The sequence below is a fragment of the Vibrio sp. 10N.247.311.51 genome (genome assembly GCF_041467855.1).
GTDB lineage: Bacteria > Pseudomonadota > Gammaproteobacteria > Enterobacterales > Vibrionaceae > Vibrio > Vibrio coralliirubri.
On record NZ_JBFSVK010000021.1, the window covers coordinates 57,672 to 107,956 of the forward strand.

At 44.8% G+C, this 50,285-nt stretch carries 42 protein-coding genes and 2 tRNA genes (1 of these 44 only partly in view); 35 read left to right on the plus strand and 9 right to left on the minus strand.

The genetic code is table 11. The annotated features are described in order from the left end of the window. A protein-coding gene (locus AB6E85_RS17685) for a peptidoglycan DD-metalloendopeptidase family protein (protein WP_050645391.1) crosses the window boundary here: on the minus strand, positions 1 to 1,243 show its 5' portion. It extends 47 nt beyond the left edge of the window; 1,243 of the gene's 1,290 nt are visible here — the first part of the coding sequence; the start codon lies at positions 1,241 to 1,243; the stop codon falls past the left edge of the window. Positions 1,244 to 1,372: 129 nt separating this feature from the next. On the opposite strand from AB6E85_RS17685, the gene tyrS reads away from it, so the two are divergent. Both tyrS and AB6E85_RS17695 read left to right on the plus strand, forming a co-directional pair. Next, positions 1,373 to 2,560, plus strand: coding sequence for a tyrosine--tRNA ligase (gene tyrS / locus AB6E85_RS17690; protein ID WP_017059402.1), 1,188 nt, complete (start codon positions 1,373 to 1,375; stop codon positions 2,558 to 2,560). A 383-nt stretch (positions 2,561 to 2,943) separates the two neighbouring features. Then, positions 2,944 to 3,789 (plus strand): magnesium transporter, encoded by an 846-nt coding sequence (locus AB6E85_RS17695; RefSeq protein ID WP_017068902.1) that lies wholly within the window; start codon positions 2,944 to 2,946, stop codon positions 3,787 to 3,789. Positions 3,790 to 3,899: 110 nt separating this feature from the next. Here AB6E85_RS17695 and dacB read toward each other — a convergent pair whose 3' ends face one another. Beyond that, positions 3,900 to 5,327 (minus strand): serine-type D-Ala-D-Ala carboxypeptidase, encoded by a 1,428-nt coding sequence (dacB, locus tag AB6E85_RS17700; RefSeq protein ID WP_372143402.1) that lies wholly within the window; start codon positions 5,325 to 5,327, stop codon positions 3,900 to 3,902. A 111-nt stretch (positions 5,328 to 5,438) separates the two neighbouring features. After that, entirely contained in the window at positions 5,439 to 6,485 is a 1,047-nt protein-coding gene (locus AB6E85_RS17705) for a porin (RefSeq protein ID WP_372143404.1), read from the minus strand. A 520-nt stretch (positions 6,486 to 7,005) separates the two neighbouring features. Here AB6E85_RS17705 and greA point away from each other — a divergent pair. After that, a complete protein-coding gene (greA, locus tag AB6E85_RS17710; RefSeq protein ID WP_372143406.1) occupies positions 7,006 to 7,479 on the plus strand; it encodes a transcription elongation factor GreA in 474 nt (157 codons plus the stop codon). 125 nt (positions 7,480 to 7,604) lie between these two features. Here greA and yhbY read toward each other — a convergent pair whose 3' ends face one another. Further along, positions 7,605 to 7,901 carry a ribosome assembly RNA-binding protein YhbY gene (gene yhbY, locus AB6E85_RS17715; RefSeq protein WP_004738252.1) on the minus strand — a complete coding sequence of 99 codons (297 nt, stop codon included), beginning with the start codon at positions 7,899 to 7,901 and terminating at the stop codon, positions 7,605 to 7,607. A gap of 114 nt (positions 7,902 to 8,015) precedes the next feature. Here yhbY and rlmE point away from each other — a divergent pair, with 114 nt between their 5' ends. The 17 genes from rlmE (at position 8,016) to AB6E85_RS17800 (ending at position 26,308) form a co-directional block, all read left to right on the plus strand. Further along, the gene (gene rlmE, locus AB6E85_RS17720; RefSeq protein ID WP_017059396.1) at positions 8,016 to 8,645 is read left to right on the plus strand and encodes a 23S rRNA (uridine(2552)-2'-O)-methyltransferase RlmE; all 630 of its coding nucleotides are present in this window, start codon (positions 8,016 to 8,018) and stop codon (positions 8,643 to 8,645) included. Between the two features lie 107 nt (positions 8,646 to 8,752). Next, positions 8,753 to 10,735, plus strand: a complete 1,983-nt coding sequence (ftsH, locus tag AB6E85_RS17725) for an ATP-dependent zinc metalloprotease FtsH (protein ID WP_372143408.1) — start codon at positions 8,753 to 8,755, stop codon at positions 10,733 to 10,735. A gap of 88 nt (positions 10,736 to 10,823) precedes the next feature. Further along, positions 10,824 to 11,654, plus strand: coding sequence for a dihydropteroate synthase (folP, locus tag AB6E85_RS17730; RefSeq protein ID WP_050052697.1), 831 nt, complete (start codon positions 10,824 to 10,826; stop codon positions 11,652 to 11,654). 21 nt (positions 11,655 to 11,675) lie between these two features. After that, a complete protein-coding gene (glmM, locus tag AB6E85_RS17735; RefSeq protein WP_048612306.1) occupies positions 11,676 to 13,016 on the plus strand; it encodes a phosphoglucosamine mutase in 1,341 nt (446 codons plus the stop codon). 278 nt (positions 13,017 to 13,294) lie between these two features. Next, a complete protein-coding gene (gene secG / locus AB6E85_RS17740; RefSeq protein ID WP_017059392.1) occupies positions 13,295 to 13,627 on the plus strand; it encodes a preprotein translocase subunit SecG in 333 nt (110 codons plus the stop codon). A gap of 16 nt (positions 13,628 to 13,643) precedes the next feature. Continuing rightward, positions 13,644 to 13,728 (plus strand) — tRNA-Leu (locus AB6E85_RS17745). Positions 13,729 to 13,781: 53 nt separating this feature from the next. Further along, positions 13,782 to 13,858, plus strand: a tRNA-Met gene (locus AB6E85_RS17750). A gap of 234 nt (positions 13,859 to 14,092) precedes the next feature. Further along, on the plus strand, positions 14,093 to 14,548 hold the full coding sequence (rimP, locus tag AB6E85_RS17755; protein WP_004738265.1) for a ribosome maturation factor RimP: 456 nt from the start codon (positions 14,093 to 14,095) through the stop codon (positions 14,546 to 14,548). A 35-nt stretch (positions 14,549 to 14,583) separates the two neighbouring features. Then, positions 14,584 to 16,071 carry a transcription termination factor NusA gene (nusA, locus tag AB6E85_RS17760; RefSeq protein WP_017059230.1) on the plus strand — a complete coding sequence of 496 codons (1,488 nt, stop codon included), beginning with the start codon at positions 14,584 to 14,586 and terminating at the stop codon, positions 16,069 to 16,071. Positions 16,072 to 16,093: 22 nt separating this feature from the next. Continuing rightward, positions 16,094 to 18,784 (plus strand): translation initiation factor IF-2, encoded by a 2,691-nt coding sequence (gene infB / locus AB6E85_RS17765; RefSeq protein WP_017059231.1) that lies wholly within the window; start codon positions 16,094 to 16,096, stop codon positions 18,782 to 18,784. 134 nt (positions 18,785 to 18,918) lie between these two features. Beyond that, the gene (gene rbfA / locus AB6E85_RS17770) at positions 18,919 to 19,332 is read left to right on the plus strand and encodes a 30S ribosome-binding factor RbfA (protein WP_017065964.1); all 414 of its coding nucleotides are present in this window, start codon (positions 18,919 to 18,921) and stop codon (positions 19,330 to 19,332) included. Next, positions 19,332 to 20,285, plus strand: a complete 954-nt coding sequence (truB, locus tag AB6E85_RS17775; protein ID WP_017059233.1) for a tRNA pseudouridine(55) synthase TruB — start codon at positions 19,332 to 19,334, stop codon at positions 20,283 to 20,285. Before rbfA ends, truB begins: the two co-directional genes overlap by 1 nt. A 218-nt stretch (positions 20,286 to 20,503) precedes the next feature. After that, positions 20,504 to 20,773 (plus strand): 30S ribosomal protein S15, encoded by a 270-nt coding sequence (rpsO, locus tag AB6E85_RS17780; RefSeq protein ID WP_010436144.1) that lies wholly within the window; start codon positions 20,504 to 20,506, stop codon positions 20,771 to 20,773. Between the two features lie 378 nt (positions 20,774 to 21,151). Further along, positions 21,152 to 23,272 (plus strand): polyribonucleotide nucleotidyltransferase, encoded by a 2,121-nt coding sequence (gene pnp, locus AB6E85_RS17785; RefSeq protein ID WP_019819855.1) that lies wholly within the window; start codon positions 21,152 to 21,154, stop codon positions 23,270 to 23,272. A gap of 124 nt (positions 23,273 to 23,396) precedes the next feature. Next, positions 23,397 to 24,320, plus strand: a complete 924-nt coding sequence (gene nlpI, locus AB6E85_RS17790; protein ID WP_372143410.1) for a lipoprotein NlpI — start codon at positions 23,397 to 23,399, stop codon at positions 24,318 to 24,320. A 153-nt stretch (positions 24,321 to 24,473) separates the two neighbouring features. Then, the gene (locus tag AB6E85_RS17795) at positions 24,474 to 24,881 is read left to right on the plus strand and encodes a MarR family winged helix-turn-helix transcriptional regulator (RefSeq protein WP_017056675.1); all 408 of its coding nucleotides are present in this window, start codon (positions 24,474 to 24,476) and stop codon (positions 24,879 to 24,881) included. Between the two features lie 89 nt (positions 24,882 to 24,970). After that, entirely contained in the window at positions 24,971 to 26,308 is a 1,338-nt protein-coding gene (locus AB6E85_RS17800) for an MATE family efflux transporter (protein WP_372143412.1), read from the plus strand. Positions 26,309 to 26,393: 85 nt separating this feature from the next. On the opposite strand, the gene AB6E85_RS17805 is transcribed toward AB6E85_RS17800, so the two are convergent. From AB6E85_RS17805 to AB6E85_RS17815, 3 genes are all read right to left on the minus strand, one after another. After that, the gene (locus AB6E85_RS17805) at positions 26,394 to 27,272 is read right to left on the minus strand and encodes a U32 family peptidase (RefSeq protein ID WP_017059237.1); all 879 of its coding nucleotides are present in this window, start codon (positions 27,270 to 27,272) and stop codon (positions 26,394 to 26,396) included. Positions 27,273 to 27,290: 18 nt separating this feature from the next. Beyond that, a complete protein-coding gene (locus AB6E85_RS17810; protein WP_017068227.1) occupies positions 27,291 to 28,304 on the minus strand; it encodes a peptidase U32 family protein in 1,014 nt (337 codons plus the stop codon). Positions 28,305 to 28,484: 180 nt separating this feature from the next. Continuing rightward, positions 28,485 to 30,524, minus strand: a complete 2,040-nt coding sequence (locus tag AB6E85_RS17815) for an EAL domain-containing protein (protein ID WP_372143414.1) — start codon at positions 30,522 to 30,524, stop codon at positions 28,485 to 28,487. A gap of 258 nt (positions 30,525 to 30,782) precedes the next feature. Between AB6E85_RS17815 and AB6E85_RS17820 the strand changes: the two genes are divergently transcribed. From AB6E85_RS17820 to deoD, 12 genes are all read left to right on the plus strand, one after another. Next, positions 30,783 to 31,310, plus strand: a complete 528-nt coding sequence (locus AB6E85_RS17820; protein ID WP_029235120.1) for an SCP2 domain-containing protein — start codon at positions 30,783 to 30,785, stop codon at positions 31,308 to 31,310. After that, a complete protein-coding gene (locus tag AB6E85_RS17825) occupies positions 31,294 to 31,797 on the plus strand; it encodes a GNAT family N-acetyltransferase (protein WP_017063279.1) in 504 nt (167 codons plus the stop codon). Before AB6E85_RS17820 ends, AB6E85_RS17825 begins: the two co-directional genes overlap by 17 nt. A 158-nt stretch (positions 31,798 to 31,955) precedes the next feature. Next, a complete protein-coding gene (locus AB6E85_RS17830; RefSeq protein ID WP_102398361.1) occupies positions 31,956 to 32,354 on the plus strand; it encodes a DNA polymerase III subunit psi in 399 nt (132 codons plus the stop codon). Next, positions 32,347 to 32,802 carry a ribosomal protein S18-alanine N-acetyltransferase gene (gene rimI, locus AB6E85_RS17835; protein WP_017059243.1) on the plus strand — a complete coding sequence of 152 codons (456 nt, stop codon included), beginning with the start codon at positions 32,347 to 32,349 and terminating at the stop codon, positions 32,800 to 32,802. Before AB6E85_RS17830 ends, rimI begins: the two co-directional genes overlap by 8 nt. Positions 32,803 to 32,974: 172 nt before the next feature. Continuing rightward, positions 32,975 to 34,555 carry a peptide chain release factor 3 gene (prfC, locus tag AB6E85_RS17840; RefSeq protein WP_017059244.1) on the plus strand — a complete coding sequence of 527 codons (1,581 nt, stop codon included), beginning with the start codon at positions 32,975 to 32,977 and terminating at the stop codon, positions 34,553 to 34,555. A 105-nt stretch (positions 34,556 to 34,660) separates the two neighbouring features. Further along, positions 34,661 to 34,816, plus strand: coding sequence for a DUF5363 family protein (locus AB6E85_RS17845; protein WP_017066983.1), 156 nt, complete (start codon positions 34,661 to 34,663; stop codon positions 34,814 to 34,816). Continuing rightward, positions 34,797 to 35,609, plus strand: coding sequence for a TatD family hydrolase (locus tag AB6E85_RS17850; protein ID WP_102319908.1), 813 nt, complete (start codon positions 34,797 to 34,799; stop codon positions 35,607 to 35,609). The genes AB6E85_RS17845 and AB6E85_RS17850 overlap by 20 nt, the downstream gene beginning before the upstream one ends. Positions 35,610 to 35,813: 204 nt before the next feature. After that, a complete protein-coding gene (locus AB6E85_RS17855) occupies positions 35,814 to 37,076 on the plus strand; it encodes a NupC/NupG family nucleoside CNT transporter (RefSeq protein WP_017058833.1) in 1,263 nt (420 codons plus the stop codon). A 520-nt stretch (positions 37,077 to 37,596) separates the two neighbouring features. Further along, the gene (deoC, locus tag AB6E85_RS17860) at positions 37,597 to 38,373 is read left to right on the plus strand and encodes a deoxyribose-phosphate aldolase (protein WP_010436196.1); all 777 of its coding nucleotides are present in this window, start codon (positions 37,597 to 37,599) and stop codon (positions 38,371 to 38,373) included. Between the two features lie 223 nt (positions 38,374 to 38,596). Next, positions 38,597 to 39,925: a thymidine phosphorylase gene (deoA, locus tag AB6E85_RS17865; RefSeq protein WP_017063283.1), complete on the plus strand. Its 1,329-nt coding sequence runs from the start codon at positions 38,597 to 38,599 to the stop codon at positions 39,923 to 39,925. Positions 39,926 to 40,001: 76 nt separating this feature from the next. Next, entirely contained in the window at positions 40,002 to 41,222 is a 1,221-nt protein-coding gene (locus AB6E85_RS17870; RefSeq protein WP_136977832.1) for a phosphopentomutase, read from the plus strand. Positions 41,223 to 41,287: 65 nt separating this feature from the next. Next, positions 41,288 to 42,007: a purine-nucleoside phosphorylase gene (gene deoD / locus AB6E85_RS17875; protein WP_017063285.1), complete on the plus strand. Its 720-nt coding sequence runs from the start codon at positions 41,288 to 41,290 to the stop codon at positions 42,005 to 42,007. A gap of 127 nt (positions 42,008 to 42,134) precedes the next feature. On the opposite strand, the gene AB6E85_RS17880 is transcribed toward deoD, so the two are convergent. Continuing rightward, complete coding sequence (locus AB6E85_RS17880; protein WP_076655999.1) at positions 42,135 to 42,746, minus strand: YtjB family periplasmic protein; 612 nt, start codon at positions 42,744 to 42,746, stop codon at positions 42,135 to 42,137. A gap of 109 nt (positions 42,747 to 42,855) precedes the next feature. On the opposite strand from AB6E85_RS17880, the gene serB reads away from it, so the two are divergent. Then, positions 42,856 to 43,836 (plus strand): phosphoserine phosphatase, encoded by a 981-nt coding sequence (serB, locus tag AB6E85_RS17885; protein ID WP_372143416.1) that lies wholly within the window; start codon positions 42,856 to 42,858, stop codon positions 43,834 to 43,836. 110 nt (positions 43,837 to 43,946) lie between these two features. On the opposite strand, the gene AB6E85_RS17890 is transcribed toward serB, so the two are convergent. Then, on the minus strand, positions 43,947 to 46,292 hold the full coding sequence (locus AB6E85_RS17890) for a PilZ domain-containing protein (protein WP_372143418.1): 2,346 nt from the start codon (positions 46,290 to 46,292) through the stop codon (positions 43,947 to 43,949). A 161-nt stretch (positions 46,293 to 46,453) separates the two neighbouring features. Here AB6E85_RS17890 and radA point away from each other — a divergent pair, with 161 nt between their 5' ends. After that, complete coding sequence (gene radA, locus AB6E85_RS17895; RefSeq protein ID WP_372143420.1) at positions 46,454 to 47,833, plus strand: DNA repair protein RadA; 1,380 nt, start codon at positions 46,454 to 46,456, stop codon at positions 47,831 to 47,833. A 234-nt stretch (positions 47,834 to 48,067) separates the two neighbouring features. Then, on the plus strand, positions 48,068 to 50,155 hold the full coding sequence (fusA, locus tag AB6E85_RS17900; RefSeq protein WP_048612295.1) for an elongation factor G: 2,088 nt from the start codon (positions 48,068 to 48,070) through the stop codon (positions 50,153 to 50,155). Positions 50,156 to 50,285: the final 130 nt, after the last annotated feature.

Consider the following 50,285-nt stretch of genomic DNA (forward strand, 5'->3'; position numbering starts at 1 on the left):
GAATCTCTGAGTTGGCAATAAAGGTTGCTTTTGCTTTGCCCGTTAACGATTTAGATTGAGGCAATTTCACGGTACGCGCATTTTTATGTACGCCATTAACCAAGAATTCATAATGTAAGTGCGGGCCTGTCACACGGCCTGTACCGCCCAAAGTACCAATGGTTTGGCCTTGTTTTACGCGCTGACCAGTTTTCACCATACGTCGCTTCATGTGCAGGTACTTGGTTATGTAGGTGTTGCTATGGCGGATAAACACGTAGTTACCATTGAATTGGTTGTAACCCGACTTCTGAACAATACCGTCACCGGCTGCCCAGATAGGCGTGCCAACAGGAGCTGCGTAGTCAGTACCGCGGTGAGCGCGAACCTTACCGGTTACTGGGTGTCTCCTGGTAGGATTAAAGTTCGATGTTACACGACGAAAATCAATCGGTGAGCGCAAGAACGCCTTCTTCATTGCTCGACCATTTTCATCGAAGTAGTTGCCGCTTTTATCATCCAATACCGCGGTAAATGAGTCGCCTTGGTTTTTGAATACGGCTGCCATGATCTTACCGCGACCAACCACTTCACCTTCAACCACTTTTTCTTGGTATAAGATTTTGAAGCTGTCGTTCTTGCGAATATCTAACGCAAAGTCGATATCCCAACCGAAGATGCCCGCCAGTTCCATAATTTGGTTTGCGGTTAAACCTGCGCTGACGCCTGCATTCCAGAAATTAGAGGTGATATTAGCTTCGGCATAATTGTACTGGTAGGCGACTTCTTTTTTGTCGAAACTTGATGAGAAAGAATCGCCAGACTTAGTGATCTTGAAGCTTTCAAACGCACTAAGTTGTCGTTTTAACTGAATAAGGTCGTTGTTTTCATCAAAGCCGAACTGCAAGACATCACCAGGTCTTAGATTAGACAACTGCTTCTTAATATCATTATTGGTATTGAGTAGCGTGATCAGCAGGCGGTATGAGAGGCCAATACGTTCAAATAAAACAGAAGTGCTTTCGCCAGAGCGAACGGTGTATTTCTCCCAATTGAGCACTGCCGTCGGTGGAGCATCACTTGAGCTAATAAGCGCAGAGGCATTGATAGTCAGTGGGTAATGTTTTCCCACAACTAAAGCGCCCGAATCGTCACGCAAACTGTTGACGTCGGGGAGTAAGAAAATCGCGACGAAAATTATGGCACTAAAAAATGCGATAAAAGCCCGGTGCAAAATAGGAAGGCGTGCAAAAATAGACAACATGTTCCGGTTCGTTCTGTAAATATTATGAAAATCGACGACGGAATAGTGTAACTGGTTTCAAAATACATCGCTATTCAAGTAAGATGTCTAATTAATGTATTTTTGCCAAATCTGTGGGAGTGAACAAGAATGGCGAGTATTGAAGCTGCACTAGCCGAGATCAAACGTGGCGTAGAAGAACTGATTCCAGAAGACGAACTGATTGCAAAACTAAAAGAAGGTCGTCCTTTACGCATTAAGCTGGGTGCCGATCCAACAGCTCCAGATATCCACCTAGGCCATACGGTTATCTTTAACAAGCTTCGTGCTTTCCAAGAGCTTGGTCATGAAGTGACATTCCTTATCGGTGATTTCACTGCAATGGTTGGTGACCCATCAGGTAAAAACTCAACACGTCCACCGCTAAGCCGTGAAGACGTATTGAAGAATGCTGAAACTTACAAAGAGCAAGTATTCAAGATTCTAGATCCTGCGAAAACGCAAATTCGTTTCAACTCTGAATGGCTATCTGAGCTTGGTGCTGAAGGTATGATTCGTCTTGCTTCTAACCAAACTGTTGCTCGTATGCTTGAGCGTGATGACTTCAAAAAGCGTTACGCTGGTGGTCAACCGATCGCAATCCACGAATTTATGTACCCACTTCTACAAGGTCACGACTCTGTTGCACTAGAGAGCGACGTTGAGCTTGGCGGTACTGACCAGAAGTTTAACCTTCTAATGGGGCGTGAACTGCAAAAAGCAGCAGGTCAAAAACCACAAGCGGTACTGATGATGCCACTACTTGTTGGTCTAGATGGTGTTAAGAAGATGTCTAAGTCTGCGCACAACTACATCGGTATTAGCGAAGCACCAAGCGAGATGTTTGGTAAGATCATGTCTATCTCTGACGATCTAATGTGGAGCTACTACGAGCTGCTGTCTTTCCGTCCTCTTGAAGAAGTTGCGGAATTGAAAGCTGGCGTTGATGCAGGTAAGAACCCGCGTGACGTTAAAGTGCTTCTTGCTAAAGAGATCATCGCTCGTTTCCACAGTGAAGCAGATGCTGAAGCGGCTGAGCAAGAGTTCGTTAACCGTTTTGCTAAGAACCAAGTTCCTGATGAGATGCCTGAATTTGAATTCGAAGCTGGTCTGCCAATTGCGAACGTTCTAAAAGAAGCAGGTCTTGTAAACTCGACTTCTGATGCGATGCGCATGATCAAGCAAGGCGCGGCTAAGCTTGAAGGCGAGAAGATTGAAGACAGCAAATTCGTACCTGAAGCAGGAACTGCGGTTTATCAAGTAGGTAAGCGTAAATTTGCTCGAATTACTATTAAGTAATAATGCACATCAATAATTGAACCAAAGGCATCCACGGATGCCTTTTTTATTGACCGAAAGTTGACGAAACTTTGAAACGCCTATTGCTACACTATGCGCGCTGTCAAATTGACAGTAATTCTGGAGATTTTTATGAACAATACCGACCATCCTCCTAGTTTGAATGGAGAAGAATAACCTGTCTCGGTATTGATCTATTGTCCTGCCGTTCAGGTAGGGTATCTTTGTTTTTCCCCTCATTCTTTTCCACACACTAGATTCTAACAAGTAGACACACCAGTAGCTTTCAGTTCTTGGTGCGCATAAATCTATAAATCTATAAATCTATAAATCTATGCTATTTGTTTTGATGGTCGTTACCTTTGCCAATCGGGAGATTCGCCATGACGGTAATGAACAACACTTTTTTATCTATTGAAGCTCTGTACTCAGAGCAAGACATCCAAGCTGTATCGAATGCATTTCAACAGTACGGGCGTGAACAACAAATTAACCTTTTGAACCGAATGCCGCTCGAAGATGCGGTGCTAGTGCTGGGGCAATGCTCTTTGAGTACGATTCAGACTTTACTTAGTGAGCTAGAAGAGCAGGGCTTTGAGAAGCGCTCTCGACATCTAGCTCACCAACTAGGGCTGATCTACTCAGAGGTAGAACCTCAGCAGGGCTACCTTTCTACTGGCGTCATGAGCCACGTTAGGCAGCGTATCGGTTGGATTATTGCGTTAGCACTATTGGGAATCGTCTCAGGGCTTATCATTGCTCAGTATGAAGACATTCTCAGTCAGTTGGTACTTTTGGCAATCTACATGCCGGTAATTGCTGCTGCTGGTGGTAACACCGGAACACAAGCCGCGACTTTGGTTATCAGAGCCTTAGCCACTGGTGAGTTGAAAAAACGCCAATGGGCTAACGTTCTGTGGAAAGAGTTTAGAGTTGCTATTTGTTTAGCTCTAGCGATTGCCGTAGTGATGATTGGGCGTATTCTGCTATTCAGTGAAAACCAATCGACAGGTGGTTATGACATCAACATGATTGCGTTAGCGATTGCGGTAGCGCTGTTTATTCAGGTGACCATATCAACTGTACTCGGCGGCGGGTTACCGATAGTCGCTCGGCTATTTAAGCTTGATCCAGCGGTGTTAGTGAGCCCAGTACTTGCATCGATAGTGGATATCTCAGGAATGTGGATCTACTTCACTGTCGTGAACTCATTCCTAGGAATCGCTTAAAAGCTGATAAAAATAGCTAAATACATCCGAGAAATAAAAATGGCGCTGAAGATTGAAGGTCTTCAGCGCCATTTTTGTTATTAAAGTAGAAGTTTACACAGAGCTAAGCATTACTTAGATTTGCTTTGTGTTTGACTGAACTCGACCACATCTTTGTAGAAAGCACGCTCAAACTGGGTGATAGGGGCTTCCACTGGTTTGTCTGGATCTTGTTCTTCAGGGAAGTAATCACGGACAAATTGCACAAAGAGAGAGCTTGGTTTTCCCGCCTTATCTAATCCGTATCCCGCCATGTTGTAACTGCCGTATAGAGAACCACTTTTGGCGATAATGTTGCCTTGAATCGGTGCTTTTCTCATGCTTTGACGGTATTTGAGCGTTCCATCAGTGCCAGATATAGGCATAGCCTCAATCAGGTTGAGCTGTTGATCATTTTCCCAGATATAACGAAGCACTTGAGCCATGGTCTGTGACCTCATTCGGTTATTTCTGGATAACCCTGAACCATCGACGAGCTGCGCCTTGCTGAGGTCAATGTTTGCCTTAGTCAACAATATCTGCTTTATCGCTTCAGTACCGTTATTGAAACTGCCTGGTTGAACATAAAATGTGGCTCCTAGCGTTTTAGTTAGATTATCTGCGATAAGGTTATCTGACTTCTTGAGCATGATATCGAGCAGTTCAGGAAGCTTTTCTGAGTTGTGACTAGCGACTAACGTGGTTTTGTCTGCTTTCTCTTTTTTACCAATAATCACATCACCTTTTACTTCTATTTTCAGTTCTTTGAGAAGCGACGTAACGACTTGATAGGTATAAAGTTCTGGATTTTGAATCGCGAACTTGAGTGGCAGTGGCTTTTTACGCTCAACCAAGCAACCAGAGAGCTTGTAAGCGTTATCTGGTGTGGTGATGAGCTCTAAGTCGCATTGTGTCGCCTTCTGCCCAGAGCGAGTTACCGTGGCAGCTGTGGTCGTCACGTCTATCGGATAGTGAGCGGGAATATAAACGCGAGTGCTGCCATTATCTTTTGTATAAATAGAGGCTTGTGCGCAGTTGCTGTCTAAGGTCATTGCACTAGAAGGCGCGCTGTAACAAACGCCTAGAATGTCCCAAGGCCAACCAACGGCTCGCTGATAGCCCGTAAAAGTCGAGTTATCGAGATATAAGTTGCCCTTTATGGTTCTGGATTGAGATTTTGCGTATTGAGCCAAAAGGCTTTTAAGCTGTTCTCGTTGCAGCGTTGGGTCGCCACTAAATGAAATGATTGAGTCACTCCCAGAACGAGCAATGCTGGTCGTGTAGTGAAAGTCATCCCCTAACTCCAACTTAGCCGCCAACGCTGTCACCAGCTTTAAAGTACTGGCCGGTGGATAGAAGCCATCACTGTTGGAATTCATTTGGTTTGAATCGCCACTCAGGGATTCTAAAATTACACTGGTGCTACTACCATCAGGCAATTTATCTAAAGGGGCGTAAGCGTTAACTGAGAAAGCGCTAATGGAAAAACTACATACCAGTAGTGTGGATAGAAGGCGCATAGAAGATTTCTTGGGTGGCTGATGTTTTCAGTATACAGATATAAAAAACGCCCGCTAGATCGCGGGCGTTTTGATTCTCAATTAACTAATTAATCAATTAGATAGTCAGAATTAGAAGTCGTAACGTAGACCTAGAGCTAGCTCATCTTCAGCTTGTGCTTTAGATGCAATATCGCTACCTAAACCTGCAGTACCGATCTTGTCACCTTTAGAGATTAGGTTGAAGTTGTACGAGATGTACGTACGGAAGTTAGGCTTGAAGTAGTAAGTTGCATCGATAGCAACGTTGTCAGCTGAAGTTTCACCGTCAGTTTCTGCGTTGTTGTACGTTAGAGTGAATGCAGTTTTATCTAGCGTGTAAGCCGTTGCGAATTCGTAACCAGTGTAATCACCGTTATCTTTCTGTAATTCACCATCAGTGAATACACCTGCAAAGTAAAGAGCTTCAGTGCGGAAAGACGCCGATAGCATGTATTCGTTTTGATCGTCTTGGTCAGCGTAACCTGCACCTAGCTTAAAGCCAGAGTCGCCGATTGCGTAGATACCAGATAGCGAGTAGCCGTCTTCGTTGTTGTCTGCGTAACCGCCGTCAACTGCGTCAGTACGATCTGCGAAGCGGTAGCTTGCTTTAACACCTAGATCTTGGAATTGACCTTTGTAAGAAAGCATGTTGTCTGTACGGTCAGCTGCTGCAATTTTGTATGCCGCTGAATTGCCGTGGTAAGACATGATATCGGTAAAGTCTGTGATTACGCCTAGCGCGCCGTCGTTCTTACCGTATGTTACTTCACCGAATGCACCGCCAATACCAGCGTAAGTGTAACGGTGGTCAATATCGCTACCAGAAGTTGTGTCGCCGTCAACAACTACTGTGTTGTCAGCTGTAGTGTATTCACCTTCGTAGAAACCAACGCCGTATAGGCCGTCTTGGATTTCAACTTTACCTAGGAAGTTTAGACGTACACGAGAGTTGTCTTGTGCTTTGCCATCTTTTAGAGATAGACGAGCTTCCGCACGACCACCGATCTCTAGAGAAGTGCCGTTTGAGCTGTATACAGAAGTACCGTCAATACCACCAGCTTGTTTACCGTCCGCTGCCACTGCGTTAGTAGCAAGAGCTGCAGCAGATACAGCAAGCGCGATCATAGTCTTGTTCATGTTATTATTTCCTAATTACTGTCCATAGAAGTTTTATCAAGGATTTGAACCCTTTTGTGTATTGCCTGTATTAATCAGGCTTCATAATCATGATTAGAACAGAAGTCTGAAAAATGCCAGTGCAATCCATGGGTTACTTTTTACCTCTAAAGTTCCATGGTTAGTTAGTAAAATGATATAAAACTAAAAAATGAACACTGTTTTATTATATTTATTGTTATTTAAGCATTTGTTTTAAAGTGGTTTTTATAAGAGTGTGATCTGTGTTTATTTTGTTTGTTTTTTGTTTTTTGTTTTTTTAGGTATTTAACTCTCTACTTATTGATGGGGGAGTTATTATTCATTTTTGTGATGTCTGTAATTTAGACCTAGATAAAGCTTTTATAACGCAAAGTGGAATAAAGGTGATTTAGCCATAAAGTTTGTTTACACTAAGCCAAATCGTTTTGTTTCTATCACCCAATAAATACGTTGGGTGTATTTATGTTGGCCAAAGAAAGCTTTGGCATAGAGGTAAAAAATGGAAAAGGTTCCAATGACAGTACGTGGCGCTCAGCAGCTACGTGACGAATTAGATCGCCTACTTAAGCTACGCCCTGTTATCTCAGCAGCTATTGGTGAAGCACGTGAACTAGGTGACTTGAAAGAGAATGCTGAATACCATGCCGCTCGTGAAGAGCAGGGTATTTGTGAAGCTCAGATCCGTGATATTGAATATAAGCTATCACTGGCTCAGATCATCGATGTAACGCAAATGGATAATACGGGCAAGATTATCTTTGGTACGACAGTGACACTGATTGATGTGGATACCGATGATGAGTTCCGCTACCAAATCGTTTCAGAAGACGAAGCAGACATCAAAACGGGTCGCATTTCTGTGAAATCGCCAATTGCTAGCGGTCTTATCGGTAAAATGGAAGGCGACGAAGTCATGATCTCTACCCCTGGTGGTGACAAAGACTTCGAAATCGACAAAGTAGAATATATCTAATTGAATTTTCTTTGTTTCTGATAAGTAAAAAGGTCGCTAAATGCGACCTTTTTCGTTTCTCACGCTACACTAAAAGATAAGCGCTGTGGCTTCCTATTAGTGAAGTTAGCTTATATTAAGCTCGCTTATTTACGTGGAATCTCGATTTTACGTGCTTCTGACTGACGGAACAGTACTAGAACTTTACCGATAGTCTGTACTTTCTCAGCTTTAGTTTCACGTACAATTGCATCGATAATCAGTTGCTTAGTCTCACGGTCTTCTGATGCAACTTTAATCTTGATCAGTTCGTGGTGGTCTAGAGCTAATTCGATTTCCGCTAGAACAGCTTCAGTAAGTCCATTTGCGCCCATTAGCACAACAGGTTTTAAACTGTGAGCTAGGCCCTTTAGATGCTGCTTTTGTTTGGTACTTAGGTTCATTACGCGGCCAATTTTCTTTACTATTAGGGTTGAAAAAACCTATTTTAACGCCATCTAAAGCTGAAGACTATAATTTATTCAGCAATTAGTACTTTCCTCCAATTTAGGTATCCAATGAGCAAACAGAAACACTCGGCCAGTTCAGGCCGTTGGTTGAAGGAACACTTCGACGACAAGTACGCAAATGAAGCAAGAAAGAAAGGCTATCGTTCACGTGCTTATTTCAAAATGGAAGAGATTCAAACGAAAGATAAATTGCTGTCTCCTGGGATGACCATTGTGGATTTGGGTGCAGCACCTGGCGGTTGGTCTCAATATGCTGCTAAGATTGTTGGAGACAACGGACAAATCATTGCGTGTGACTTGTTACCAATGGATCCGATTGCTGGTGTTAGCTTTTTACAAGGCGATTTCCGCGAAGAAGCTGTGCTAGATGCCTTGTTGGAACGTATACAACCAAACATGGTTGATGTCGTGATGTCAGATATGGCACCTAATATAGCAGGCAACAATTCTGTGGATCAGCCAAGAGCTATGTATTTAGTTGAATTAGCTTTGGATATGTGTCGACAAGTTCTAGCTACCAATGGTAGTTTTGTTGTAAAAGTATTCCAAGGCGAAGGGTTTGACCAATACGTTAAGGACGTCCGCGAGATGTTTAAAACAGTAAAAGTTAGAAAACCCGACTCTTCTCGAGCTCGATCTCGTGAAGTGTTTATCGTAGCCACTGGTTACAAAGGTTAACGATTCTCTTCCAAGAGTGAGAGTTAACAACATGGCTACAGGTTACAAACTGTAGTACCCTACCTTTAATTACAATTAGTTATCGAGAGGCTTACACCTTGAGTGACATGGCAAAAAATTTAATTCTGTGGCTTGTTATCGCGGTAGTGTTGATGTCGGTATTCCAGAGCTTCGGCCCTGGGGAAAGTAACGGCAGAGCAGTAGATTACACCACGTTTGTACAGGAAGTTGGCCAAGGCCAGATTCAAGACGCACAGTTCAATAACAGCGAAATCACTTTCACACGTCGTGGTGGTGGTTCTAAGTATGTAACTTACATGCCTGTTTATGATCAAAAGCTACTTGATGACTTAATTAATCAAAACGTAAAAGTTCAGGGTACACCACCTGAAGAGCAGAGCCTGCTTGGCACTATCTTCATCTCATGGTTCCCAATGATCTTACTGATTGGTGTATGGATTTTCTTCATGCGTCAAATGCAAGGCGGCGGCGGCGGTAAAGGCGCTATGTCTTTCGGTAAGAGTAAAGCTCGAATGATGAGCGAAGAACAAATCAAAACGATGTTTGCTGATGTTGCTGGTTGTGACGAAGCAAAAGAAGACGTGAAAGAGCTTGTGGATTACCTTCGTGACCCAAGCCGCTTCCAAAAACTAGGTGGTAAGATCCCGACAGGTATCCTGTTGGTTGGTCCTCCTGGTACGGGTAAAACATTGCTTGCAAAAGCGATTGCCGGTGAAGCGAAAGTACCGTTCTTTACTATCTCTGGTTCTGACTTCGTTGAAATGTTTGTTGGTGTTGGTGCATCTCGTGTGCGTGACATGTTCGAACAAGCGAAGAAAGCGGCACCTTGTATCATCTTTATTGATGAAATTGATGCCGTAGGTCGTCAACGTGGCGCTGGTGTTGGTGGTGGTCACGATGAACGTGAACAAACACTGAACCAAATGCTGGTTGAGATGGATGGATTCGAAGGTAACGAAGGTATTATCGTTATCGCTGCGACTAACCGTCCAGACGTACTAGACCCTGCATTACTTCGTCCTGGTCGTTTTGACCGTCAGGTTGTGGTTGGTCTACCAGATGTACGTGGTCGTGAACAGATTCTTAAAGTACACATGCGTAAAGTGCCACTATCAGGTGATGTTGAACCATCTTTGATTGCTCGTGGTACTCCAGGCTTCTCTGGTGCAGATCTTGCGAACCTTGTGAACGAAGCGGCGCTATTTGCTGCTCGTGGTAACAAGCGCAACGTATCTATGGTTGAGTTTGAACTTGCAAAAGACAAAATTATGATGGGTGCAGAGCGCCGTTCGATGGTTATGTCTGAAGAAGTGAAAGAGTCAACGGCTTACCACGAAGCGGGTCACGCAATTGTTGGTCGTTTGGTGCCTGAACACGATCCTGTGTACAAGGTTTCAATCATTCCACGTGGTCGTGCGCTCGGTGTAACTATGTACCTACCAGAGCAAGATCGCGTAAGCATGTCTCGCCAACACCTAGAATCAATGATCTCTAGCTTGTACGGTGGTCGTCTTGCTGAAGAACTTATCTACGGTAAAGACAAAGTTTCGACTGGTGCGTCTAACGATATCGAACGTGCAACTGATATTGCTCGTAAGATGGTAACGCAGTGGGGCTTCTCTGAAAAACTGGGTCCTCTTCTATATGCTGAAGAAGAAGGCGAAGTTTTCCTAGGTCGCGGTATGAGCCAAGCGAAACATGTTTCTGACGATACGACTAAGCTGATCGATGAAGAAATTCGTATTCTAATCGACCGTAACTATGCTCGTGCGAAGCAAATTCTTGAAGAGAACATGGATATCATGCACTCGATGAAAGACGCGCTAATGAAGTTTGAAACGATTGATGCAGGTCAGATTGATGACTTGATGGAACGTAAAGACGACATTCGTGAGCCAGCTGGTTGGGGTGATCAGGCGAAAGCAGAACCTGCAAAGGAAGAAGCTAAACCTGAAGCGAAATCAGAAGAAGCAACAGCCGAACCAAAAGCTGAAGAGTCGAAAGTTGAAGAGTCGAAAGTTGAAGAAGTTAAATCTGAAACAGATGATGCTCAAAACAAAGATTCTTAATTGCTAAGCTTTAAATTAAAACCCTGAGTACGCTCAGGGTTTTTCTGTTTCTAGCCTAAGATGTTTTTACCTTTAAGACCCGCCTTCCATGATATTAAAAGCACATAATAAAACGCTCGTTTTAGACCGCCCACATGTGATGGGTATCCTCAATGTTACGCCTGACTCTTTCTCTGATGGCGGAAAATTCAATTCATTAGATAATGCTTTAGTGCAAGCAGAGCGAATGATTCAAGCTGGTGTTAGCATTATTGACATTGGTGGTGAATCAACTCGCCCGGGAGCACCTGACGTTCCTTTAGAGGAAGAGCTCGCTCGCGTTATTCCTGCCATTAAAGCAATTCGCGCCAAGTTTGATGTGTGGATCTCCATTGATACCAGTAAAGCTGAAGTGATGCGCCAAGCCGTTGAAGCGGGGGCTGATTTGATCAATGATGTGCGCGCACTGCAAGAGCCCGGAGCTTTAGAGGCGGCGGCCGATGCTAATGTGCCAGTTTGCCTGATGCACATGAAAGGTCAGCCGAGAACCATGCAAGCCAACCCAAATTACGATGATGTTCTAACGGATGTTGAAGCGTTCTTAAAAGAAAGGGTGGAGGCTTGTGAGGCTGTTGGCATATCAAAAGAGCAGCTGATTCTGGATCCTGGTTTTGGCTTTGGTAAAACCATTGAGCATAATTACCACCTATTAGCGCACCTTGAAAAATTTCACACGCTTGGGTTGCCCGTCTTAGCGGGGATGTCGAGAAAATCGATGATCTTTAAGCTACTAGACAAAGCTCCAGCAGATTGCATGGTCGCTAGCGTCACTTGCGCTACCATCGCTGCAATCAAAGGTGCACAAATTATTCGCGTTCACGATGTTGAAGATACATTGGAAGCGATGAAGATAATCGAAGTGATGAATAACAATCACTAATCATAATTAAGGAAAATCAATATGTCTGATAAGAGACGTTACTTCGGCACAGATGGTGTACGTGGCAAAGTTGGCCAGTACCCGATTACACCTGATTTTGTTCTGAAGCTTGGCTGGGCTGCGGGTCGTGTTCTTGCGAAGCAAGGCACAAAGAAAGTCATCATTGGTAAAGATACTCGTATCTCTGGCTACATGTTGGAGTCTGCGCTAGAAGCTGGCCTTGCTGCTGCTGGTCTTCAGGCTACGTTTACTGGCCCAATGCCAACACCTGCTGTTGCTTACCTAACTCAAACCTTCCGCGCTGAAGCGGGTATTGTTATCTCTGCATCGCACAACCCTTACTACGATAACGGTATCAAGTTCTTCTCTTCTGAGGGAACAAAACTGCCGGACGATATCGAGTTGGCGATTGAAGCTGAATTGGATAAAGACATCGAATGTGTTGACTCATTCGAACTTGGTAAAGCGGTACGTTTGAACGATGCGGCTGGCCGTTACATTGAATTCTGTAAGAGCACATTCCCAAATCATATGACGCTTGCAGGAATGAAGATTGTTGTCGATTGTGCACATGGTGCGACTTACCATATTGCTCCTGCTGTATTTAAAGAGCTGGGTGCAGAAGTTATTGCGATTGGTGTTGAGCCAAACGGTACTAACATTAACCACGAAGTAGGTGCGACGGATGTACGTGCTCTGCAAGCAAAAGTGCTTGAAGAGAAAGCGGCATTAGGTCTTGGCTTTGATGGTGATGGTGACCGTATCATCATGGTTGACGAGCTAGGTAACAAAATTGATGGTGACCAAATTGCTTACATCATTGCTCGTGATGCACTGCGTCGCGGTGAGTTGAAAGGCGGCGTTGTTGGTACACTAATGACCAACCTTGGTATGGAAAACGGCCTTAAGCAGTTAGGTATTCCGTTTGTTCGTGCTGCTGTTGGTGACCGTTACGTGATGGAGCAGCTTCTTGCTAAAGGCTGGAAGATCGGTGCTGAAAACTCGGGGCACGTTATCCTACTGGATAAAGTGACGACGGGTGATGCTATCGTTGCTGCTCTGCAAGTGTTGGCTTCAGTTGTTGATAGCGAAATGACACTGAATGAGCTGTCTCAAGGCATGACGTTGTACCCTCAAGTTTTAGAAAACGTTCGTTTCAGCGGAGATTCTAATCCACTAGAAGCCGAAGCGGTAAAAGCAGCGGTTGTTGAAGTGGAAGCAGAGCTTGGCGAGAAAGGCCGCGTGCTATTACGCAAGTCTGGTACCGAGCCACTACTGCGTGTCATGGTTGAAGGCGAAGATGCAGAGCTTGTTCAAGCGTCTGCGCTTAAGATTGCAGATGCAGTAAAAGCAAACTGCTAATTTAACCTTTTACTTAACCGGCGTAACGAATAGCGCCTGTGATTAGAAGTGATTGAGTTATATCACGGTCAAAAGAGACGTAAATGAGTTTTGTGTCGCTTTTGACCTTTTTTTGACCATTCACTTGGTAAAGGCTTATTTTTTAGCAAATTCTCCTTGTCAGCCATCGTCGCATTCGCTAGTATTGCTCGGCCTTCAGTTAGGAGGTCGCTAGCCTTGTTCTTAAAAATAGTTTTTTGAACGGCGCTGGCTCAACAATTAGGAACATAGGTGGAAAAATGTTTACAGTTCTACTTGTGATTTACCTGTTGGCAGCGCTTGGTGTAATTGGCCTAGTGTTGATTCAACAAGGTAAAGGCGCAGATATGGGAGCCTCTTTCGGTGCTGGCGCTTCAAACACTGTGTTTGGTGCTGGTGGCTCAGGAAATTTCCTTACCCGAATGACTGCAATTTTTGCAACTACATTTTTTATCCTTAGCTTAGTGCTTGGTAATATGTCTACACATAAAACTGAGTCACAATGGATTGACCCGACCCAAGGTCAGGTAATTCAACAAGCTGATGATGCAGTGAGTGAAGTTCCGGCGCAAGGCGACGAAATTCCACAATAATCTGTAAAGATTTGATGCCGAGATGGTGAAATTGGTAGACACGCTAGCATGAGGTGCTAGTGCCTTAGGGTGTGAGGGTTCGAGTCCCTCTCTCGGCACCATGTTTACAAACTTGTAAAACATCTTGTTGGGCGTATAATGCTCGCAAGTCGGACGCGGGATGGAGCAGTTTGGTAGCTCGTCGGGCTCATAACCCGAAGGTCGTCGGTTCAAATCCGGCTCCCGCAACCAATTTCAATGCTATTATATAGCTTGTATTGGTAGCAAGTTTGCACAGTGTGAACCTCACTGTGAGTTAAGTGCGATATCGAATGTGATGGCGCTTAACATATAAGGGTCCAGCAACAAAAACCCCGGCTTATACGGGGTTTTTTGTTATCTAAGCATTTGTAAATGTATTTAGATAATGTTTGCTTGGAATTTAAATTGGGCTTTGAGCCCTTTTTTTGTTTCTGGAGTGGTTAAATGACTGGTTTAGAAAGACAACTTACTGAAATGCTTGACGCTCCAGTAGCAGCATCAGGTTATGAGTTAGTTGGATTAGAATTTATTCGTGCTGGTGAGCACTCAACGCTACGTATTTACATCGATTCACCAAACGGTATCAATGTAGATGATTGCGCTGAAGTTAGTCACCAAGTAAGTGCCGTAATGGACGTTGAAGATCCAATTTCAGTGGCTTATAACCTTGAAGTGTCTTCACCAGGTCTAGAGAGACCACTGTTCAAAGCAGAGCATTACCAACAATTTATTGGTCACGAGGTAAGCATCGTTTTGAAAATGGCTGTCGGCAACCGTCGTAAATGGAAAGGTGATATCCAATCTATCGAAGGCGAGACAGTGAAAGTATTGGTTGAAGGACAAGAAGAAGAATTCGTCCTGAGCAATATTGCGAAAGCTAACCTGATCCCTAAATTTTAGTTCTCCTAGAGAGAAGAGCTTAAGAGGCTAGATTAATGAACAAAGAAATTTTGGCGGTAGTAGAAGCTGTTTCAAATGAGAAAGCAGTTCCTCGTGAGCGTATTTTTGAAGCGCTTGAAATCGCGCTTGCAACGGCAACAAAAAAGAAAAGCGAACTAGAAATTGAAGTTCGTGTTGAAATTGACCGTAAAACGGGTGATTTCGAAACTTTCCGTCGTTGGGAAGCTGTTGAGGAAGTTGAATTCCCAACAAAAGAAATCTCTATTGAAGCTGCAAAGTACGATGACCCAGAGATCGAACTTGGCGGTTTCATTGAAGATGATATCGAATCAGTAACGTTTGACCGTATTACGACTCAAACGGCTAAGCAAGTTATCGTACAGAAAGTACGTGAAGCTGAACGCGCTCAAATCGTTGAGCAGTTCATCGATAACGAAGGCGAGCTAGTAACTGGCGCAGTTAAGAAAGTTAACCGTGACACTATTATCCTAGACCTAGGTAACAACGCTGAAGCGGTAATCCTTCGTGATGACCAACTTCCTCGTGAAAACTTCCGTCCAGGTGACCGTGTTCGTGGTCTTCTTTACGCAGTTAAACCAGAAGCTCGTGGTTTCCAGCTTTTCGTTACTCGTTCGAAGCCAGAAATGCTAGCTGAACTATTCCGTGTTGAAGTGCCTGAGATTGGTGAAGAGCTAATTGAACTTAAAGGTGCTGCACGTGACGCTGGTTCTCGTGCTAAAATCGCTGTGAAAACAAACGACAAACGTATTGACCCAGTTGGTGCGTGTGTTGGTATGCGTGGCGCACGTGTACAAGCTGTTTCTAACGATCTTGGTGGTGAGCGTATTGATATCGTTCTTTGGGATGATAACCCGGCTCAATTCGTAATCAACGCAATGGCTCCTGCTGATGTTGCTTCAATCATCGTTGATGAAGACGCACACTCTATGGATATCGCTGTTGAAGCGGATAACCTAGCACAAGCGATTGGCCGTAGCGGTCAAAACGTACGTCTAGCTTCTCAACTTACTGGTTGGGAACTGAACGTAATGACTGTTGCTGATCTTGAGAAGAAGCACCAAGAAGAAGCAGTTGCTTCTATTGAAAACTTCATGAAGCACCTAGACATTGAAGAAGACTTTGCTCAAATGCTTGTTGAAGAAGGCTTCTCTACGCTTGAAGAAGTAGCATACGTTCCTGTGAACGAGCTTCTTGAAGTAGATGGTCTAGACGAAGGTATCGTTGAAGAACTACGTAACCGCGCAAAAGACGCACTGACTACTCTAGCGCTAGCGAAAGAAGAAACTTTCGACGGTGTTGAGCCTGCTGAAGACTTACTTGCACTTGAAGGTCTTGAGCGTGAAATGGCTTACAAGCTAGCAGCAAAAGGCGTTGCGACATTGGAAGACCTAGCTGACCAAGGCGTTGATGAACTAGAAGGCATCGAAGACCTAACTGCAGAACGTGCAGGCGAGCTAATTATGGCTGCGCGTAACATCTGTTGGTTCGGCGACGAAGAATAATTCAGCAAGGAGAGAAAGCGGTATGACACAATTAACAGTTAAAGCACTGAGTGAAGAGATTGGTACGCCAGTTGACCGCTTAATTGAACAACTTGCTGATGCAGGCATGAAGAAAGCAGGGTCGGATCAAGTGACTGATTCAGAGAAGCAAACATTGCTAACGCACCTTAAAAAGGAGCACGGCGATACTTCAGGCGAAACAGAACCGACTCGTTTAACTCTTCAACGCAAGACCCGCAGCACGCTAAGTGTTGCCGCTGGAGGCGGTAAGAGTAAGGATGTTCAAGTAGAGGTACGTAAAAAGCGTACTTACGTGAAGCGCAGCACTATTGAAGATGAAGCGAAACGTGAAGCTGAGGAAGTAGCTAATCGTGAAGCGGAAGAGAAAGCACAACGCGATGCTGAAGAGCAAGCGAAACGTGATGCTGCAGAGAAAGCACAGCGCGAAGCCGAAGAAAAAGTAACACGTGAAGCGGATGCAAAACGTGAAGCTGAAGAGAAGGCTCAACGCGCACAAGCTGAAAAGGCTAAAAAAGACATGAATTCAAAAAATGCAGACGCTAACGCACAAGCGAAAAAAGAAGCGGATGAACTTAAAGCTCGTCAAGAGCTAGAAGCAACTCGTAAAGCAGAAGCTGAAGCAGCTAAGCTTGTTGAAGAAGCTCGTAAGTTAGCAGAAGAGAACCAAGAACGTTGGTCTGAAGAAGAGAAGAAGAAGAAAGAGCAAGAGAAATCTGCGGATTACCATGTGACTACTTCTACTTACGCTCGTGAAGCTGAAGATGCGGCAGATAAGAAAGATGAGAAAGCACCTCGTCGTCGCAAGAAGAAAGCAGCTCCTGCTAACCAACCTGCAAACAACCGTGGTGGTCGTAACCAACGTGGTCGTGGCGGTAAAGGTAAGCTTGCTAAACCAACTTCAATGCAGCAAGGCTTCGATAAGTCAGCGACTGTTGCTAAATCTGACGTTGCTATCGGCGAAACTATCGTTGTTTCTGAACTGGCTAGCAAAATGTCAGTTAAAGCAACTGAAGTTATCAAAGTAATGATGAAGATGGGCGCTATGGCGACTATCAACCAAGTGATCGACCAAGAAACAGCACAACTTGTTGCTGAAGAAATGGGTCACAAGGTAATCCTACGTAAAGAAAACGAACTTGAAGAAGCAGTACTAGCTGACCGTGATAGCGATGCTATCGCTGAAGGTCGTGCTCCTGTTGTTACTATCATGGGTCACGTTGACCACGGTAAAACTTCAACACTTGATTACATTCGTAAAGCACACGTTGCTTCTGGCGAAGCTGGCGGTATCACGCAGCACATTGGTGCTTACCACGTAGATACTGACAACGGCATGATCACTTTCCTTGATACTCCTGGACACGCGGCGTTTACAGCTATGCGTGCTCGTGGTGCTCAAGCGACAGATATCGTTGTACTTGTAGTTGCAGCAGACGATGGCGTAATGCCACAAACAATCGAAGCAATCCAGCACGCGAAAGCGGCAGGCGTTCCTCTGATTGTTGCTGTGAACAAGATCGATAAAGAGGGTGCAAACCCAGACAACGTTAAGAACGAGCTAGCTCAATACGACGTTATCCCTGAAGAATGGGGTGGTGAGAACATCTTCGTTCACATCTCTGCTAAACAGGGTACAAACATCGATGGTCTTCTAGAAGCAATCCTTCTTCAGTCTGAAGTTCTTGAACTTACAGCGGTTAAGGAAGGCATGGCGTCTGGTGTTGTTGTTGAATCTCGTCTTGATAAAGGTCGCGGTCCAGTTGCAACAGTACTAGTACAGTCTGGTACTCTAAACAAAGGCGACATCGTTCTTTGTGGTCAAGAGTACGGCCGTGTTCGTGCAATGCGTGATGAAAACGGTAAAGACATCGAAACTGCAGGTCCATCTATCCCTGTAGAAATTCTAGGTCTTTCTGGTGTTCCTTCGTCAGGCGATGAAGCGACAGTTGTACGTGATGAGCGTAAAGCACGTGAAGTTGCGAACTACCGTCAAGGTAAATTCCGTGATGTTAAACTAGCTCGCCAACAAAAAGCGAAACTAGAGAACATGTTCGCGAACATGACGGCTGGCGAAGTTGCTGAGCTTAACGTTGTACTTAAAGCTGACGTTCAAGGTTCTGTAGAAGCGATTGCTGACTCTCTACTGAAACTGTCTACTGACGAAGTTAAAGTGAACATCGTAGGTTCTGGTGTTGGTGGTATTACTGAAACTGATGCAACTCTTGCTGCAGCTTCTAACGCTATCATCCTTGGTTTCAACGTTCGTGCTGACGCAACTGCGCGTAACACGGTTCAGAACGAAAACCTAGATCTACGTTACTACTCAATCATTTACCAACTGATTGACGAAGTTAAACAGGCGATGGGCGGTATGCTTGCTCCTGAATTCCGTCAAGAGATCATTGGTCTTGCACAAGTTCGTGACGTATTTAAGTCGCCTAAACTTGGTGCAATCGCTGGTTGTATCGTTACTGAAGGTACGATTAAGCGTAGCAACCCAATCCGTGTACTTCGTGAAAACGTTGTTATCTACGAAGGTGAACTAGAGTCACTTCGTCGCTTTAAAGATGACGTACAAGAAGTTAAGAACGGTTACGAGTGTGGTGTCGGCGTTAAGAACTACAACGACGTTCGCGTTGGTGACCAGATCGAAGTATTCGAAATCGTTGAGGTTAAACGTACTCTAGACTAATCAGTCTGTACGACTCGACATATTGACTAAGGTTACTAACATTACTAGTAAAGGTAATAAGTAATCGGTTGTTGAATACACCATGGGGGGCTGGTAATTACCAAGCCCCCCATCTTTCTAAGTGAGAAAAGAAAATGTCAAAAGAATTTAGCCGCACACAACGTGTGTCTCAGCAGCTTCAAAAAGAGCTTGCGCTTATCCTACAACGTGAAGTTCGTGACTCACGTATTGGTATGGTAACTATCTCAGACGTAGAAGTGTCTCGTGACCTTGCTTATGCAAAAGTGTTCGTGACTTTCCTATGTGTTGGTGAGCAAACTCCTGAATCATGTCTTAAAGCTCTTAAAGAGCATGAAGTGCCAGTTCGTATGGCTCTTGGTAAGCGTATTCGCCACCGTCTAACGCCTGAAGTTCGTTTTACTTACGACAACACACTAGTAGAAGGCATGCGTATGTCTAACCTAGTAAGTGAAGTTCTGAACGACGACAAACGTAAGCAAGAAGAAGCTGGCCGCACTGACGAAACTCAGTCTAAGGGCGAAGAGTAATGGCTCGCCGTCGTAAAGGTCGCCCTATCAACGGGGTAATTCTATTAGATAAGCCGACTGGCATTTCGTCTAATGATGCACTGCAAAAAGTAAAGCGTATTTACTTTGCAGAGAAGGCAGGGCACACCGGTGCTCTGGATCCTCTTGCGACTGGCATGCTGCCAATTTGTCTTGGTGAAGCGACGAAGTTCTCTCAGTTTCTTCTAGATTCTGATAAGCGCTACGTTGTTATCGCTAAGCTTGGTGAGCGTACCAATACCTCTGACTCTGATGGTGAAGTGGTAGAGACACGTGATGTTAACGTGACTCAAGAACAGCTTGAGCGTTGCATTGCGAGCTTCAAGGGTGAAACCGATCAGATACCATCAATGTTTTCGGCATTGAAGTATCAAGGTAAGCCTTTGTACGAGTACGCACGTGCAGGTATCGAGGTTCCTCGTGAGTCTCGTAAGATCACTGTGTACTCTATTGAACTGCTTCGCTTTGAAGGTGATGAAGTTGAAATGGAAGTGCATTGTTCGAAAGGCACATACATCCGCACAATTACCGACGATCTTGGTGAAATGCTAGGTTGTGGTGCTCACGTGACCATGCTTCGTCGTACAGGTGTCGCAAAGTACCCATACGAGCGTATGGTGACTTTGGAGCAGTTAAACGAGATCCTAGAGCAAGCACAGGCGCAAGAAATTGCACCGAAAGAGCTGCTTGATCCACTGCTGATGCCAATGGACACTGCCGTTGAAGACTTACCAGAAGTAAACCTGAACGCGGAACTGACTGACTTAGTTCAGCACGGTATGCCAGTTCAGGTTGCTGGTGCGCCAACTGAAGGCACGGTTCGTATGACAAGTGGCGAAGAGAAGCTGTTTGTCGGCGTTGCTCAGATTGCTGAAGATGGCCGAGTTGCACCGAAGCGTTTGGTTGTTTTCAGAGATGAAGAGCCACAAGCTTAGCGCTTATATCGAGTCAGATCTTAGCGGTTTGCCTTGAAATGCGAGCAAATAAGACAGAAAGCGAACGCCTAATTTAGGTGGTTCGCTTTTTTCGTTTTTAATGGGTTCGATTGTTATTGCACCAACTGACAAACTTCCCTATAATCCTCGGCTCGCGTAGCGGCTGAATCAGAGATTGGCTGCTACAAATATAAACTTACTCTTATCAGGAGAGAATTATGTCTCTGAATGCAGAAACTAAAGCAGCAATCGTTGCAGAATACGCACAATCTGAAGGCGACACAGGTTCACCAGAAGTACAAGTAGCACTACTTACTGCTTCTATCAACCACCTACAAGGTCACTTCAAAGCGCACAAACACGATCACCACAGCCGTCGTGGTCTACTACGTATGGTTTCTAGCCGTCGTAAGCTTCTTGATTACTTGAAAGGCAAAAACCTTGCTCGTTACCAAGACCTAATCAAGCGTCTAGGCCTACGTCGCTAATAGCGATGTTTGCAAAGACAGTTTGAAGAAAAGGAGCATTTATGCTCCTTTTTTTGTGCCTGTAAGAAAATGCTAGGCTGGATGCTCAGAATATCATCTGGCTTTTTCTGATAGGAAATATATCTCCTAATAAAAATAGTTTATACTACGCCCGCCTATAGCGTTTTCAGCGTTTGGCAATCAACCTCTCAAGAGATTACAGTCACAGATGTCGGCCAATAGGTCGCGACTATTCAAAGGCGGATTTGGTCTTAATTCGGCGTATGAACACATACAAAGAGTCACCATCCTAAGTCCCTTTTCACTAGTCGCGATTGGTAATATCTTGAGTCATTATTCACTTAATCTAAAGTCTGACTTTAGAGCTAAGGATATACAATGTTTGAAAAACCAGTTGTAAAATCGTTCCAGTACGGTAACCACACCGTTACTCTAGAAACGGGCGTAATTGCACGTCAAGCTACTGCTGCTGTAATGGCGACTATGGACGATACATCAGTATTCGTTTCTGTTGTTGCTAAGAAAGAAGCAGTTGCAGGTCAAGACTTCTTCCCACTAACAGTAAACTACCAAGAGCGTACATACGCTGCGGGTAAAATCCCTGGTGGTTTCTTCAAGCGTGAAGGTCGTCCATCTGAAGGCGAAACGCTAACAGCTCGTCTGATTGACCGTCCAATTCGTCCACTTTTCCCAAGTGCGTTTAAAAACGAAGTTCAAGTTATCGCTACGGTTGTTTCTATCAACCCTGACGTAAACCCAGACATGATCACTATGATCGCAACGTCTGCTGCGCTTGCTATCTCTGGTGCTCCATTCAATGGTCCTATCGGTGCTGCACGTGTTGGTCACATCGACGGCGAACTAGTTCTTAACCCATCAAATACTGAGCTTGAAAACTCTAAACTAGACCTAGTTGTGTCTGGTACAGAAGGCGCAGTACTTATGGTTGAATCTGAAGCAGATAACCTATCTGAAGAAGAAATGCTTTCAGCTGTTGTTTACGGTCACGACCAACAACAAGTTGTAATCAAAGCTATCAACGAGTTTGCTGCTGAAGTTGCAACTCCATCTTGGAACTGGGAAGCACCAGCAGTTAACACTGAGCTTAAAGCTCAAGTTGCTGAACTTGCTGAAACTCGTCTATCTGACGCGTACCAGATCACTGAGAAAATGGCTCGTTACGAGCAAGTTGGCGCAATCAAGAACGACGTTGTTGAAGCTCTAATTGCACAAGACGAAAACCTAGATGAGCGCGAAATCCGCGGCATGCTTGGTTCTCTAGAGAAAAACGTAGTACGTAGCCGCATCATCGCTGGCAACCCACGTATCGATGGCCGTGAAAAAGACATGGTTCGTGCGCTAGACGTACGTACTGGTGTTCTTCCACGTACACACGGTTCTTCTCTATTCACTCGTGGTGAAACTCAAGCACTTGTTACTGCAACGCTTGGCACACAACGTGATGCTCAAATCATTGACAGCCTAATGGGTGAGAAGAAAGACAACTTCCTTCTACACTACAACTTCCCTCCATACTGTGTAGGTGAAACTGGTTTCGTTGGTTCTCCTAAGCGTCGTGAAATTGGTCACGGTAAGCTTGCTAAACGTGGTATCCAAGCAGTAATGCCTTCTGTTGAAGAATTCCCATACACAGTTCGTGTTGTATCGGAAATCACAGAATCTAACGGTTCTTCTTCAATGGCTTCTGTATGTGGTACATCTCTAGCTCTTATGGATGCTGGTGTTCCAATCAAAGCTTCTGTTGCGGGTATCGCAATGGGTCTTGTTAAAGAAGGCGACGATTTCGTTGTTCTTTCTGACATCCTTGGCGACGAAGATCACCTAGGTGACATGGACTTTAAAGTAGCAGGTACTAACGCTGGTATCACTGCACTTCAAATGGACATCAAGATCGAAGGTATCACTAAAGAGATCATGCAAATTGCACTTAACCAAGCGCAAGGTGCACGTAAGCACATCCTTTCTGTAATGGATGAAGCTATCTCTGGTGCTCGTGAAGATATCTCTGAATTCGCTCCACGTATCCACACAATGAAAATCAGCTCTGATAAGATCAAAGATGTTATCGGTAAAGGCGGCGCAGTTATCCGTGCTCTTTGTGAAGAAACGGGTACTACAATCGAAATCGAAGACGATGGCACAATCAAGATTGCTGCTACTGAAGGCGCAGCTGCTAAAGAAGCTATTCGTCGTATCGAAGAGATCACAGCTGAAGTTGAAGTTGGCCGCATTTACCAAGGTAAAGTTGCTCGTCTAGCTGACTTCGGTGCATTCGTTACTATCCTTCCAGGTAAAGATGGTCTAGTACACATCTCTCAAATCGCTGACAAGCGCGTTGAGAAAGTGTCTGACTACCTAACTGAAGGTCAAGAAGTTCCTGTTAAGGTTCTTGAAATTGACCGTCAAGGCCGTGTACGTCTAAGCATGAAAGAAGCAGTTGAAACGCCAGCTGAAGGCGAAGCACCTGCTGCTGAGTAATTCTCAGTGTGTCGATGGTGATATCGCTTTTTAGTGATTTCTAACCTATCGTCAACAAAGCATGTTATAAAGGGGAGCATATCGCTCCCCTTTTTTATTGCGGTCATAACAGGAGTAATTATTTGTGAAATGGTTTCAAACCGCGAGTATGTGTTTACTGCTTGTACTAACAGGTTGTGCGACAACATCAGATAACACCTCAAGTTGGGTTTATCCACCGATGGCTGTGCCACTGCAACCAAGCGTTCAGCAAGAAGTTCAAATTGCACGTCTTAGTCAGTTATTACAGCGCCCAGATTTGAACGATGAAGTTCGAGCTAAGATGCTGTTTGAACGTGGTAACTACTACGACAGTGTTGGCCTGCGTGATCTCGCGCGTCTCGACTTCAACCAATCTCTTTCATTGAACCCTGCTCAACCTGATATCTTCAATCTTTTGGGTGTTTACTTTACGCAGGTAGGGGAGTTTGATGCGGCTTATGAATCTTTTGATTCTACGTTAGAGCTTGATCCTGCAAACTCTTACGCAGAAAGGAACCGCTCTATCGCGCTTTACTATGGCGAGCGTTACGACTTAGCCAATGAAGAGATGATGAAGCACTATGCCGACGATCCTAGCGATCCGTTTCGCGCTCTGTGGTTGTACATCATTCAGCATGAGCTGACGCCAGAGCAGGCTAAGCTTGATTTGCAAAAACGTTACGAGAGCCGTGATGAGCAGTGGGGTTGGGTATTAGTCGCGATTATGCTTGATGACATTACTGAAGAGCAGGCTTTCAAGGCGATCTTAACCGGTACTCCTGACAACACGTTACTTGCGCAGCGTCTAACAGAGACGTACTTCTACCTTGCTAAGCGTTACCATATGAATGGTGATTACGCGAATGCTATCTCTTTGTACAAGTTGTCAGTCTCTTTTAACGTGTATGAATACGTAGAACATCGTTACTCTTTCTTAGAGTTAAGCCGTATCTTCACCACACTTAAAGCTGAGCACTTAGCGCAAGTTAAGCTGGCTGAGGCCGAAGAAGAAGCCAACGCTAAGTAAGCAACACATTTTGATTCCGAAAAGCCGCTGTCTGTCAGCGGTTTTTTTATGCTCCTTTTTTATGATCTTCATCTCGTTTTGATTGCTTTTTATTTAAACAACACTAAAATAGTTAGCCTTGCTAACTAAATGCTATTCTTTGATTAGGTGAGTATGCTGAACCAGAATTTAGAAAAGATTGAGCGCTTCGCCTCTAAGATATGGCGCACTCAGGTAAATGAAGATCCTATTTGCCAATTGAGCTTCAATGAATATGACTATTTGAAGGTCATTCAAGCCTCTCCTGAACCGATCCGATTGACAGATCTGGCGATTGAAATGCAAGTAACCAAGCCTTCAGCAACTACTATGGTTCAAAGGTTAGAGAGAAAAGGTCTCGTTGAGCGTAAAGCTTCGCTCGAAGATGCGAGGTCTAAGTTGGTCGTACTGACCAGCAAAGCGGAAGTCGGCTTGGAAGAAGAAAGTAAGATCTATCAGGTCATGGCACAGATACTGGAAAGCCGTTTGTCTGAGCAAGAATCTCAGCAGTTAAACCTATTATTAAATAAAGCTTTAAAGTAAATAATTTAGATATTTAGTTAGCCTTGTTAACTAATTTTTCGAGTCATATCTTGTTGATATGCGACTCACAAATGAAAGTAGAGTAAGAAATGAGTAACTCAATTAGTCGTCAATTTTGGCGATACACAATCCCTACCGTGGCGGCCATGTTGGTTAATGGCCTGTACCAAGTGGTGGATGGCATCTTCATTGGCCGCTATGTGGGGGCTGATGGACTTGCAGGTATCAATGTTGCGTGGCCTGTGATTGGTTCGATTCTTGGTATTGGTATGTTGGTGGGTGTGGGCACAGGTGCGCTTGTCTCGATTCGCCAAGGTGAAAAAGATACTCAAGGCGCTAAGCAGATCTTAGCAACGGGCTTAACCTTGTTGTTAGCGATAACGCCTATTGTCTCTGCATTGCTGTTCTTGTTTGCTGATAACTTCTTGCTTTGGCAGGGCGCTGAAGGGCGAGTGTATGAACTTGGTCTGCAGTACTTACACATTCTGATTGGTGCTAGTGTCTTCACGCTAGGTTCGATCGCGATGCCGTTTCTACTGCGTAACGATGACAGTCCGAACTTAGCGACGATACTGATGATCGTTGGTGCGGTGATTAATATCGTGCTCGATTACCTGTTTATCGCTCTCTATGGCTGGGAGTTGATGGGTGCAGCATTAGCAACAGCGATTGCCCAGTTTGTAGTAACGGCTCTCGGCTTGGCTTACTTCTTCTCGCGTCGAGCAAACCTACGTTTACGTTGGAATGAGTTGAGATTGAAGCTGGATGTGATTCCACAAATCTTCGCCATTGGTACATCAAGCTTCTTTATGTACGCTTATGGTTCGATGATGGTGGCGTTGCACAATGCGTTGTTCTCTCAATATGGCGACCAGTTGATGATCGGTGCTTACGCGATTTTGGGCTACATCGTGACGGTTTATTATCTCACGGCTGAAGGTATCGCCAACGGCATGCAACCATTGGTGAGCTACAACCATGGTGCGCGTAACCAAGCAAACATCCGCAAGCTACTTAAGATTGCGATGATGAGTTCGGTATTGATTGGTGTGGCGTTCGTGCTGCTTCTCAATGCGTTCCCACGTGAGTTTGTATCAGTATTTAACTCAGACGAACCTCAGTTGGTTGAGTACACCGTGTTGGGTATTCGCCTTCACATGTTTGCACTGGCGCTGGATGGCTTCTTGGTAGTCGCAGCTGCTTACTATCAAGCGGTGAACAAGGGCAGCAAGGCGATGTTTGTGACTATAGGTAATATGCTTATCCAACTACCGTTCTTGTACATTATGCCTAAGTTGTATGGTGTGCCGGGGATCTGGATTGCGTACCCACTGTCTAACATCGCGCTAAGTGTGGTGGTGATGGTGATGCTCTACAAAGATATAAAGAAGCTCGATACCTCACCGATGGAAACCGCGGCGGCATAGGTCGCGTTTCTTAAGTCGAATAAAATAGGTCTAGCGAATGCTAGACCTTTTTTGTATTTGTTACTGGTTAGTCCAATGCGAGGAACTAGATGTTCTTAACGTCTAAACCTGCAAGCTGATGCCAATACCCATTACATTGGCGGCTTTCAATTTTCATCGGTTTTTGACCTTGCTCGTTTGCTCTGAAGTTGTTGATTTCAGAGAAGGTATCGATACCGAGAGGGCTTAAACGAACCACATCAACCAGGTCGTGCATGTTCGGTAAATCATTGACTAGGTTGTAGCAGTAGCCTGATTGCGTCTGAATACCGTTAAGGTTGAAGACTGATTGGCCTTCTTGGCTTTCTACTTGTAGCCCTGTTGGGTACTTGATACAGCAGGTTTCGCAATCGTCTTTAGCTTTGTTTTCAGCGCGAGCGGTAAAGCAGCGTGCTGAGTAAGCAAGCGGCAGGTAGCCGTGGCTAAACACTTCAACTTCGAACTTGTTACGAATATTTAGCTCTTCGCACTGGGTCATTACGTTGCTTAGCCATTCGCGAGAAAGCTCAACCGGCATACACCAACGCGTCATGCCTTGTTTCAAGAATAGGTTCAGGGTGCGTGCGTTGTAGGTGTTTACTGCCGGGCCAACCACGAAAGGTACTTTGCTTTCGCTGGCCAGTTGAATTGCAGATACATCATTGGCTTCGATCGCAAAGTCACCGTTATCGATGTACTTCTTCATGATGTTGACTTCGCTTGGTGCTTCTAGCAATGCCATGGTGGAAAGTACGACTTGCTTACCTGAAGCCGACAGCTCTTTAGCAATGTCCATCCAGTGTTTCGCTTTCATCTCACGACGCTTTGAACACACCGCTTCACCTAGGTAGATGATATCGGCAGAGCTTGATTTCGCTTGCTCATAGAAGCTTTCAACGTCTTGTTTTGGCCAAAAATAAAGTAGAGGGCCTAATGCGTATTTCATTGAGTTCTCCATTTGGCTCTATTGCCATTTACGGTGATAAGCGCCAAGCGTGGTTTGTGTACCTTCCGATACATTCGCCAGTGTCGCATTCCAAGCTTGTTCCACTTGGTATTGTTCTGGGTTCGCTAAGTAGCGATCGATAGCTGCGCGCCACGTGCGAGTGACTTGTTCAACATAAGCCGGGCTGCGTTGGCGACCTTCAATCTTCACTGAGGCAACGTTTGCCGCGAAAAGCTCAGGCAACATGGATAGCGTGTTGAGGCTGGTTGGCTCTTCAAGTGCGTGATAGCGCTTACGTTCACCATCGATCTCGGCTTCAAAGCGGCCTTTACACAGCGTTGGGTAACCTGCGTTCTCACCTGCTTCATACTTATCGATAAGGATTTCGTTCAAGCGAGACTCGAGGCCAGTTTCTGTTTCTTGCCAGCGAACGTATTTTGCGGGAGAACAAGCACCAACGGTATTTGGTGATTCGCCTGTCATGTATGAAGAGAGGTAGCAACGGCCTTCTGCCATGATGCACAAGCTACCAAAAGCGAATACTTCAAGGTCAACGTCAGAAGTGATGTTACGAGAAAGCTGTTTGACCTGATGAATCGACAACACACGCGGTAGTACGACACGCTTAACGTTGAAGTTTTTATGGTAGAAGTCGATAGCCGCCGCATTGGTCGCAGATGCTTGCACTGATAGGTGCAGTTCGAGATCTGGGTACTTATTTGCTGCGTACTCAAGCACCGCGATGTCTGCGATGATCAACGCATCAACACCCAGTGCAGCAGCATTGTCTACGGCATTAGTCCAACGGTCGAAGCCATTTGGGTGAGCAAATGTGTTTAGGGCAACATGAATTTTCTTGTTGTGGTCATGCACATACTGCACAGCACGATCGAGCTTTTTACCCGCAAAGTTTAGGCCTGCAAAGTGTCGGGCATTGGTATCGTCTTTGAATCCGATATAGACAGCATCCGCACCACAATCAATAGCGGTTTTCAAAGCAGGTAAGTTACCCGCTGGGCATAAGAGTTCCATTTGCTCACTACCAGTAGAATTAAGTTGAAGCGAGCATTTTATGAAGAATTGTGAATGACGGAATTGATGTAAGGCAGGTTTAGATGGATAAATCTGCTTTTACTCCGTTTGAGGTACTGACGAGTGGTAGTTTTGTGTGTTGCTTTGGTTTTGAATGAGGTGCGTATTGGAATCGTCTAATCAGTTCTTATGACGGCGGTTTTGAGCAAACAACTCTTCGACATCTTGTTTTGGTTGCGGACGATAGAAGTGGAAGCCTTGAATCGAACTACAGTTGAGGTTAGACAGCAGAGTCGCTTGCTCACTGGTTTCGACACCTTCTGCAACCACGGTCAAATCGAGAGATTTACCTAGGTTGATGATGTTTTCAATTACGGTAATTTGCTTTGGTAGGGTATCGATATCAGAGATGAAAGCACGGTCTATTTTAAGCTCATCAATTGGGAAGCGAGCAAGGTAAGACAGTGAAGAGTAACCTGTACCGAAATCATCAATTGAGAGAGCAAAGCCAAGTTTCTTGATGGCGTTAAGCATTTGAAGTGTGTGTTCACTATCACTCATTACTGCGCTTTCCGTTAGCTCAAACGTAATCGCACTTGGATCAAGCTCGGTCGAACGCAGCAATTTTTCCATATAATCAATCAGCTTTGGGTTACCAAACTGTTCTGGAGATAGGTTGATCGCGACACGACCTGGAAGGATACCTTGCATCTTCCAGCGCTTAACCGTAGCAAACACTTCACGCATTACCACTCGGCCAAGTTGTTCAATAAGTCCAGCTCGCTCTGCCACAGGAATGAACGCAGCAGGACTGATATAACCTTCGACAGGGTGCTTCCAACGTACTAGAGCTTCAGCGCCGTTAATGGTGAAGTCACGGGCATTGACCTTAGGTTGATACCAAACCTCAAGTCCATTTTGTTGCAGCGCCTTTTGTAGCTCTATCTCAAGCCACAGTCGCATGCGCGCTTCTTTGTTCATCTGTTCGTTGAACTTGATCAGGCGGTTGCGACCACGATCTTTGGCTTCATACATTGCTGTGTCTGCATTTTGCAGCAAGATACGAGCATCAGTCCCATCTTGAGGAAAGCTCACGCTACCAATTGAGCAGGCTAAGCGTTTGCTAAAGTGGTGAAGATCGAAGGGTTGGTTGATAAGGGATATGATCTTTTCAGCGAGCATTTCAGGTGTTCGCTGATGTTCAGGTTCTGGCAAGATAATACCAAACTCATCCCCGCCTAAATGCCCAATCACGGCCTTACGAGGCAGTAAGCGTTTAAGGCGCGAAGCGACCTCTTTTATCACCTTGTCACCGATGTGATGACCAAGTGAGTCATTGATATTCTTGAAGTTATCAATGTCTAAGTAGAGCATCACCACCGGCGTATCGTTGTGAATGAACTGCTCAAGACGCTTAGTAAACCCAACTCGGTTGTAGAGCTTGGTCAGTGCATCGATGTAGGCATCTTCACTGTTTGCCGGTGTGTATTGTTTTGCGGTTTCTTGTGCGTCTTGGATAAGCACCAACTGAGTGTTGCTTCCAAGAACAGTGGTGGAGTCGATGTTGAGCTGAACCTTACGTTCAAAGCCGCATCGTGCACCCGTTAAGCAAACCAAACCAGACTCAGAAATAATAGAGCTGAGGTTATTATTGAAGACTGTTTTGGTTTGTTCATCGATAAATAGGCGTCCCAGCTGTTCGCCAATTAACTCTGTGGTTGAGTTAAAGCCAAGCAGGCGCGCTGCCGCTGGGTTGGATGACAAGATATAGTCACTTTCAACGAGCAGTAATCCGTCAGGGAGTAGTTGAGATAGTTTGTGGAATTTGGCTTCGGATTCTTCTAAAGAACGGACAAGTACTTGGTTTTCTGATGTGTCGAAGGCGTGAAAGACGATGTAGTCGGTTTTGTTGCCATTGGTAAGCGGAGATAGGCTGAAATGAAGGCTGGTATCGAGGTCTGTTTCGTTGAGGGTGACTTCGGCCTCAATCGTTTCGCCACTGAATGCACGCTTATAGTAAGGCTTGAGATGTTGGTAGAACTGTTCGCCCAATGTTTGGCGATCATTCATGCCTGCAAGCTCTGTTTGACTCAAACCAGCAATATCGCAGTAACGCTCATTCACCATAAAATAGTTATGTTGAGCATCAAGTACTGCAAAAAAGAACGGACTATTTGCAGTTAGCTGGGTAAACCAATGTTGTAGTTGTTGGGGAGGCATCAAAGTACTACCAATTCTCCAAGAGCTTGAATATTCACTATCGATAAATATTTATTACTTTTTGTGTGGCTATCGATATTTACCTGTGAGTGCAGCGATCCGCTGTAATTCTCATTACCTGAGTTACTATAACTGTGATTTTCAGGATATTAAAGGTCGAGTATCAAACAGAAGTTAATTTGATACATAACAGTAACTGAGATCTCAACATCATCTATGATGCATTCCATATTATTGACAAAGTTACGGATAAGTCACGTGATAAACAAGATTCGCACTCAACTAGTTCAAAATGCCGCATCAATTTTGCGATCTCCAGTCCAGTTATTGCCTAAAACAGTACAAAAAAGAGCCTTATTGGAGGCGCTTAAGAATGTATTCAAGGAAGCTTTAGAGGACGGTGACTTTGAGTTTTTAGAAGACAAATGGCTGAAAGTCTCAATAAAAGACATGGGGTTAAGTTGGTGTATTAGCTACAAAAATGAGCAACTGGTTGTAGCTGATAAAGAGGTGGTTGAAGATGTAAGCTTTAGCGGCAATCTTAACGATCTTGTGTTGATTGCGGGGCGTAAAGAAGACCCAGATACGCTTTTCTTCCAACGTAGACTGTCTATTGAAGGCGATACCGAGCTCGGTTTAGAAGTTAAAAACTTGATGGATAGCGTAGATTTGGACTTATTGCCGACTCCTATGAAAACTTTGTTAAATCAATTAGCTGATTTTGTGCAGAAGGGAGTACAATCCCCAGATACACAAAGTGAGGTAATGAATGCTTATTCGAACTGAAGCACCGGCAGATATACTTGTCATTGATCGTTTATTGAAATCTGTTTTTGAAACAGATGCAGAAGCTAACTTGGTTATGAGCTTGCGTGAGAATAGCCATTTAACGCTATCGCTGGTGGCTTGTTCTGATGAAGGCGAGGTGGTTGGTCACCTGATGTTTAGCCCTATCACTCTTGATGGCGACGATCATAACTGGCAAGGGCTTGCGCCTCTCGCTGTGAAAGAAGAGTTCCGCAACCAAGGCATTGCCAAATCTCTAGTTGAAGATGCGTTTTCCACTTTGGTTGATTTTGGTTACCCAGCTTGCGTTGTGTTGGGTGACCCTGCTTATTACAGCCGCTTTGGTTTCAAGGCTGCGAGCGAGTTTGGCCTGAGTTGTGTTTGGGATGTGCCTGAAGGTGCTTTCCAAGCGATTGAATTGGTAAACGGTGCGTTTGCTGGACATGCTGGTGAGATTGCTTACAGCCCCGAGTTCAACGACTTATAAGCTGATTTATCACGCAACAAGATACAAACTGATTTAGTCTAAATAAAGGAGCTTGATGCTCCTTTATTTTTTGTTAGTATCAGCCCTGCTCTGATGAGCTCGTTTTAACTCTGCTCTAATAAGTCGCCCACTATCAACCTAAGGTTACACCGCTAGATATGTCACAAACACACGCACAATACCTGCAAGAGATGGGCATTAGCCAATGGGATCTTAGCCACCCAGAGCGTTTAGCGGGCTATGAATCTGAATTGACTCCGCTCTCTAACGATTGCAAGTTACTGTTGGTATCGCCTGAAAAACCTCAGGAAGACCTCGCTGTGATGTTTGAGCGTGTACTCAAAAGTATCAAACTCGACTTATCTCAAGCCTTACATATTCAGCCTCAACACTTATCTTCTATCGAACTTGGTGATGTTGAATGGGTGTGGTTTGCGGGTTGTGAGTCGGCTCAAGAGCTGAATGCTAAAACACTTCAATCGCCATTACTGTCTGACATTAACGGTAACAACCAACACCGCCGCGACTTATGGCAACAAATTTGTGCTTATGACTAATCAATTTTTACCGACTTCACAACAACACCTAGACGCCATTTGGAAGATAGAGCAGGCCGCGCATTCTCACCCTTGGTCTGAAAATATGATCCGAGATCTTGATAGCCGAGGCGCTTGTCATCATGTCCTTGAAGTTGATGGACAAGTGGTGGGCTATTTCTTCGCTCAAAATATTGTTGGTGAAGTGACGCTGCTTAATATTGCGGTAGACCCAAGCAAGCAAGGCAAAGGTTATGGTAAGGCACTAACTGAACATTTCCTTGATATATGTGAACAAGCTGATGCTGAAAGCGCTTGGCTGGAAGTTCGCGAAAGTAATGTGAACGCGTTTAATCTTTACGAAAAGGCAGGCTTCAACGAAGTTGATCGCCGTCGTAATTACTATCCAACTAAACAAGGCAACGAAGATGCCATCATTATGAGCTATCTTTTTATGTCTTTTAGCTAGTCATGTTACGTCTTTTCGCTAACTAGATAGCTAATCACAAAATTAGCCAAAAAATAGGGTGTAAACTGACCCTTTAGAAAGTGATACGCTTTCTGTATAATCCGCACACAGAATTCAAGGGCAAGTATTATCTACTTGCCCTTTTTACGCTTTAGATCAGCAAAGGGCGACTATGTCTTTCCAACAAGAAGTGAGCAAACGTAGAACGTTTGCGATTATCTCTCACCCGGATGCGGGTAAAACCACGATTACTGAAAAAGTTCTTTTATTCGGAAACGCGATTCAAAAAGCGGGTACCGTAAAAGGCCGTGGCTCTAACCAGCACGCTAAATCTGACTGGATGGAGATGGAAAAAGAACGTGGTATCTCGGTAACTACGTCGGTAATGCAATTCCCATACAATGATTGCCTAGTAAACCTACTAGATACTCCAGGACACGAAGATTTCTCGGAAGATACGTACCGTACGCTAACAGCGGTTGATTCATGTTTGATGGTTATCGATGCTGCGAAAGGTGTCGAGGATCGTACTCGTAAACTAATGGAAGTAACACGTCTGCGTGATACGCCAATCGTAACGTTTATGAACAAACTTGACCGTGACGTTCGTGACCCAATGGAAGTGCTTGATGAAGTAGAGAGCGAGCTAGGTATGGCTTGTGCTCCAATCTCATGGCCAATTGGTTGCGGTAAAGAGTTTAAAGGTGTTTACCACATTCACCGTGATGAAACGATCTTGTATGAATCTGGCCACGGCCACGAGATCCAAGAAGTTCGTATCATCAAAGGTCTAGATAACCCTGAGCTAGATGAAGCAGTAGGTGCTGATCTTGCGGAAAGCGTACGTGAAGAGCTAGAGCTTGTTATCGGTGCTTGTCCTGAGTTTGACCATGAATTATTCCTAGCGGGTGAACTAACGCCGGTTTACTTCGGTACTGCATTGGGTAACTTTGGTGTTGACCACATGCTTGATGGTCTAACGAAATGGGCTCCAGCACCTCAAACGCGTCAAGCGAACGAGCGTGATGTTGAAGCGACAGAAGAGAAGTTCTCTGGTTTCGTATTTAAGATCCAAGCAAACATGGACCCTAAACACCGTGACCGTATCGCATTCATGCGTATCGTTTCGGGTACTTACAACCAAGGTATGAAGATGAACCATGTTCGTACAGGCAAGAGTGTAAGTATTTCGGATGCGGTAACCTTTATGGCGGGTGACCGTGCACGTGCTGAAAAAGCATACGCGGGTGATATTATCGGTCTACATAACCACGGTACTATCCAGATTGGTGATACCTTTACTCAAGGTGAGAGCCTTAAGTTCGCTGGTATTCCTAATTTCGCACCTGAGCTATTCCGTCGTATCCGTCTACGCGATCCACTGAAGCAGAAGCAACTTCTAAAAGGATTAGTTCAGCTTTCAGAAGAGGGCGCAGTACAAGTATTCCGTCCTATGCAGAACAACGACCTGATCGTTGGTGCGGTTGGTGTCCTTCAGTTCGACGTGGTTGTAGCGCGCTTGAAAGCGGAATACAACGTAGAAGCTATCTACGAAGGTGTTAACGTTGCAACAGCTCGTTGGGTTGAATGTGATGACGCTAAGAAACTAGAAGAATTCAAACGTAAGAACCAATCTAACCTAGCGCTAGATGGCGGTGACAACCTGTCTTACATCGCACCAACTATGGTGAACTTGAACCTAGCTTCTGAACGCTTCCCTGAAGTTCAATTCCGAGCGACGCGCGAGCACTAATTTCTCCGCGATCTATTAGAGTTAAACAAAAACGTCTATTGTTCTGCAATAGGCGTTTTTTAATGCGTTTTATTTGAGGTTTAAAGGCTGAGGTTAGAGGCAGTTATGTTGGGTTGGATAAAAACTTGGGTTAAAAGATATGATAAGTGGTGTGAAGAGCTTGGGCTAACGCCTGAAAACAAGCGCAGTTGTGTTGCTTATCGTCGTGATCCTCAAGGGAAACAAATGGAGAGTAGGGAAAATGACACAGCAAATAAGTGACTTTCCGCTGTTTGATACTCATTGCCACGCGGATTTTGAGGCGTTTGAGCAAGGTTTTACACCTGATCAAACTATTGATGGCTATCTTAAAGAAGCGAAACAAGCGCAAGTCGAGAAGTTAATCATCCCTTCTATCGGCCAACGTAACTGGAGGAAGCTCGATGAAATCGCTCAATCTCACCCCAATATTTACTATGCATTAGGCTTCCATCCTTACTTTTTAGAACCGGCCAATGACGAACAATTTTCGGAACTTCGCCAATTACTCGCTTCAAAAAACAGCCAATGTGTCGCGATAGGTGAGTGCGGGCTCGACTTTTTTGTGGACGTTGAACGAGAGAAACAAGAGCGCTTTTTCATCCAACAAATGGAGCTTGCGAAGGAGTTTGACCTGCCTTTAATCATCCATGAGAGGAAGTCTTACAACCGACTTATCGAGCTAATAAAGCAGCATAAGTTCACCTTAGGTGGTGTGATTCACGGTTTTTCTGGGAGTGAACAGCAAGCTTTGGCGTGGATCAAGCTCGGTTTCTATATTGGCGTCGGTGGAACGATAACTTACCCAAGAGCGCAAAAAACACGCACAACCATCGCAAAATTGCCCCTTGAATGTCTGGTATTGGAAACGGATGCTCCGGACATGCCCATGTATGGAAACCAAGGAAATGTTAATCATTCCAAATATTTAGTTACGATCTTAAATGAACTTTTTTTGCTTAGAAAAGAGCCAAAGCAATCGATTGCAGCGCAAATTTGGCAAAATAGCCATCGCGCATTCGGTATATGTGAATAAAATCGAAGGTTTTTGTTTATCGTTTGCGTAAATTGCACTGAGCTTGTGATTTGGGTCACATTTACGTGTGAATGGTACATGAATCTTCTACGAAAGTGTGAGGACGGCATTACTTTATTAGTGGTCGCATGAGTATAATTGCCTCCGCTTTATAGCCCCATTTTGTAACACGCCAATAAATAACTAATAAGGAAGTCATAAACTATGAGCCTGTTTATGAGCCTAGTCGGAATGGTTGCACTGATCGCAATCGCAGTACTACTATCTGACAACCGCAAAGCTATTAATCTAAGAACAGTGGGTGGCGCTTTCGCTATCCAATTCGCACTTGGTGCATTCGTACTTTACATCCCTTGGGGTCGTGATCTACTTGCAGGTTTCTCTGCTGGTGTAGCAAACGTGATCGACTACGGTAAAGACGGTACTGGTTTCCTATTCGGCAGCCTAGTTAACTTCTCAGTTGACGGTATCGGTTTCATCTTTGCTTTCCAAGTACTACCAACTCTGATTTTCTTCTCTGCACTTATCTCTGTACTTTACTACATTGGTGTTATGCAAATTGTAATCAAAGTTCTTGGTGGTGGTCTTCAGAAAGCTCTAGGTACTTCTCGCGCCGAGTCTATGTCTGCAGCAGCAAACATCTTCGTTGGTCAAACTGAAGCACCTCTAGTTGTTCGTCCATTTGTTCCTAAAATGACTAACTCTGAACTATTCGCAGTAATGTGTGGTGGTTTGGCTTCTGTAGCTGGTGGTGTACTAGCGGGTTACGCATCTATGGGTGTACCTCTAGAGTACCTTGTAGCAGCATCATTCATGGCAGCACCAGGTGGTCTACTATTCGCTAAAATCATCAAGCCTGAAACAGATACGCCAGACGACAACATCGCTGACGAAATGGACGGTGGCGATGACAAACCAGCTAACGTTATCGACGCAGCAGCAGGTGGCGCATCAGTTGGTCTACAACTAGCACTTAACGTTGGTGCAATGCTACTAGCATTCATCGGTCTAATTGCTCTAATCAACGGTATCCTAGGTGGCATCGGTGGTTGGTTCGGTATGGAAAACCTAACTCTAGAACTTCTTCTAGGTTGGATCTTCGCACCGCTAGCATTCATCATTGGTGTTCCATGGGAAGAAGCAACTATCGCTGGTTCTTTCATTGGTCAGAAGACAGTTGTTAACGAATTCGTTGCATACCTAAACTTCGTACCATACGTTGGTGAAAACGCTCAAGTTGTTGCAGCAACTGGTCAAGTGATGTCTGAGAAGACTCAAGCTATCATCGCATTCGCACTATGTGGTTTCGCAAACCTTTCTTCAATTGCGATTCTTCTAGGTGGTCTAGGTGGTATTGCACCAAGCCGTCGCCACGACATCGCACGTATGGGTGTTAAAGCGGTAATTGCTGGTACTCTATCTAACCTGATGGCAGCAACAATTGCTGGCTTCTTCCTGTCTTTCTAATTAGTTAGAAATCGATATATAGACGCCATAATAATATCGCCCCGTAGCAAGAAATTGCTGCGGGGCTTTTTTGTTTTTAGGCCTGCCGTTTTTAGTATATGCACGCGCTTATGCTTAGATTCGATGTAGGGTCTAGAATGTTTTTTTGAGATACAAACCGTTTGCGTTCTAAGGAGCACTACAATTTATTGATGGATACCTATAATGTATAAGCTAAAGGGATAGGATGTCTCTGTTGGCAAGAAAGTAACCTCGAAATCAACTCGAACGTTATTCTTCTGGGATTAAGCCAAAATTAGCGATACGCTATAGATGTTAGACACAACATGACTGATTTGTTGTGCCATAGACCAAACTGGTACTGTGCGGTGACAAGGATTGCAATTGGTAGCGAAAGTTATCAAGTCTTCAGGGAACCAAGTCCGTTCATTTGTGGCTACTGAGCATTACTAAAATATCCATCTATACTGGATGGAGGGCGAAGTAGTTAACTATTTGAATATATTGATCGGAGATAGAAATGAGCGATTTAAAAGCAGCAGCTCTACGTGCACTTAAACTTATGGACCTAACTACGCTAAATGACGACGATACTACTGAAAAAGTAGTGGCGCTTTGTCATGACGCGAAGACTGCAGTAGGCAACACCGCTGCAATCTGTATTTACCCTCGCTTTATCCCAGCAGCTAAGAAAGCGTTGCGTGAGCAAGGTACTCCAGAAGTACGCATTGCGACTGTAACTAACTTCCCTCATGGTAATGACGACATCGAAATTGCTGTTGCAGAAACAAAAGCAGCGGTAGCGTACGGCGCAGACGAAGTTGACGTAGTATTCCCATACCGTGCTCTTATTGCTGGCAACGAAGAAGTTGGCTTTGAGCTAGTTAAACAGTGTAAAGCAGCTTGTGGTGACATCACGCTTAAAGTGATCATCGAAACAGGTGAACTGAAAGAAGAAGCACTAATCAAGAAAGCTTCTCAAATCTGTATCGAAGCAGGTGCAGACTTCATCAAAACTTCAACAGGTAAAGTGCCAGTAAACGCGACTCCAGAGTACGCGCGCATGATGCTTGAAGTTATCCGTGACATGGGCGTTGCTAAAACAGTTGGTTTCAAACCAGCTGGTGGCGTACGTACTGCTGAAGATGCAGCACTATACCTAGCAATGGCTGATGAGCTACTAGGCGCTGAGTGGGCAGACAACATGCACTACCGTTTTGGTGCTTCAAGCCTACTAACTAACCTTCTTAATACATTAGAAGTGACAGACCAGACTGCTGATCCAGCAGCATACTAATTTACTCGTCATATTTGACACCGCAGCGTTGTTCACTGCGTAAGTTCCTCCTAATCACATAGAGCCTCTATGTTCATAGGAATGAACTCACTGGTCGCCTAACTGCAACGCCAAATATTTAGAGTATTGAACATAATAAGTCTGTTTGATGGAGTGGCGTCAAGCCACTCCATATTACCTCTTTTCCCTACAAACCATACTCACTAGAGTTTGGGAGGCACTAATGTATCTACCTCAAGAAATTATTCGCAGAAAACGTGACGGTGAAGTCCTAACAGCTGAAGAAATTAACTTCTTCATTCAAGGTGTGGCTAAGAACACGGTTTCTGAAGGCCAAATTGCCGCATTCGCAATGGCTATCTTTTTTAATGAAATGACGATGCCAGAACGTATCGCACTAACGTGTGCAATGCGTGATTCAGGCATGGTGATTGACTGGAGCCACATGAACTTTGATGGCCCAATCGTTGATAAACACTCTACTGGTGGTGTTGGCGACGTTACTTCTCTGATGCTTGGCCCAATGGTGGCAGCATGTGGCGGTTTCGTTCCAATGATCTCTGGTCGTGGTTTAGGCCACACTGGCGGTACGCTAGACAAGCTGGAATCTATTCCGGGTTACAACATTACACCAACCAACGATGTGTTCGGTGAAGTAACGAAAGATGCTGGCGTGGCTATCATCGGTCAAACAGGCGATCTAGCTCCTGCTGACAAGCGTGTTTACGCAACTCGTGATATCACAGCAACAGTCGATAACATCTCGCTGATCACGGCTTCAATCCTATCTAAGAAACTGGCTGCGGGCCTTGATTCTCTAGTGATGGATGTAAAAGTAGGTTCAGGCGCATTCATGCCGACTTACGAAGCATCTGAAGAGCTAGCGAAATCTATCGTTGCAGTAGCAAACGGTGCGGGTACTAAAACAACAGCAATCCTAACGGACATGAACCAAGTGCTGGCTTCTTCAGCGGGTAACGCAGTAGAAGTTCGTGAAGCGGTTCAGTTCCTAACGGGTGAATACCGTAACCCACGCTTGTTAGAGATCACGCTAGCATCGTGTGCTGAAATGTTGGTGCTGGGCAACCTTGCAAAAGATTCAGATGAAGCGCGCGAAAAACTGATGGCAGTACTGGATAACGGTAAAGCAGCAGAGTGCTTCGGTAAAATGGTAGCGGGCCTTGGTGGTCCAGTTGATTTCGTAATGAACTACGATAACTACCTAGAAAAAGCAGACATTATTAAGCCAGTGTACGCGCTAGAAAGCGGTGTGGTATCAGCAATGGATACTCGTGCAATTGGTATGGCTGTGGTTGGTATGGGCGGCGGTCGTCGTGTAGCAACTGACAGCATTGATTACGCAGTCGGCTTTGATCACTTCATTCGCCTAGGTGAAGTAGCAAGTGAAGATAAGCCATTAGCAATGATTCATGCTCGCAACGAACAACAGTGGCAAGAAGCTGCAACAGCATTACAAAATGCAATCACTGTGGGCGGAGAATATACAGCAACGCCAGACGTTTACCGTCAGATTCGTTCTGAAGACGTGTAAATAACAGGTATCGGTATACCTCGCGTATACCGATAAACAGAGTTCTGGTGCAAAGAGCAATAAGTTGGTGAAGAAAATGAAAAGAGCATTTATTTTAGTTTTAGATTCATTCGGTATCGGTGAAACAGCGGATGCAGACAAATTTGGTGATGTAGGTTCTGACACTATGGGCCACATCGCAGATCATTGTGACCAAGGTCTTGCAGACAATGCAGATCGTAAAGGTTCACTGGCACTGCCAAACCTGTCTAAGCTAGGTCTAGCGATGGCTCACAAAGAGTCTACGGGTCGTTTTGCTCCTGGTATGGATGCAGACGCTGAGATCATTGGCGCTTACGGTCACGCTGCTGAGCTGTCTTCTGGTAAAGACACGCCATCAGGTCACTGGGAAATCGCAGGTGTTCCTGTACTGTTTGACTGGGGCTACTTCACCGACAAAGAGAACAGCTTCCCAAAAGAACTGACTGACCGCATCCTTGAGCGTGCAGGCCTGTCTGGTTTCTTGGGTAACTGCCACTCATCTGGTACGGAAATCCTAGATAACCTAGGTGAAGAGCACATGAAGACTGGTCTGCCAATCTTCTATACTTCTGCAGACTCTGTTTTCCAGATCGCTTGTCACGAAGAGACATTCGGCCTGCAAAACCTATTAGATCTTTGTCAGATTGCTCGTGAAGAGCTAGAAGATTACAACATTGGTCGTGTTATCGCTCGTCCGTTCATTGGCCCAGGTAAAGGTCAATTCGAACGTACTGGTAACCGTCGTGACCTTTCTGTTGAGCCACCTGCAGCTACCATTCTTCAGAAGTTGGTTGATGAGAAGGGCGGTAACGTTCACTCAATCGGTAAGATCTCTGATATCTACGCGGGTTGTGGCATCACTCAGAAAACCAAAGCAACAGGTATCCCTGCGCTATTTGAAGCAACCAAAGATGCGATCAATGAAGCGGGCGACAACACTATCGTGTTCACTAACTTCGTTGATTTTGACTCAGCTTACGGCCACCGCCGTGATGTTGCTGGTTACGCAGCGGCACTTGAGTACTTCGATGGTCGCATCAATGAAATCATCGATATGATGAAAGAAGACGATGTGCTTATCTTAACTGCTGACCACGGTTGTGATCCGACATGGCCAGGTACAGACCATACTCGTGAGCACATCCCTGTGATTGTTTACGGTCAGAAGGTTCCAGCCGGTTCTTTAGGCCGTCGCGATACATTTGCTGATATAGGTCAAAGCTTAGCGTCATACTTTGGTACATCGCCAATGGGACACGGTACAAGCTTTCTATAATAGTTAACGAAGAGAGAGGGAAACTTCTCTCTTCTTTTTTTGTTTTGAGATTAAGGATATTTTCAATGGCTACTCCACATATTAATGCTGAAATGGGTGATTTCGCTGACGTAGTTTTAATGCCAGGCGATCCGCTACGTGCTAAATACATCGCTGAAACCTTCTTAGAAGAAGTGGTTCAAGTGTGCGACGTTCGCAACATGTTTGGTTACACCGGTACTTACAAAGGTCGTAAGGTTTCGGTAATGGGACACGGTATGGGCATTCCATCTTGTTCTATTTACGCGACTGAGCTTATCAAAGACTTTGGTGTGAAGAAGATCATTCGTGTGGGCAGTTGTGGTGCAGTGAGCGAAGATATCAAAGTGCGTGATGTGGTGATCGGCATGGGCGCATGTACTGACTCTAAAGTGAACCGTATTCGCTTTAAAGATCATGACTTTGCGGCGATTGCGGATTACAAAATGGTGCGCGCGGCAGAAGATGCAGCCAAAGCTCTCGGTGTCGGCGTAAAAGTCGGTAACCTGTTCTCGGCTGAGCTGTTCTACACGCCAGATCCAGAGATGTTCGAAGTAATGGACAAATACGGCATTGTTGGCGTAGAGATGGAAGCGGCTGGCATCTATGGTGTATGTGCTGAATACGGCGCAAAAGCTCTAACGATCTGTACTGTTTCTGACCACATCAAGACTGGTGAGCAAACGACATCAGATGAACGTCAAACGACTTTCAACGACATGATGGTTATCGCACTAGACTCAGTGTTGCTTGGTGACCAAGAATAATCTTGATTTGTCTTAGCTTGATAAGTTAACAGATAACAAAAAGCCCCGTTGCTGCCTGAGCGTCGGGGCTTTTTATTGGATTGCTGTACTTATTCTGAGTCTAGTATTTATTGTCAGCCTAGTGTGTTTATGAGCTTACATTTTTCAATAGTAAGTTCTCACCAGACTTAGTTGGTCTTCTGCGAATCAGCATGATGAACAACACGCCACTCACAAACCCCATCAACACCATACCGATCATGTAGCGATCACTTTTGCGGTAGTGGTGATCAGAAATCGCCGTCATCTTACCGGTTTCAAAAGTCACTCGAATAAAGCCGATGATCGTTTTCTCTGGAGAATAAATAGGTTCAACTAACTGTTGTCTGCCGATACTTGCTGTTGAAAGTGGTGTATCTAAGCCAAGAACCTCACGTACCGAGAGGGCTTTTTCGCTCGAAGCCAGTCGAATACCCTCTGCATCATAGATGGTGGTATCGAACACCAGTCGGTCTTGAGATAGCTGGTTAGTCAGATCAAGCAATCGCTCTTGGTCTTGTTGCGTGATCATCTTGCTGGCTGAAAGTGATGCCTGAGAGATAAGCAGCTTGGTAAGAGTTTCCAATTGTTTTGCTTGGATCTTCTCGTTACCTTTACTGATCACGACCGTATTTTTAATCGTTACAACGAACATGGTAGCCAACAAAATGAGGGCTAGCATTCGTAAAGCGTTACGTATTGAGAACAATGATTCATTCATGTTTAACGAAGCCTGAAATAAACAAATGTTATGATTAAGACATATTGAGACTTGCGTTTTCAAATTGCAATAGGTTAACGTTTAGCATAGTTAATTAGGAATCATACACATGGACGATCAGAAATATCTGCCGATAAAAAGGCATACGACATTATTAACTCGACTCCCCGAGACTCGTTTCGCTTCTCAACTCGCTAAATCCAAGGCCAATTGGATTGTGTTTGGTGAGTACCTATCTCCACAATCTTTCGATGACATCGACTTTTTCACTGGCACTTACAACACCATCCTCGATACGTGGAAGGTTGGGCATTATGAAGTGGCTTTGATGTCAGGCAATCTAACGCCAGCACACGAAGAAATCCTCCAAGCGCTAAAGCTTGATTATGCTTGCCTTAGCGAGGTCCCAGACTTATCTAAGCCAGGTTTGATCGTGATGGATATGGATTCCACAGCGATTCAAATTGAATGCATTGATGAGATTGCCAAGCTAGCTGGAGTGGGAGAGTTAGTCTCTGAAATCACGGAACGAGCGATGCAAGGCGAGCTCGACTTTGAACAGAGCCTGCGCCAACGAGTAGGAGCACTGAAAGGTGCGGATGAGTCGATATTAGAGCAAGTGCGTCAGTCATTGCCATTCATGCCAGACTTGGTCGGGCTGGTGAATACTCTAAATAAGCTTGGCTGGAAAACAGCGATTGCATCAGGAGGTTTTACTTACTTCTCTGACTACCTGAAAGATACCCTTGATCTAGACCATGCTCAATCAAACACGCTTGAGATCGTCAACGGTAAGTTGACGGGTGAAGTCTTAGGCGATGTTGTTTCGGCGCAGACCAAAGCGGATATCTTGGTAGAGTTGGCTGAAGAGTATGAGCTGGAGCTACATAACACGGTTGCTGTTGGTGATGGCGCGAATGACTTGGTGATGATGGGCGCTGCTGGTTTAGGTATTGCCTTCCATGCAAAACCAAAAGTCGAGCAACAAGCTCAAACTGCTGTGCGTTATGCTGGCTTAGGTGGGGTATTGTGTATCCTGTCTGGCGCGTTGGCTAAGCAACAAAAAATCAGCTGGCAGGCGAAACCGTAAAGGTTCACAACAGCATGATTAGTTAATCGTGTGATATTACAAAGACACAAAAGCAGGCACTGAGCCTGCTTTTCTTTTTTATTGTACCTAGAGATTATGGAGCATTATGACTAACGCGTTAGCTCCAATCGGATCAACACTTCATCGGTAATATCTTCTATCTCACCATAACCGATAAACGCGGTGATCTCGTTTTCTAGCTTCTTCGCTTGGTGCATGCTGATACGAGCAAGCTCTTCTAAATCCGATTGGAACAAGGTGGTCAATGGATTGAAGATTGGCGCGGTCGTAACGCGAAGTACATACACATCACCTAAGTGCTGCGCTTTCTTAATGAATAAGATTCTTTCTTTTGCCGAGGCAAAGTCTTTCACTAACTTAGTATGTACTGATTGGATCTTGTCGCCGAACTTCACTGCAGCAATGTACACGTCATGATGCTTAGGCTCCGCACCTTCAATTCTTTTTAGTGGCTCAGCCAACAGTGAGTTGGTGTGACCCTTGAAGATTGGCTCGAGTGAGAACTTTTGGTTGTGACCAAGTTTAGCAAGTAACGTTAGATGCTTATTCAGTGGGAAATTCACACCAATGATCTTACAGCGCAGCGTTGAACTTGGCTTATCAATGAATATTGGGTTACTGACCATCTTGCTCAACAAAATGTTGTGCAGTGATTCGAGTAGCGAATGTGTTGGCAGTATCTCTTGCTTCTTAATCAGCTTACTTTGGTTTTGATCGATAAGCCCATTAAGGAAAGCGATGGTACGCATTGTCTTGGCGTTCTCGGCAATAACCAACTGCACGTTGCGACCATTCGGACTCACTCGAATTACGTGGTAAGGCACTGTGCTCAGTGGCAGGTTCTTGTCATAGAGCTGCAGTTCATTGAAGTTCACTAATACCGGATCATTAATCTTGAGTACCATTGGGTGTTCAAGGCTAATGCTCAGTCCACGCTTCGAAATATCTAAGGTGTGTCCGTTCGCCGCTGTGCCATCTTGTGATGTAAGTTGCAACGGTGACTTAAATTGGTATCTCGGCTCTTTACGACGAGTCTGAGAGTCAAAGTAGATGCTTTGAATATTGCCGACGACAGTACGCGGGTGACGGAAGCGGTTCAATTCACTGCTTGGAATGCGTGGCTTTTCACTCAGAAGATAGTCCGCCGCACTTTCGTGATCGCCAATCTCTTGCAAGATTCCGCAATGCGTCAGTTGAGCTGAGCTTTGAGCCAGCGTATCCGAGTGTTTAGCTAATGCTTGTCGCTCAGTGTCTGAAAGTTCGAAAACCGAGAACTTGAACGCCTTCCAACTTTTACGTTTGCCACCGATGTGCCAGAACAGCTGTCTTTGTTCACGAGAGGCTTCAGGCAGCATCATTGAATAGAACAAGGTCTTGTTTTGGTGTTCATGGGTAAAAGAGTAGATAACGTTACTGGTTCCCTTCACTCCTGGTTTCGCCAACAGGTTCATACGTTGCTCGTTGAACAGGGTACCCAGCGCTTGTTGATTTCGTTCGTCGTGCCAATATTGCCATAATGGATGGTTGTTATCCGTCAGTAGGGCAAGCTTTAGTTCGCTGCCGCTGAAAAACAGGGGTAGGTTACAAGTATGCTTTAGATAGGTGTGTTCGATTCCTCGAGTACGAGTTCGAATAATCCTATCTTGATTCTCATGGCTGGTTTTCTTACTGGTGCTATTCAAAGACTCATCGAGTAAGCGAGCCACAATATTGTTGTCGCTTACCTTGATGGTTCTTAGAAATTTGACCGCGTTGTTCTCATAAGATTCGTCGATACCCAAAACACGAAATTCAACCGCTTGGTTAACATCGTTTTCTTGGGACTTTTCGATAAGCTCTGAGAACTTAACGCTGATGATCTCGCCGAGGTTGTATCGAAAGGCGCTCGGTACTTTGAACTTTGCACCCGACGGGGAGATATCAACCGTTACACCATGTAGGCTTTGCCCTTTCGATGTGGTGATCTCGACCTGCGAGCTAATCTTGAGTCTGTTCTCTTGGCGTTTTAAGTCGTAACCTAGGTTAATAGCTTCCGCTTCGTACGGGCTATTGGCGCTAGTAATGTCGTGGTTACCTTGAGAAGATGTTTTAACAACGCTCAGAGGCTGAGTTCGCGGAGTCATTACTAACTCCCATGCGCCTTCTGTGTAACCTTTAAACTTTTTCGTACCACGTTGATATGCGTTTAAAGCGATATCATCGAGCCAGTGCTTACGGCCATCGAGAGTGAACTGACGACACTCATTATCAATACGCCCGCGTAAATCAATGCTCTTTGTACACGGAGCCATGATACGATTCAGTTCCATTTTAACGAGCAGCTTCAGAGACGGCGATTCCCCTTCTGTCATTTGAGAAAGAAGGAATTCGAAATCTTCGGCGTGGTAAGCCGGGATTAAACGTTCTGCTACAGATAGAATTTCAGATTGCTGCATACTTTTCTTGTTAGAATGGACGGTGCGTTTATGTTATCGACTAGTTTAAATCGATCTTTAAGTATAAGTGGTATGACTGCAACTTTTATTTTCATCCGTACGGTCAAATAAGTCACAAATTGACAACATCATTGTGTAATTGAGTAAATTATTGAGGTTTTATGGCGAAGGCAAAGCGAGCTTATGTGTGTAATGACTGTGGTGCCGATTTTCCACGTTGGCAGGGGCAGTGCAATGCATGTGGTGCTTGGAACACGATTACAGAAGTTAGGTTAGCCGCTTCACCTCAGGTCGCACGTAATGAACGATTGAGTGGTTATGCGGGCGGTGCAACTGAATCTTCGGTTCAAACGCTGTCAGAAATCGATCTGCAAGAAGTCCCACGTTTTAGCAGTGGCTTTAAAGAGCTAGACCGCGTACTTGGTGGTGGTGTTGTCCCTGGTGCTGCGATCCTGATTGGTGGTAACCCAGGCGCGGGTAAATCAACACTATTATTGCAGACCATGTGTCAGCTCTCTTCTCAACTGCCGACACTCTATGTAACAGGTGAGGAATCCCTGCAGCAGGTTGCAATGCGCGCCTCTCGACTAGGATTACCAAAAGAGCACCTAAAGATGCTCTCTGAAACCAACGTAGATAAGATCTGTCAGATAGCTGAAAAAGAACAGCCAAAGATCATGGTTATCGACTCCATCCAAGTTATGCACGTTGCTGATGTTCAATCTTCACCGGGCAGTGTTGCTCAGGTTCGTGAATCGGCAACCGCATTAACGCGCTACGCAAAACAGAATAACGTTGCTGTGTTCTTAGTGGGACACGTAACTAAAGACGGCACCTTAGCCGGGCCAAAAGTGCTTGAGCACATTATTGACTGTTCTGTTCTATTGGATGGCGGAACCGATAGCCGCTTTAGAACGCTGCGCAGTCACAAGAACCGTTTTGGTGCGGTCAATGAGTTAGGTGTGTTTGCTATGACAGGCCAAGGGCTAAAAGAAGTCAGCAACCCATCGGCTATCTTCTTGTCTCGTGGCGAAGAAGAAACCTCGGGCAGTTCGGTGATGGTTGTATGGGAAGGCACTCGTCCATTGCTTGTTGAGATCCAAGCGCTGGTGGATTATTCCCAGCTGGCTAACCCACGTCGTGTCGCTGTTGGCCTAGAGCAAAACAGGCTTTCGTTGTTATTAGCGGTGCTGCATAAACATGGCGGCTTACAAATGGCTGACCAAGATGTGTTTGTGAATGTCGTCGGTGGTGTTAAAGTAACCGAAACCAGTGCTGATCTTGCGTTGGTGATGGCTCTACTTTCAAGTTTCAGAGATCGCGCATTGCCAAAAGATGTGGTGGTATTTGGAGAAGTAGGCCTAGCGGGTGAGATTCGACCGGTACCAAGTGGGCAAGAGCGTCTTAATGAGGCATTTAAACACGGCTTCAAGAAAGCGATTGTACCGGCGGCTAACATGCCTAAAGGTGGTATTCCTGGAATGCAGATCCATGGCGTGAAAAAATTATCAGAAGCAATTAATGCTTTTGATGAGTTGTAATTGAGCTCACTTCAGCTACTCTATACAGCAGAAATTCAGTCTAACTTAAACGCCAATTGCGCTTAAGATTAGCACTAAACTAAACAATCATTTAGATTGTTTCTACAGATTGCCTTTTTCTATATGTTAGAAAAAGGCAAAGTTTTTTAGTCCCAAATGCATGCAAAGCTATCAGTCTTCACAGATTGTGATATACTCTGCGCGCATTTTATATCCTATTAACAGAGTAAGACAATGGCAGATTTATCGAAATACAGAAACATTGGTATTTTCGCGCACGTTGATGCGGGTAAAACAACTACCACTGAGCGTATCCTTAAGCTAACTGGTCAAATCCACAAGACTGGTGAAGTACATGATGGCGAATCAACTACTGACTTCATGGAACAGGAAGCTGAGCGCGGTATTACTATCCAATCAGCAGCTGTAAGCTGTTTCTGGAACGGTCACCGTCTAAACGTTATCGATACTCCTGGACACGTTGACTTCACAGTTGAAGTATACCGTTCTCTTAAAGTACTTGATGGCGGTATCGGTGTATTCTGTGGTTCTGGTGGTGTTGAACCTCAATCAGAAACTAACTGGCGCTACGCTAACGAATCAGAAGTATCTCGTCTGATCTTCGTTAACAAACTAGACCGTATGGGTGCAGATTTCTACAACGTTGTTGACCAAGTTAAAAACGTTCTAGGTGCTACTCCTCTAGTTATGGTTCTACCAATCGGCCGCGAAGATGAATTCGTGGGTGTTGTAGACCTTCTAAGCCGTAAAGCATACGTTTGGGATGACACTGGTCTTCCTGAAAACTACGAAATTCTAGATGTTCCTGCGGACATGGTAGATGACGTTGAGCAATACCGTGAAGAGCTAATCGAAACTGCTGTAGAGCAAGACGATGACCTAATGGAAGCTTACATGGAAGGTGAAGAGCCTTCTATCGAAGACATCAAGCGTTGTATCCGTAAAGGTACTCGTGACCTAGCGTTCTTCCCAACTTTCTGTGGTTCTGCATTCAAGAACAAGGGCGTACAAATCGTTCTTGACGCTGTTGTAGATTACCTACCTTCTCCAACTGAAGTTGATCCTCAACCTCTAATGGACGAGAACGGCGAAGAAACTGGCGAACACGCTATCGTTTCTACAGATGAAACTTTCAAAGCGCTTGCATTCAAAATCATGGATGACCGTTTTGGTGCTCTAACTTTCGTTCGTATTTACTCTGGTAAACTGAACAAAGGTGACACGATTCTTAACTCATTCACTGGCAAAACAGAACGTGTTGGCCGTATGGTTGAGATGCAAGCTGATGACCGTAACGAACTAACTAGCGCACAAGCTGGTGACATCATTGCGATCGTTGGTATGAAGAACGTGCAAACTGGTCACACTCTATGTGATCCTAAGCACCAAGTAACGCTTGAGCCAATGGTATTCCCAACTCCAGTAATCTCAATCGCTGTATCTCCAAAAGATAAAGGCGGTTCTGAGAAAATGGGTATCGCGATCGGTAAAATGGTTGCAGAAGATCCATCTTTCCAAGTTGAGACTGATGAAGAGACTGGCGAAACTATCCTGAAAGGTATGGGTGAACTTCACCTAGACATCAAGGTAGATATCCTTAAGCGTACATACGGCGTTGACCTAACTGTAGGTGCTCCTCAAGTTGCTTACCGTGAAACTATCACTCAAGCAATTGAAGATAGCTACACGCACAAGAAGCAATCTGGTGGTTCTGGTCAATTCGGTAAGATCGATTACCGTATCAAACCAGGCGAAGCAGGTTCTGGCTTCAAGTTCAACTCTGTAGTTGTGGGCGGTAACGTTCCTAAAGAATTCTGGCCTGCAGTTGAGAAAGGCTTCGCATCTATGATGGAAAACGGCGTACTAGCTGGCTTCCCAACTCTAGACGTTGAAGTTGAACTTTTCGATGGTGGTTTCCACGCAGTCGATTCATCTGCAATCGCATTTGAAATCGCAGCGAAAGGCGCATTCCGTCAATCTATGCCTAAAGCTGGCGCGCAACTTCTTGAGCCTATCATGAACGTTGACGTGTTCACTCCAGACGATCACGTTGGTGATGTTATCGGTGACCTTAACCGTCGTCGTGGCATGATCAAAGATCAACAAGCTGGCGTTACTGGTGTTCGTATTAAAGCTGACGTACCTCTTTCTGAGATGTTCGGCTACATCGGTCACCTACGTACTATCACTTCTGGTCGTGGCCAATTCTCTATGGAATTCGCACAATACGCACCATGTCCAACTAACGTTGCTGACGAAGTGATTGCAAAAGTTAAAGCAGAAAAAGAAGCTGGTAAGTAATTAGCCCTTTTCTCAATTAGCTAAAAAAGCCCCGCAAGTGAAAGCTTGCGGGGCTTTTTATTGCTTGTAACATACTGCGAGATGCGAGATGCGAGATGCGAGATGCGAGATGCGAGATGCGAGATGCGAG

Bases quoted from the DNA above. Each gene is read 5' to 3' on its own strand.
- tyrS (WP_017059402.1), top strand. From the start codon at position 1,373: ATGGCGAGTATTGAAGCTGCACTAGCCGAGATCAAACGTGGCGTAGAA.
- AB6E85_RS17695 (WP_017068902.1), top strand. From the start codon at position 2,944: ATGACGGTAATGAACAACACTTTTTTATCTATTGAAGCTCTGTACTCA.
- dacB (WP_372143402.1), bottom strand. From the start codon at position 5,327: ATGCGCCTTCTATCCACACTACTGGTATGTAGTTTTTCCATTAGCGCT.
- AB6E85_RS17705 (WP_372143404.1), bottom strand. From the start codon at position 6,485: ATGAACAAGACTATGATCGCGCTTGCTGTATCTGCTGCAGCTCTTGCT.
- greA (WP_372143406.1), top strand. From the start codon at position 7,006: ATGGAAAAGGTTCCAATGACAGTACGTGGCGCTCAGCAGCTACGTGAC.
- yhbY (WP_004738252.1), bottom strand. From the start codon at position 7,901: ATGAACCTAAGTACCAAACAAAAGCAGCATCTAAAGGGCCTAGCTCAC.
- rlmE (WP_017059396.1), top strand. From the start codon at position 8,016: ATGAGCAAACAGAAACACTCGGCCAGTTCAGGCCGTTGGTTGAAGGAA.
- ftsH (WP_372143408.1), top strand. From the start codon at position 8,753: ATGGCAAAAAATTTAATTCTGTGGCTTGTTATCGCGGTAGTGTTGATG.
- folP (WP_050052697.1), top strand. From the start codon at position 10,824: ATGATATTAAAAGCACATAATAAAACGCTCGTTTTAGACCGCCCACAT.
- glmM (WP_048612306.1), top strand. From the start codon at position 11,676: ATGTCTGATAAGAGACGTTACTTCGGCACAGATGGTGTACGTGGCAAA.
- secG (WP_017059392.1), top strand. From the start codon at position 13,295: ATGTTTACAGTTCTACTTGTGATTTACCTGTTGGCAGCGCTTGGTGTA.
- rimP (WP_004738265.1), top strand. From the start codon at position 14,093: ATGACTGGTTTAGAAAGACAACTTACTGAAATGCTTGACGCTCCAGTA.
- nusA (WP_017059230.1), top strand. From the start codon at position 14,584: ATGAACAAAGAAATTTTGGCGGTAGTAGAAGCTGTTTCAAATGAGAAA.
- infB (WP_017059231.1), top strand. From the start codon at position 16,094: ATGACACAATTAACAGTTAAAGCACTGAGTGAAGAGATTGGTACGCCA.
- rbfA (WP_017065964.1), top strand. From the start codon at position 18,919: ATGTCAAAAGAATTTAGCCGCACACAACGTGTGTCTCAGCAGCTTCAA.
- truB (WP_017059233.1), top strand. From the start codon at position 19,332: ATGGCTCGCCGTCGTAAAGGTCGCCCTATCAACGGGGTAATTCTATTA.
- rpsO (WP_010436144.1), top strand. From the start codon at position 20,504: ATGTCTCTGAATGCAGAAACTAAAGCAGCAATCGTTGCAGAATACGCA.
- pnp (WP_019819855.1), top strand. From the start codon at position 21,152: ATGTTTGAAAAACCAGTTGTAAAATCGTTCCAGTACGGTAACCACACC.
- AB6E85_RS17795 (WP_017056675.1), top strand. From the start codon at position 24,474: ATGCTGAACCAGAATTTAGAAAAGATTGAGCGCTTCGCCTCTAAGATA.
- AB6E85_RS17800 (WP_372143412.1), top strand. From the start codon at position 24,971: ATGAGTAACTCAATTAGTCGTCAATTTTGGCGATACACAATCCCTACC.
- AB6E85_RS17805 (WP_017059237.1), bottom strand. From the start codon at position 27,272: ATGAAATACGCATTAGGCCCTCTACTTTATTTTTGGCCAAAACAAGAC.
- AB6E85_RS17810 (WP_017068227.1), bottom strand. From the start codon at position 28,304: ATGGAACTCTTATGCCCAGCGGGTAACTTACCTGCTTTGAAAACCGCT.
- AB6E85_RS17815 (WP_372143414.1), bottom strand. From the start codon at position 30,524: ATGCCTCCCCAACAACTACAACATTGGTTTACCCAGCTAACTGCAAAT.
- AB6E85_RS17825 (WP_017063279.1), top strand. From the start codon at position 31,294: ATGCTTATTCGAACTGAAGCACCGGCAGATATACTTGTCATTGATCGT.
- AB6E85_RS17830 (WP_102398361.1), top strand. From the start codon at position 31,956: ATGTCACAAACACACGCACAATACCTGCAAGAGATGGGCATTAGCCAA.
- rimI (WP_017059243.1), top strand. From the start codon at position 32,347: ATGACTAATCAATTTTTACCGACTTCACAACAACACCTAGACGCCATT.
- prfC (WP_017059244.1), top strand. From the start codon at position 32,975: ATGTCTTTCCAACAAGAAGTGAGCAAACGTAGAACGTTTGCGATTATC.
- AB6E85_RS17845 (WP_017066983.1), top strand. From the start codon at position 34,661: ATGTTGGGTTGGATAAAAACTTGGGTTAAAAGATATGATAAGTGGTGT.
- AB6E85_RS17850 (WP_102319908.1), top strand. From the start codon at position 34,797: ATGACACAGCAAATAAGTGACTTTCCGCTGTTTGATACTCATTGCCAC.
- AB6E85_RS17855 (WP_017058833.1), top strand. From the start codon at position 35,814: ATGAGCCTGTTTATGAGCCTAGTCGGAATGGTTGCACTGATCGCAATC.
- deoC (WP_010436196.1), top strand. From the start codon at position 37,597: ATGAGCGATTTAAAAGCAGCAGCTCTACGTGCACTTAAACTTATGGAC.
- deoA (WP_017063283.1), top strand. From the start codon at position 38,597: ATGTATCTACCTCAAGAAATTATTCGCAGAAAACGTGACGGTGAAGTC.
- AB6E85_RS17870 (WP_136977832.1), top strand. From the start codon at position 40,002: ATGAAAAGAGCATTTATTTTAGTTTTAGATTCATTCGGTATCGGTGAA.
- deoD (WP_017063285.1), top strand. From the start codon at position 41,288: ATGGCTACTCCACATATTAATGCTGAAATGGGTGATTTCGCTGACGTA.
- AB6E85_RS17880 (WP_076655999.1), bottom strand. From the start codon at position 42,746: ATGAATGAATCATTGTTCTCAATACGTAACGCTTTACGAATGCTAGCC.
- serB (WP_372143416.1), top strand. From the start codon at position 42,856: ATGGACGATCAGAAATATCTGCCGATAAAAAGGCATACGACATTATTA.
- AB6E85_RS17890 (WP_372143418.1), bottom strand. From the start codon at position 46,292: ATGCAGCAATCTGAAATTCTATCTGTAGCAGAACGTTTAATCCCGGCT.
- radA (WP_372143420.1), top strand. From the start codon at position 46,454: ATGGCGAAGGCAAAGCGAGCTTATGTGTGTAATGACTGTGGTGCCGAT.
- fusA (WP_048612295.1), top strand. From the start codon at position 48,068: ATGGCAGATTTATCGAAATACAGAAACATTGGTATTTTCGCGCACGTT.